Source organism: Bartonella alsatica (assembly GCF_013388295.1).
GTDB classification, from domain to species: Bacteria; Pseudomonadota; Alphaproteobacteria; order Rhizobiales; family Rhizobiaceae; genus Bartonella; species Bartonella alsatica.
Genome location: NZ_CP058235.1, coordinates 1294387 through 1352057 on the forward strand (window position 1 = coordinate 1294387; position 57671 = coordinate 1352057).

Here is a 57671-nt window from a genome sequence, read left to right on the forward strand (position 1 = left end):
CATCCTCTTTTAGAGAGAGTGCACGCTACGCTTATAAGAAAAAACTTTAATACAGAGTTTATTCACTGGTCAGAAATCAGAATATTAGCAGCCCCAAATGAAGTTACCTCAAATCTTGACGAATTTGACGCTATTTTTATGGACCGCTTGGCAGAATTTAGGTGTTCTTATCACTCTCAATTTATACAGCTTGCAAATCTACCTTCAGTCAACAACGCGATAATTAACCAACCATTGTCTTATCAATTAGCTCGCGATAAAGCTCTCACAGCAACTTATTTGGCTAAACTTGATTTTCCAATCCCAGAGACTCATATATTTCAAAGCTTAAATCAATTCAATAAGTTTCTCTTAAATAAGGATATAGCTTTAGTGGCTAAATCAACATTGGGTTTTTGCTCGAATGAAGTACAGATATTTGCAGCAAAAAATCCACCTCTGGATGAAATAAAAAAATGGTTAAAGCGTGATGGACAATTTATAATTCAGTCTTTCATTGAAAATCCGGGTAGATTTATTTGGCGATGCGATATTGTCAGCGGTGAAGTTAAGGTTTGTAATAAAAGGTATGCTTTTAATTCCGGTGGATTATACCCAATTTGCAATGGTACACATGGAGGACACATTGAGATTTTGCCTCCAGAAAAATTTGATAATCTCGCTACTTCCTTAGCTCTAGATGCTGTTAAGGCTCTTGGACTTGATATTGCAGGCGTAGATATAATAGAAGGAGCAGGGGAGAATTTTTACCTTATTGAAGTTAATCCAGAGCCAGACATTTTAATGGATCGATTTGAGTTTCCAGATGCGATTGCGGAACTGTTAATAAATAAAGCTCGAAAGATAGCTTGATGGTTAAGGTGAATAATCAAAAAATTTTGGTTGATGTAAGGGATGTCTCAAAGGTTTACAAAAGTCAGAAAGCCTTCTGGGATTATTTTCTTCCCTCAAAGAGGCAAGAAAATAATGATAAATATGCATTAAAAAACGTGACGCTTCAGTTAAGAGCTGGAGAGTGTTTAGGACTTTTGGGTCCAAATGGAGCAGGAAAATCCACATTAGTCAAAACAATTTGCGGTTTACAAAAAGCTGATTGCGGCAATGTTAGGGTGTTGGGTTCTTCCCCTTCACATCGCGATTATGATTTCTTAAGAAGAATCGGCGTTGTTTTTGGACATAAGTCTAGCCTATGGTGGGATCTGCCTGTTAAAGACAGTTATGCTGTATTACAGAAAATCTATGATATAGATCGTAAAAATTTCATGTTAAAGCTGGAAGAGCTTACGCAAGCTTTGGGTCTGTCTTCAATACTCAATAGGAAGGTTCGAAATTTAAGCCTTGGAGAAAGGGTTAAATGTGAAGTTGTGCCGCCCTTATTCATGACCCCGACTTACTGATATTAGATGAGCCGACTGTTGGGTTGGATATCCTCTCCAAATATGAGTTGCGCAAATATCTTCACAGTCTTGTTAAGCAGCAAAATAAAGGAATTATCATAACAAGCTCACTTGTTGTACAAGAGCGCCCACTTTCGGATGATTTTATTGAACAAGTCAAGGCAGCTGTTGATCATATTTCAACTCAAGGTAAAATAATTTCAAAAACCATGATGCAATCGAAAATGGAATGGCTGATTGACGCAGATATCAAAGATAAAATGTTTGAATGTTTACAAAAACTTGTCATGGATCAGCCAAATATCTTAATTCAATTTTCTCCACCTTCTCTTGAAGACATTTATTTAAAACAATTTAAGGACAGGGCGAAGCAAGAATGCGTTTAAAACCTTTCCTGATGCTAAATACAGTGCGGCTATATCTTGGTTGTGCAAAGCTATTCGCTTTTATAGCCGTCAAGGAGATCCTTATTGATAAATATATGCTCATAATCGATCTATTATTGGCAACGAGTATTCCTTTTATCACGCAATATATTATTTGGCACTATATTTACGCCGGCAATGCGGAGGAAAGTGTAAGCGGGTATAATTTTCAGCAATTAATGTTCTACTTTGCAATTTCTATAGCATTTTGGCGGCTTAACAATTCTTACAGTGTGATTGAATATTTTGCACGAAACATTCAAGCTGGTGAACTCGAACCCCGTTTACTTTGGCCTATACCCATTCCGGTTCAAAGATTTTGGGATTTTTTGGGTGGTGCTATTATCTATGCATGGCCAATTATTATCATTGTGGCTGTTTGTTTTTTTCTTTTTGAAGTCGAAATTATAAGCCCGTTCTATTAGTTCTGGACGATTATCTATATCATAGAGACCCAAATATTATGTTATTTAATTGGTCTTTTTATGGCTCTTAGCACATTTAAATTTGTTCGGCCTGATTTTCTTTTAGCGCTGTTATCTGCACTGCAAGGCATATTAGGCGGGACCATGTTGCCCCCAAGCTTTTGGCCTGAAACTATAGCACCTATCATGTTTTATAATCCGTTTAGATTTATCATTGCCGCACCCGCTGAACTGATTATCGACCCCAATATTGGTAATTTAATCTCATATTCTCTTCAGTTAAACTTATATATGTTTGTGTTCATTGTTCTTTACGCAATTTATTGGAAAGTTGTTATGACTAAATATGAAACAGCAGGAGGTTAAAATTATGGGAAAATTTCAAGCTTATGTTTCAAATAGTTTGAAAAACTCCAGCGCCTATAAAGCCAATCTCGTGGGGTACATTGCCTTAACATTTATCGTGACCCTTATTAGATTATTATATGCTGATTCTATTTATCAAAATACGAGCTCATTAAAAGGATGGACTCTAGAAGAATTTAACGGTCTTATTTTTTTATGTTAGTGATATCATTATTACTAAACACTTTTGCTTCATCGATAAATAATTTTTTTTATGCGCTTCTTTCAGGAAAATTAGAGCCGCTCTTAATGCAGCCAGTTCCACTCTTTTATCATATGTTATTGCGATGGGCGAATAATAATAACTTACTAATACTCTTTGGTTTACTGATTTTAGACGCATTGTATGTTAATATGCCCAAATTGAATTTCACTCTACTGTCTATAACAATTACTTTGTTGACAGTTTTTTTTACTGTCATTTCCAATCTAGCCTTTGTAACGTTTCTGCATTCTATTTCACTTTTAAGTCAAAAATATCTTCCTGTTGAATATATACATAGCGAGATGTTCAAACTCAATCTATTGCCACCGCATCTATTTGGCGTGGTGAGTTTGATAGCTATAATCTCTCTTGTGCCCTCATTGGTAGGTGCGGGCATAACTGTAACGGCACTATTAAACCCATATTCACGTTTAATATATTATTATTGGCTTTCAACTGTAATTTGTGTCTTTATTGCGTGGCAATTCTTTAGAGTTTTAATAAAAAACGGGTTTTACTTGGAGGGTGAGGGCTTTAACAGCTTACTTGTAATCTATTTATATCTGTATATACATTATGGATAGATTTATTGGGATAGGTAAGGCCGCTCAAGTTTTGGGTGTTTCGATTAGCACTTTTCGTCGTTGGGAAAGTGAAGGCAAAATTGTTTCAGAGCATACGGCAGGAGGACACCGCCGTTATGACCTATCCAAGCTTAGACCTGAGCTTTTTCATTCGAGAGAACTTTCTCAAAGAAAGACCATTGCTTATGCGCGTGTATCGAGCTATGATCAAAAAGACGATTTAGAGCGACAAAAACAGGTTCTTGAGCTTTATTGCGCAAGGCAAGGTTGGACTTATGAACTCATCTCTGATTTAGGGTACGGATGCAGCGCATGTGTACGGTGGTTTATTAGGCCACTTAACGGCTTGGTGTGAACAGCACCAAATTCCTTATGAAGGCATTCCCGTTGGTACAATTAAGAAGGCAACAACAGGGAAAGGCAATGCCTCAAAAGAAGAAATGATTAAGGCGGTGTGTGCAAAAGGACATACGCCTAAAGACGACAATGAAGCAGATGCTTTGGCAATTTTATATTTAATGAAAGAAGGGGGTATACATGTCTAATGCAATGCCATGGATAAGATTCCATTTGGATGACTGGATAAATGATACAGATAAAATGACATCGGAACAAAGAGGCGTTTATATCACGCTTCTTGTTCGCATGTACGATAAAAAAGCGCCAATTAAAGAAGATTTTGAAACACTTGCACGTGTTTGCAATTGTTCACAAAAAAAGTTTGCGACTATTGTCGAATATTTAACGAAGAATAACAAACTTCTCCAAACCGATAAAGGGTTGTGGAATGCCCGCGTTGAGAAAGAATTAAAAGAAGCCGCATGGCATAAGCACAGGGAGGACAAAGAGAATGTCCAGTAAATTACCTTGGGTACGTAATTTTATCAAGAGTGGATTATGGACTTTGCTGGCACCGACGCAGCAGAGAAAGCTACTTATAGCACACTCACTGCTCTTATGTATCGAGCCTGTGAACCGATTGATGATGACACTTCTGTATTAGCGCGCGTCGTTGGTTGTTCAGTGCGAACTTTTAAAAAGTCATTAGAACAACTCATCCGAAAAAAATTAATTCTTCAATTAGAAAATGGAAATTTATGGAGTGTACAAATCGAAGAAGAATTAAAAAATTGCAATGAGAATTTAAATAGGCTTTCAGAAAGAGCTATAAAAGCTGCAAATACCAAGAGAAATAAGCAGAAAGATAACTCATCAAGAGAACATGATGAAGTCATGACGACATCATCACGAGGTCATGATAACATCATGATGAGTTCATCACGACAACACATTAACAATAACATATATAATAAAAAACTAAAACTATCATTTTAGCAAAAAAAGAAATGGTTCTGAAAGTTTAGAAACAACTAATTTGGTTCAAGAGCCAACTGAGGTTGCTGCTGTTGAAACCACATCAGAGCAAATCGAAACCTCACTAGACAACCAACCTCCCATTCACGAGCAAGAGAACGTTCCAGAAAAAGCAAAACGAGTGAAAGCTAATCGCGGTTGTCGATTGCCTGCGAATTTTGAACCCGATTCCGCTTTTGCCATTGCAGAGGGTTTGCCTCCGGAGCGCCTGAAAGTCGAGATTGCAAAATTCCGAGATTATTGGAAAGCCAATGCAGGAAAGAATGCTATCAAACGTGATTGGCAAGCGGCATGGCGATATTGGATAATAAGTTCAAAGGATTACCAACGAGGAAAAAACTATGGAAATCACTCTCAAAGGCAAAAAAGCGTTGGTGAACGCATCTCAGACAGCATCCTTGATATCGGAAATCGAGGGAGATCTTCTGGTTTGAGAATGAAAATCAAACGCGTCCAGCGTGATGAGAAACAAATTGAACAGATCAATAAAGCCGTTGAAACCTTCTTAGCGGAAATAGAGCAAGACATGAAGCAAATCTTGACAAAAGCCGCTTAACACTATGGGGGTGCTTCCTCCTCCCAACACCCCCGCCCATTTAATTAACATAAAAAAGAGAAAGGTAATGAGATGATATTTGATGATGGAGATAGATATGTAACGACACGTGAGTGTGCACAGCTTTTTAGTGTATCGACAACAACGATTCGCAATTGGGTGCTTCAGGGGTTGTTTCCGGAGCCATATAAGCTAGGAAGAGCAGTGAGGTGGAGAAAGAAAGAGATCTTAGCATTCACTCCAAAGAAAAATAAGGAGCAAATAAGAACAAATTAGGTAAAATTATATAAACTGTAGAAGGTGGTCTAAAAGGTGGTCTGAAAATGGCTATTTAAAGAAAAAATCTATATATTTCAATATGTTGAAGATATAAAATGGTGCCCAGACGCGGATTCGAACCACGGACACGCGGATTTTCAGTCCGCTGCTCTACCAACTGAGCTATCTGGGCACGTTTTACACAACACGTGAAACGTGTGCGGTTATAGCATTAAAATTTTCTCTGTCCAGCCATCAAAAGAAAAATAATTAATTTTTTATAAGTTTATCTCCGTATTATAGGCAACTATAATGAATCTTTCTTAAAACAAACTTGATAGGTGTATTATGATACGTTACTGTATCATTATTAATGATGCTGTCTTATCATGGTGATGATGCGAGGAAATTTTTTTAAGAATCAATACTAGAAACGTGATTAAAAGTGGTTTTTTTACAAGGTTTCTCGGTATTTTAAGCTTATAAAATAATATAGAAAATTGTCTAAGGGGAACTATAGGCTTTAGCATTTGTATAACTCGTTTTTCTTTAAAGAAATACAAGCCATCTAAAAGGGGAGAAATAATGATATGTTAAAAAAACCAAGTTGTCGTCCAAATGACCCTAATTTTTCTTCAGGACCTTGTAGAAAACGACCTGGCTGGACTCCTGAAGTCCTTAAGAATGCATTAGTTGGGCGTTCGCATCGATCTAGAGCAGCAGAATCACGCCTCGCTGAAGTTGTTAATTTAACTCGCGAGATTCTTGAAGTACCTTCTAATTATCGTATAGGAATTGTTCCTGCCTCAGATACCGGTGCTGTTGAAATGTCTCTATGGTCTTTATTAGGTGAACGTGGCGTTGATATGGCAGCGTGGGAAAGTTTTGGATCAGGGTGGATTGGAGATGTTGTTGAGCAGTTAAAGCTTTCTGATGTGCGTCGTTTTGAAGCTCCTTATGGAGAGTTGCCTGATTTAACACAAATTGATTTTGATCGTGATGTTGTTTTTACATGGAATGGTACAACTTCTGGTGTACGGATTCCTAATGCAGATTTCATTCCGGAAAGGCGAGCAGGGTTAACAATTTGTGATGCAACATCAGCAGCTTTTGCACAAAATTTGGATTTTTCAAAATTAGATGTCGTTACTTTTTCATGGCAAAAGGTTTTAGGAGGAGAGGCAGCACATGGTATGTTGATTTTAAGTCCTCGTGCTGTTGATCGGTTGGAGAGTTATGAACCGATTTGGCCTATACCGCAAATTTTTTGTATGACAAAAGATAGAAAATTAAACGAAAATATTTTTAAAGGGGTGACTATCAATACACCTTCTTTGCTGTGTGTTGAGGATTTTCTTGATGCATTAAAATGGGCAAAGGCGCAGGGAGGTTTGCGGGCATTAATGGCACGAGTTGAGAAAAATTTTGCTGTACTTGATGCTTTTGTTCGCAAAACACCGTGGTTAGAATATTTGGCAAAAGACCCTCAAACACGTTCTAACACATCTGTTTGTTTAAATATTGTTGATCCAGTGATTACTACTTTGGATACTGAAAAGCGAGCGTCTTTTATAAAGGCGATAGTGAATCGTCTTGATGAAGAAGGTGCTGCTTATGATATTGGTTCGTATAGAGATGCACCTCCAGGGCTTCGAATTTGGACAGGTATAACCACTGAAGCTTCTGATCTTGAAATTTTAATACAATGGCTTGAGTGGGCATTTCAGGTTGAAAAAGCTCGTCTTTAAGTAATTATGAGCGATTTTTAAATGCATTTTTCCAGAAAAAAGAATACGAGAGATTGTGACAATCTTTCGTATTCTTATATCAAACAAAAAATCTTCAAATACAGCACGGATTGCAAAAAATTATGAAGGAGTATAAATAATTTGTTCGATGTTGACTAAAGAGACAACCAAAAGCTCTAAATGTTTCTACTTTTTATGGCAAAAATAACTAATTTAAGATGAGGATATATTTTGTATCCTGATATTTGTTTTTCTTTATATCATGAATTTGAAAATTTAATTACCTGAAGATTGGGAAAAAGCTGAAATGAAGAGTCGCACTTATTTTCGGGTTTCGTTATAAGGAAGTATTTGTTTTTGAATACTGGTTTTATTTGACCAAACACGACGGAGAAAGTTATGGCCAATGTAGTGGTTGTCGGAACACAATGGGGCGATGAAGGCAAAGGTAAAATTGTAGATTGGTTGTCTGAGCGAGCAGATATCGTGGTGAGATATCAGGGTGGTCATAATGCAGGGCATACATTGGTTATTGATGGAGTTAGTTATAAATTATCACTTTTACCGTCTGGTGTAGTCCGTGGAAAGTTATCAATTATCGGTAATGGTGTTGTCGTTGATCCTCATCATTTGGTAGCAGAATTAAAAAAACTACGTGATCAGGGGGTAAAAATTACACCAGAAATTTTACGTATTGCTGAAAATGCTCCATTAATTCTCTCTTTGCATCGTGATCTTGATGCAATTCGTGAAAGCGGTTTATCGGGTTTAAAAATTGGTACAACAAAGCGTGGTATTGGTCCCGCTTATGAAGATAAGGTGGGGCGTCGTTCTATCCGCGTGATGGATTTGGCGGAAGCTGATACACTTATGGCTAAAATCGAACGACTTTTGCGACATCATAATGCTTTGCGTCGTGGTATGGGCGTGGCAGAAATTGATTCTCAAGCACTTTATAATGAGTTAATGCAAGTAGCGGATGAAATTCTACCCTTTATGGATTGTACGTGGCGTCTTTTAGATGAAAGTGATCAGATGGGAAAGCACGTTCTTTTTGAAGGTGCACAAGGTGCTCTATTAGATAATGATTTTGGGACTTATCCTTATGTGACATCATCTAACACAGTTGCTGGTCAGGCATGTACTGGTTCAGGTATGGGGCCTGGATCGATTGATTATGTTTTGGGTATTGCAAAAGCTTATACAACACGTGTTGGAGAAGGACCGTTTCCAACAGAGCAGATAAATGATATTGGTGAATTTCTTGGGATGCGTGGAAAAGAATTTGGTGTTGTAACTGGTCGAAAACGTCGATGCGGTTGGTTTGATGCTGTCTTAGTACGTCAGATGGTAACAATTTGTGGTGTTCACGGTATCGCACTGACAAAGCTTGATGTTTTAGATGGCTTGAATGAAATTAAAATCTGTATTGGTTATGAGCTTAATGGTAAAAGGATTAATTATTTACCATCTTCTATGGGAGCGCAAGCCCATGTGAAGCCCATTTATGAAACATTGGAAGGTTGGAAAGAAGCAACAGCACATGCATTGAGCTGGAAAGATTTGCCGGTACAGGCTATCAAATATATACACTATATTGAAGAACTGATTGGTACGAGGGTAGCTTTATTATCCACTAGCCCTGAGCGTGAAGATACTATTCTTATTACTGATCCTTTTGCCAATTAATTGTTATTGGGAGATTTCCTTATAAACCTTTCGTTTTTCTCACATGTTTCTCCACGAAGAGAAGGTTTAAGAGCAAGTGAGAGAAAGGTGCAAAATAGCATTGTTTATTTTTCATATTCATTCTAAACTATTACAATAGTTATATCAATATAAATGACAATCAATTTAGAAAGTTAAAGTACAGGCGTTTTTAGCTTTACGGCTGGGGTTACTTTTCTCAGTTTGGGAAAGATTATAGAGGATATGGTAGATTTCGTTGGAATCTTAAAAAAGGCAATCAATGCACAAAATAATATTACACCACAAGTGCGTAAGCGGATTTATAAACGAGCTATCGAAACACTAGAACATCAGTTTGTAGCAGCAACAGTACCACAAACAATGGCAGATGAGCAAAGAAAGGTTTTGCAAAATGCTATTGCAACTGTTGAAGAAGAATATTTAGCAGTTGAAAAGGAGCTACTTTCTTCAGTTATTGGATGGAATCCTACAGGTGTAGCTGGAGATAATAAGTACATACAAAATTCTATATTGCCACAAGATAATGTGTTTTCAGGGATAGAAACAAAAGAAAGACAGGGATTTATTATAGATTCAAAGGACTCTAAGGTGTTTAATGAGCCTTGTGTATCAGAGGTACCAAATGCCGAGCCTGTTAATATGGAAACTTATTTGATTTCTCAGCATGTTGATGAGAGTATCTTAAAAAATTCTTCTTTAACTGCTTCTTTGCAAGGAGATGATCCGCACATTGTTTCGCATATTTTTTCTCAAGCCGAACGTCGTGCTAATCGGTCATTGGTGCAAAGGCGTATTGTGATAAGTGTTGCTGGTATCACTAGTTTTTTCGTTTTAACTGTTGGTTTTTGTTTCGTTGGTGGACGTGTGTTTGTATCAAATGATCATCAATTGTTGGAGGGAAATCTTCAAATTTCTCACGCATTACCAAAAACACTTCCGGTCAAGAGAAAGTTGACTAAACGCTTATTAGAGGATGGAAGTGAAATTGATGTCGGTTTAGATCAAGCGGTGGATGCTTCAAATAAAGAAGGAACCTTAAGAGTTGTTACTAGCAATTTACAGTCAATTGACCAATTGGGTGAAGCTATTTTTTACCAAGCGCGTACAAATTATGATGCAGAAAAAGTGGCAACAGGGAGTGCTCGTTGGACACTTATAAAAGAGTCTCGTGTGAAGGATGCTCCCGAAGAATTGGCTATACAAGGTGATATAACAATTCCAGATGAAGGGTTTTCATTACGATTAATTTTACGTCGTAATACCGATGTATCTTTTCCTGCTGCGTATGTTATGGATCTTGTTTTTATTCTTTCTGATAAATTTTCCGGACAGGCTATAAGCAATGTACAAACATTAACTTTTAAAGCAAGTGAACACTCTATTGGACAGGCTTTAGCAAAAACTGTTTCAGCAAAGATTGGTGATAATTTTTTTCTTGTTGCATTGAGTGCCAGTCATCCATTTCTTGATCGGAATTTACAATTGATTCGGGAACTGGATTGGGTGCGTTTGGTCTTAACGGATAAAAATGGACGTATAAATGAATTAACTTTTGCAAAAGGGCCAACAGGTGAGTCTATTTTTAATGAAGTTATTGGACAATGGCTTGCAAAATCAGACAATCTAACAGTTCTTGGTAAAAAAAGATAAAATACCGATGCAGGTAGGTACTATAAAAAGAACGTTCATCATCAAAAAGTGTAGATCGATTCAAAAGTATAAAGCTAAAGCACACTTGCTTTTGCTCTACACTAAGAATGTGCAAAATTAGCTTTATACTTACTTTCGAAGTCCTCTATACTTAACTCTGAGATAAAGCAGATGCTTTAATAAAATTTTGTACTTTCTCAAATGCACGCATTTCAATTTGTCTTATACGTTCCCGGCTGATATTAAATTCGCTTGAGAGTTCTTCTAGTGTTAGTGGTTTATCGCTTAATCGGCGTGCTTTGAATATACGCTTTTCACGTTCACTCAAGTTATCCATGGCATTTATGAGCATGGAACGACGATTTTCCAATTCACTTTGTTCAATCAAGGTTTGTTCTTGATTACTAGAGTCATCCACTAACCAATCTTGCCATTCACCATTTTCACCCGCTTTTGTACGAAGAGGTGTATTGAGTGAAGTATCACCCCCAAGTCGACGGTTCATTGAGATGACTTCATCTTCTGTGACATTTAATTTTGTTGCAATTTCTTTTACTTGTTCTGCGTTAAGATCACCACTGTCAAGCGCCTGAAGTCTACTTTTTAACTTACGAAGGTTAAAAAATAAGCGTTTTTGATTCGCAGTTGTTCCTATTTTTACCAAACTCCAGGATCGCAATACATATTCTTGGATCGATGCTTTAATCCACCATATAGCATAGGTTGCAAGCCGAAACCCCCGTTCTGGTTCGAAACGCTTAACAGCTTGCATAAGCCCGACATTGCCCTCTGAAATGACCTCTCCAATAGGCAACCCATAACCTCGGTACCCCATTGCGATTTTGGCTACAAGACGCAAATGACTTGTCACCAACCTATGCGCAGCTTTTAAGTCATTATGTTTACGATAACGCTGAGCCAACATGTATTCTTCTTTTGGTTCCAGCATTGGAAAACGACGTATTTCCTCTAAGTAACGATTCAACCCCCCGTCACCTATCGTCACTGATAGCAGATTCATATGGGCCATATAGCACCCTCCTTGTTACATGAATTCCCTGATAAGGCAAATTCTATTCCTAGATGTTATCTCTCTTTAACCTTACCCTAGCATAATTTTCAATTTTGTTCAAAAAGAGATATTTTCAAAAAGAGATATTTTATTGTGAAATCCTGAAAAGACTAAAAGTTTCAATTTATTTTTTTTAAATGCTCGATAAGTTCAGCCATGTCTTGGGGAAGCGGTGAAGAAAAAGTCATAATTTTATCTGTAGCTGGATGTTCAAAAGTCAGACTGGCTGCATGGAGTGCTTGCCGATTAAATTGATTGATTGCATTTTTGATGATAGGATTAAGCATATTTGATTTTGTTTTAAAAGCGTTGCCATAAACAGTATCACCTATGAGCGGATGTCCCATATGCGCCATATGAACACGGATTTGGTGAGTACGTCCAGTTTCCAGACGACATTCTAGAAGGCTAGCAACAGATGTTGTGTCTGCGTAAATTCCATATTTTTCTAGAAGAGAAAAATGTGTAACAGCATGGCGGGCATGAGGATGTTGGTTATGGACAACAGCCTGCTTTATTCGATTATGGGGAGAACGGCCAAGAGATGCGTTAATTGTCCAAACATTATGGCTAGGCGATCCCCAAATCAAGGCATGATAACGTCGATCTAATGCGCTGGTACGCCCATGGTCAGAAAATTGGGCACTGAGGCTTTTATGAGCAAAGTCATTTTTAGCAACTATCATGACTCCACTTGTATTTTTATCGAGACGATGGACAATGCCGGGGCGCCTAACACCACCAATACCAGATAGACTTTTACCACAGTGATAGATAAGGGCGTTAACTAATGTTCCAGTCCAATTGCCATTGCCCGGATGAACCACGAGACCAGCTGGTTTATTGATAACAATGACATGATCATCTTCAAAGAGAATATCCAATACAATGGCTTCACCGCTAGGTGCTAGGTCACGGAGAACAGGCATTGTCAATTCGATAATTTGGTTAGGTTTTAATTTTGTTTTCGGCTCCTTTATGAGTTGGCCATCAACTTTAAGATAACCTTCACGGATAAGGGTTTGCAGACGTGAACGCGACAGCACATTGTGATATTGTTTAGCAAGCCACTGATCGAGTCTTTGCCCAAGAGCTCCTTCATCTGTTATTTGCTGTGTTACCATATGATTTCTATTAAGCTTTTATTGAGAATCTTTTACCAGTATGAAATTGCTTTGGTATCAAGAAATTCTTTGATTCCCCAGTGGCTGCCTTCACGGGCGCGTCCAGAAAATTTTACGCCTCCAAAGTAACTCCCACCGGGTAATCCATGTCCGTTGACTTCTACCATACCAGATCGTACTTGCGCAGCGATACGACGACATTTGTTACGATCTTGCGATTGTATATAATTTGTAAGACCGTATTCGGTGTCATTAGCTAAGGCTATGGCTTCGTCTTCTGTGTTAAAGGAAAGAATTGATAGGACTGGACCAAAGATTTCTTCTCGAAAAATACGCATACTAGGTTTCACATCGGCAAAGACTGTTGGGCGAACATAGTAACCGCACTCCATCCCTATTGGTAAACCAGTTCCACCTGCAACAAGAGTTGCACCTTCATCAATTCCAGATTGGATGAGATTCTGAATTTTGTTGTATTGTTGTTTTGAAACTACCGGACCAATATGATTTCCTGCTTGGTGGCTTGGCCCCACTTTTGTTTTTTCAGCAATATCTTTGGCTGTTTTAATAGCTTCGTTATAGATGTTTTGTTCCACAATCATACGTGTTGGTGCATTACAGCTTTGTCCACTATTATAAAAGCAGTGTCGTACACCACGTTGAATAGCACCCGTATCGGCATCAGCAAAGATGATGTTAGCTCCTTTGCCTCCAAGTTCTAGACTAACTCGTTTTAAAGTGTTGCTTGCATTTTTGGAAATATCTTTTCCTGCTTTAGTTGATCCGGTAAAACTGATCATTTCCAGATCTGGATGTGCTGAAAGGTAAGAACCAATGTTAGCACCATCACCATTGATTAAATTAAAAACGCCGGCAGGTAAAGCGGCTTCATCTAAAATTTCAGCAAAGAGCATAGCAGAAAGAGGAGCAATTTCAGAGGGTTTTAATACCATAGTACAGCCCGCCAAGAGAGCAGGAATAACTTTAAGAGTCACTTGGTTCATGGGCCAATTCCATGGAGTAATCAATCCTACGACGCCGATAGGGTCATATTGAAGAATCGCTTGCTCATTTCCTTCTATTAAAACATCTTGGAATGAAAATTCTTTATAAGCTTTGATAAAGTTGCGAATATGAAAACTGCCGGTTGCGGTTTGCGCATTGAGTGCCATATCAATGGGTGCTCCCATTTCCATTGAAATGGTTTTTGCCATCTCTTCTGAACGTTTTTCATAGATTTCTAAAATTTTTTCAACGAATCCAAGACGTTTATTAGGCTGAGTTGTTTTCCAATTTTGAAAAGCTATTTTAGCTGCGTCAATTGCTTTATCTGCGTCTTTTTTGCTGCCAAGGCTAATGACGGCACAAGCTTCTTCTGTTGATGGATCAATGACATGTAGATCGTGAGGAGTACTTGGATCGTCCCATAGACCATTGATATAAAATTTCCGCTTATTAAACATGCTTCACTCCCTATTTTTCTTTTTTCGTATTCTAAAATTCATCCTATTTGAGCCTTTTTGAACAAGAATAACAAGGGTAATCTTATCACAGGTAAAGAAACTAGTTGTTTTATAAGACAAAGTTGGAGAATTAAGAGAGCACTTCTTATTATACTAATTGCTTGTATTATATATACTAATCATTTTTATGAAATGGAAAAGAAAGATGGAATACAGGCAGTTTTTCTATAATTTTTTTTATCATAGAATTTTCTTCACAAAAATTGAGTACAACTATATGAGATCATAAATTTTGCAATTTATTCAATTTATAGAGAAAATCTCATTGAGAAGAATTAAGGTATTATTTTTTGTTAAAAAGTGTCAGTCAGCAAAAGGTTATTAACCTTCATACTATAGTTTCTATACATTCTTTTTGAAGAAGCAATTATTCTCATTGCTATAAGTTTGTTGGATACCATGCATAATTCGAAGACAAAATCTATTTCTACGCCTTCTTTTTCTGATGAAAATACACAAAATACGTCAGAAGGGGATTCATCTACTAGGATTTCTGAGATATTTTCTTATCCAGAAATATGGAAAAAGGCATTTACCCTTGGACAAAACGTACGCTTTACGCGAACACCAGAAGTTGAGTTTTTGCGTCGTCGCATTGAAACAGATCCAGTTTTTGCGAAACAGTTTAAAGTGTTTATGAAGAAAGAGGGAAAAAATCTTACAAACATTCTACATTGTAGTAAGAATTCAAAAAGTAGTAAGGATTCAAAAAATTCTCTTTCAACAAAGAGAGTAATTAATCCTCAAACGATAGAGAATAAAGCATCAATTTGCCACGCTATGGCTTTGAAGCAATTGTCACGGCAAGTTGTTAGTAAAGCACTTAATGATGAAAGAAAGAAACATAAATTACAAGTAGAAAATGTGGCGCAAAAGACAAAGCCAATTTTTCATCTTTCTGATGACGCATTCTTTGAGTGTGGATCCTTTATATTAGAACAGGTTGATACTAAAATTTTAGAAAAGGATGTAACATCGATTGATCGCACGAATAATGATATATCCGATACTAATTCTACCTTTGATGAATCAATTACTGCTCTTTATCGTGTTCTTGAATACCGCTTTCCACAATTTTACGATTCAATTACATCAGAATCACCAGCAGAAAGGCTTCAGGAAATTGAGGAAATTTCTAATCTAGCGCATGAAAAGAATGGTACTGTTAAAGAGGAACGAGAGTGTTTTTCTGATGATAGGTTAAGCGATGTGGAGGCAACTATAGAAAATCAAAATATCAGCAATCTTACTGATAATATAACAGAAGGTATTACCAAGAATTCAGAAAAGTTTTCTGTAGTGAAACCAAAAGATAAAGTATTGCGATCTACTAGCACGTTTTTAAACAATTATGATTCTGCTTTTACGTCAAATGTTCAATCTTTTGACGATGGTACTTATGAATTTCCTCCGGTCAATTTATTGCAGGAACCTGTTTTTCATGAAGGCACAATAATTCCACAGGAGATATTAGAGCGTGGTGCTGGACTTTTGGAAAGTGTTTTGGAAGATTTTGGCATTAAGGGTGAAATTATCCATGTTAATCCAGGGCCAGTGGTAACAATGTATGAATTTGAACCTGCAGCTGGAGTAAAGTCATCTCGGGTCATTAATCTTTCCGATGATATTGCTCGTTCTATGTCTGCTATTTCTACACGCGTTGCTGTGATTCCGGGACGCAATGTTATTGGGATTGAGTTGCCAAATGCGGTTCGTGAAATCGTTTACTTAAGGGAATTAATCCAAACAAGTTCTTTTCGCGAAAGCCAATTTAAATTGGCCCTTGCTTTGGGGAAGGGTATTAATGGTGAGCCTGTCATTGCAGAATTAGCAAAAATGCCTCATTTATTAGTTGCAGGGACAACAGGATCGGGCAAATCGGTCGCGATTAATACAATGATTTTATCGATTCTTTATCGAATGACACCACAGCAGTGCCGTTTGATCATGATTGATCCTAAAATGCTAGAACTCTCTGTGTATGATGGCATTCCACATCTTTTAACGCCTGTTGTTACGGATCCCAAAAAAGCGGTTACAGCTTTAAAATGGGCGGTTCGTGAAATGGAGGAGCGTTACCGTAAGATGGCCAAGTTAGGTGTGCGTAATATTGATGGTTTTAATGCACGTGTTGCACTTGCAGCACAAAAAGGTGAAACGATTATGTGTACTGTACAATCAGGTTTTGATAAGGAAAGTGGAGAAATTCTTTATCATGAAGAAGCCATGGATCTAACGCAGCTTCCTTATATTGTTGTGATTGTTGATGAGATGGCTGATCTCATGATGGTGGCAGGTAAAGAAATTGAAAATGCCATTCAGCGTTTAGCACAAATGGCACGTGCGGCAGGTATTCATCTTATTATGGCTACACAGCGCCCTTCCGTTGATGTTATTACTGGTACGATTAAAGCAAATTTTCCTACCCGTATTTCTTTTCAGGTAACATCTAAAATAGACAGTCGTACAATTTTGGGAGAACAAGGTGCTGAAACACTTTTGGGTCAGGGAGATATGCTTCATATGGTGGGCGGTGGGCGCATTGTACGCGTTCATGGACCTTTTGTTTCTGACGAAGAAGTTGAATCCATTGTTGCACATCTTAAAATGCAAGGAAAGCCTGATTATTTAGCAACGATAACGGATAGTGAAAACGATAACAAAGATGGTGAATCTGAGAATTCAGTTATTGGAGTTTCTAGAGAAGAAAATTTGGATGAGGATGGTGAGGAGCTTTATATGCAAGCTGTAAATATTGTCATGCGTGATAAAAAGTGTTCTACATCTTATATTCAACGTCGGCTTGCAATCGGGTATAACAAGGCAGCTTCTCTCGTTGAGCGCATGGAAAAAAAAGGCATTGTTGGAGCTGCTAATCACGTTGGGAAACGAGAGATTTTACTCAATGAGTATAATAATAAGCAAAACAGTTTTAAAAATGCATGACCTAAAAAATACTTAATGATTGTTGTTTTAAGGTTTAATAACTTTTTTTATTTTATGAGAGCGGATATTGCCGCGTGCTTATTTTTACTGTGAAATATTAAAACATTAAATGGGGAGTGACAAAATAGAAGCACTATTTTGTATTAAGGCTGCTAATGTGTAGCTTAGAATGATACAAAGAAGGGGTGTATATGTCTTTAGCATTTTTAGATTATCTGGAATGTAAAGAAATTAACCAAGCCTTTATACGCAGAAAAATGGCTTTCGTTCTCTCTTCTGATTGTAGAAATCTTCTTTGGTCAAATGGTGCTGCAGCGTATTTTTTTGGTTTTTCCTCTGTAACAGCTATGATGAAAGAGCGGTCTTTTTTTGACAAAGTGGAGCATCACAAGATATTGAAGGGTGCGCAATATGCAAGTGCCGTTGCATTGGACGGTTTAAAGCGCACCGCTGAATTTTCCATAGTTTCTATTGATATTATGGGTATAGGAAAGGCATTTTTATTGGAATCATTTCTAGCAGAAGAAGTTTCTCTTATCGCTGGATTGGATGACGCAGCAATGTCTGTTACGGTAGTTGATGAACATGGGAAAGTCTTGGAGACTTCCTCTCATTTTTCGTTTATTGATGAAACAGTTAAAATTCTGCTACAGACGATTGATAATGAAACGCCAGTTAAGACCATTTTAACCATAGCAGGTATTCGTACACAAGTTGGCATTATTCGCTTGAAGATGAAACCGGTAAGTTTTTTGGTTTTATATGCACCATTAAAATCAGACGAGTTGAAGAATAATCAGGAACTTTTTTATTTTACGCCGAAATTGTTGCCACAACGATTTACTTGGAAAATGGATAGAAACGGAAGATTTTGTGATGTTTCAAAAGAGTTAGCTAAAATTGTTGGACCTATTTCTTCTTCTATTTTAGGATCGAGTTTTCATGAACTTGCTGATCAGTTTAATGATGAGCGGTATCGATTACTCAACGGCTTTATTGCAGCAGCTTTACCTTGGAGCAAAAAGATTGTTAATTGGCCTGTTGATGATTGTTTAGAGTGGCTTGAAGTTGAATTATCTGCTGTGCCAATTTTTGATGTCAAACAACAGCTTAAGGGATTTAGAGGCTTTGGTATTTTGAAGATACAGGAAAAAAAACAAGAGAAAAAAGATGAAAATCCATATATAAAAACATCAAGTCTTTCGGAGGTGGAACGTTTAGCTTTTCATGAGATTGCGGAACGATTGCGTGGAGAATTGCATTCATCTGTAGGAAACAAGCATTTGGTTAAGGAAGCAGCGTTTCTGTTACCAAATGCACAGACATTACCAGTAAATGCTATAGAACAAACCCTCATAAAAGAACCGGCAGTGGTTCTATCATTATTGGATACAGCCACTAGTGGCATTTTTTGGTTAAATGGAGAGGGGGTAATTCAAGCAGTTAGCAGCGCTGCTTTGGCATTGACTGGCTATGAAATAAATGAATTATTGGAACAGCCATTATCATCATTATTCACTTTACAGAGTCGATTTTTAGTTGAAAAATATTTTAAGTTTATACGTGTAAAGGGAAAAAATCAGGTTTTTAATCGTGGTGAGACAGTTGAGTTACTAACGAAAAGTCATAAAAATATAATGGTTTCTATGACGATTGTATCTTTGGTACGGAAAGACGACTATGCTGTTATATTACGTGATATGAAAGAAACAATTCAATCAGTAGATAAAAAAGCAGAAGGGAGTAAACTAGTTGGTGTCGTTCATGAAATGCGGACACCTTTGAATGCTCTTATTGGTTTTGCAGAAATTATGAGAGATGGCCGTTTTGGTGCGATAAACAACGAACGTTATCGTGGATATTTACGTGACATTGTCTCATCTGGAAAACATATATTATCGCTGGTTAATCAATTACTAGAATGCTCAAAAGCAAATTATTCTGGTTCAAATGATCAGGTCAAGGTGCCTCTTATGACTGAAGCATTTGATGTGATAGCCTGTTTGCGTGCGAGTATGGCGTTTCTTGAGACACAGGCTAATCATAATGGTATTATCATGCGTATTGTTGCTCCAGCTCATGTACCATTTATTGCTATATCACAGCAAATATTTCGACAAATTATATGGAATCTTCTTTCCAATGCCATTCGTTTTACGCCATCGGGTGGACAAATTATTGTTCATGTTTCTTATGAAAAAAAAGAGCGTATAAAGATTTCAGTGAGTGATAACGGTATAGGGATGAGCGATGAAGAGATTTTACAGGCACTGCAACCTTATGGTCAGATAAAGCGTAAAGACGGACGCTCTGGTGACAGCGCTTTTATTGGAACTGGTTTAGGACTTCCGATGTGTAAAGCAATGATAGAAGAAAGTGGAGGCCAACTTTTATTATTTTCCAAACCTAATCATGGAACAACTGTGGAAATGTTTTTTCCTCATGTTCCATGAGGTAATTCCGCACCAATTTATTTTTTTTTAGCTAAAAGATCTCTGATTTCTGACAAAAGTTGTTCTTCTAAAGACATTTTGTTGGAGCTTTTCTCTTCTTCTTGTTTTCGACGGAGTTTGTTCATAGCTTTAACAAATAGAAAAAGAACCCAAGCAATAATGAGAAAATTGATAAGTAAAGTTATAAAGTTGCCGTAGCTAATAGTTGCTCCAGCTGCTTTAGCGGCACTCAATGTAGCTTGTTTTTTACCGGCTAGCTGAATAAACATATTAGAAAAGTCAATCCCACCTGTGATAAGCCCAATGATTGGCATAAAAATATCGTTGACCATTGAATTAACCAAGCCACCAAAAGCTCCTCCTATAATCACACCGATAGCGAGATCAATCATATTACCTTTTAGGGCAAATTCTTTGAATTCTTTAAGCATTGCGTTGTCCCCTTTCTAGAAAAGATATATAGTAACTTTAATTACTGCTTTTGATGAAAAAGGAAAGAGCGGTTTTTATTTTATTGTAGCGTCGTATTACGAAAACTGGATTTTTTTCAAGAATATTATGACATGTTAGAAAATTTAACAAAGGGTTCTGTTTGATTTAATAAATATATCTTGTGGGGTTCAGAGTAACAGCAAGCTTTTTTTATAAAAGTAAAAAACTATGCTTAATTTATAAAATTGTTACTAAACTTTTATGATAACATATTGAAAAAAAACTCTTTTGCAGGATATTTGTTGCTCTTATTTGCAGATAAATTCAATTTTTAATGGCTAAACAATTATGAAAAGATGAGAAAGTGTTTTCTAAATACAAAAAAATCCTTTTTCTATTTAGTATGCATAAATATAAACGTGAATGGTGGGCTATTATAAACTTTTTTGTAATAGGAATACGTTCTTAATTTAGATGATATGCCATCTTTATTGGCGATTTTTGTGTTAAAAGATTTACATTAAGTGCAATGGATCAGTTTTATATTTGGAGAAGGATTGATGAGTTTCTTTCGTTGTATTGGTCGTTCTGCTTTATTTATGTTGGATCCAGAACGCGCACACCGTTTAGCAATTATTGGGTTAAAAAGTGGATTAAACAGATATCAAAAAGTTATCGATAAGCGTTTATGTGTGAATCTTGCGGGTCTTGAATTTGAAAATTTTATCGGTCTTGCTGCGGGTTTTGATAAGAATGCAGAGGTTGTTGATGCTGTTTTTCGTTTAGGATTTGGTTTTACTGAAATTGGTACGGTCACACCAAAACCTCAAGCAGGAAATCCGAAACCGCGACTTTTTCGCTTAAGAGAAGATGAAGCGATTATTAATAGAATGGGTTTTAATAATGATGGGCATCAAATTGTTTATAATAGACTTTGCACGTATAAACAAACTGGCATTGTAGGAATCAATATTGGAGCAAATAAGGATACGATCAATAAAGTTAACGATTATACGTCTGGTATTGCTTATTTTTATGATGTTGCTGATTATTTTACGGTTAATATTTCTTCACCGAATACGCCAGGTTTACGTGATTTACAAGTGCGTGACAGTTTGCATCTTTTGATAAATGCGATTTCACAGATGCGCAATGAGCAAAAGAAAAAATATGGATTTTCCGTTCCCATTTTTTTAAAAATTGCGCCTGATTTATCGGAAGAAGAGTTAGATGATATCGCTGAAGAAGTAAAAATTTCTGATTTTGATGGTCTTATTGTTTCTAATACTACTCTTTCACGTCAAGGACTTAACAATAGTTCACTAAATAGTGAAGAGGGAGGACTTTCTGGGCGTCCACTTTTTGAGTGTTCTACTATTGTGCTGGCAAAAATGCGTCAAAAATTAGGTAAGGAAATTGCAATTATTGGGGTTGGTGGTGTAAAAGATGCACAAACAGCTTTGGAAAAAGTGAAAGCTGGTGCAGATTTGATACAATTGTATAGTGGGATGATTTATGAGGGACCAGACCTTGCTGTGACTATTCTAGAAGAGATTTTGCAGATTATGGAGCAAGATGGGATTAATAGCATAAAAGCTTATCGCGATTATAGTGTTGAATATTGGGCAAAACGCTCACTTCCTTTGTGACAAAACTATTTTTTCTTGATAATAAAATATGAGATTTTTTTAAAGGGGCTTGCAAACTCTTTTGATCTTCCTTATGTCACAGAAACAGAGAATAACAATTTACGAAATCGTAAACAATTATAGTACATTTACTTTTTATGCGGTTGTAGCTCAGTTGGTTAGAGCGCTGGTTTGTGGCACCAGAGGTCGTAGGTTCGAATCCCACCAACCGTACCATCTTTTCACTGTGTTTGTTATGATAAGCAACTTACAATTGGTTCCAAGGTCTTTTTTACCTTGATGGGAGTTGTATATCTTTTAAAATTAAGTTGATTAAGATTTTTAGTAACGTTTATGCATGAGATGATACCATAATAACAAGGCTTAATTGTTTTTTTTTAGTCGGTGTGTTATGACTATGAAAAATGGTAAACAAATGAAAAATAACCGTTCTAAGCCTGTTTCTGGTTTTCTTAAAAATTTACGTGGTGTAAGCAATTGGGAACAAGTTTCACATTGGTTAGCTTTCCGTAATGTAGAAGATATTGAATGTATTACACCTGATCAAGCGGGAGTGCCGCGTGGCAAGATGATGCTTTCTAAAAAATTTATATCGGAAACGTCGTTGGCATTGCCTTCAGCGGTTTTTGTAGCAACGATTTCAGGAGATTATCCTGAAGATGGTCATGGTTTTGAATATCCTAAAACAGATGGTGATCTACGCCTTGAGCCTGATTTGTCTACGTTAAGCATTGTGCCATGGGAAGATGCTCCTACTGCACAAGTAATTTGTGATCTTGTGTATCAAAATGGACAGGTTGTGGATTATACACCACGAAATGTGTTACGAAAAGTGATTGATTTTTATACGCAAATGGGTCTAAAGCCAATTGTTTCACCAGAAATTGAGTTTTATTTGGTACAGAAAAATCCTGATCCTGATTACCCTTTAGTACCTCCAGTTGGCCGTTCTGGACGTTCAATTGGTGGAGGGCAGGGATATTCGATTGCCGGTGTGAATGAATTTGATGAGTTCATTGATGATATTTATCATTTTTCGGAAGCGCAAGGGTTGGAGATTGATACACTCATTCATGAGGAAGGGGCTGGGCAGTTTGAAATCAATTTACGTCATGGTGATCCAATTGAATTAGCTGATCAGGTTTTTATGTTTAAACGAACGATTCGTGAAGCAGCACTTAAGCATAATATGTACGCAACTTTTATGGCCAAGCCTATTCAAGGTCAGCCCGGTTCTGCTATGCATATTCACCAATCAGTTATTGATAAGAAGACGGGTATGAACATTTTTACACAGAAGGATGGTGGAGAAAGTGACTGTTTTCGCTATTTTATTGGTGGATTACAAAAACATATGGCGGGGGGACTTGTAATGCTTGCGCCTTATGTGAATTCTTATCGACGTCTTATGCCTGATATTTCAGCTCCTGTTAATTTGCGATGGGGGTATGATAATCGTACTATAGCTTTTCGTGTGCCTCGTTCTGCTCCACAGGGGCGGCGTGTTGAAAATAGACTTCCTTCATCAGATGCTAATCCTTATTTAGCTCTTGCAGCTTCTTTGGCTTGCGGTCTCATTGGGTTACAGCAAAAGCTTGAACCAGATGAGCCAACAACAACTAATGTGAATGCTGACAGCATTGAATTACCACGTGGTCTCATTGAAGCGGTTAATTTATTTGAACGAGATACAGCGATACGTGCTATTCTAGGAGATGTGTTTGTAAGTACTTATGCTGCAATCAAACGACAAGAGTTTGAAACTTTTATGGAAGTGATTAGCCCGTGGGAGCGCGAGTATCTCTTGCTTAATGTTTGAGGTTTATCACGATGATTGGTTATAATTCGATCTCTCCAGGAGTTTCTTGGTATGAAGATACTTTAGAAGAACGCCCATCTTATCCGTTTTTTTGCGAACAGATACAGTGTGATGTGGTTATTATTGGAGGTGGATTTACCGGTCTTTCGGCTGCTTATCATTTAGCTAAATTTGGTGTACATGTTGTTTTGTTTGAAGCTTCACGTTTTGGTGATGGTGCTTCAGGGCGCAATGGTGGACAATTGGGAACAGGGCAACGGCAATGGGTGGAAACACTAGAGAAAAAATATGGTTTTGAGCGAAGTAAGGCACTGTTTGATTTAGCTGAAGAGGCCAAAAGAGATATTTTATCGTGGTGTGCGACGCTCGATAGTCAATGCGAATTTATGGAAGGACATCTTTCCGTTATCCATAAAAAACGTGAACTAGCGTCTTATCAACGGCATATCGAGGTAATGCAGCGTTATGGCTACCACAGTCTTACTTTTATGGACAGGGATGAAATAGCTAAGCGACTTGGTTCGTCTTTTTATTATGGCGGTATTTATGATGCGGATACTGGTCATATCAATCCCTTAAAGTTGGTTGTTGGGTTGGCGAAGAAAGCAAAAAGTGCGGGTGCTAAGCTCTATGAAAAGACACAAGTTACTGCGGTGAAGCGCAATGGGGGCTATTGGAGGGTGATAACAAAACAGAACAGTATAAAGACTAAGCACGTTTTACTTGCAACCAACGCTTATAAACTTGGGCTTCAGCATTTTGTTGAGAAAAATATTTTTCCTATTCGCTCTTATATTGGAGCAACTGAACCATTATCAAAAGATAGTCCGATTCTTCGAGGAGGCGAATCGGTAGATGATTCTCGTTTTATGGTGCGCTATTTTCGCAAAAGCATTGATAATCGTTTATTATTTGGCGGAGTAGAAAGTTATGATAATCAGTATCCTGTAAATTTAGAGGAGCGTATACGAAAGCAGATTACTGAAATTTATCCTCATCTACACTCTATCAATTTGACTCATCATTGGGGGGCAACGGTTGCCATTACGGTTGAACGTATGCCTTATGTTCGCCAACTTTTCTCAGGTATAACTTATTGTGGTGGTTATTCGGGTCATGGAGTTATGCTTGCTCCTTTTATGGGAAAATTATATGCTGAGTGGCTAATGGGGAAACGTGAGCGTTTTGCCTATTTTCAAGACTTAAAAATTTCTTCTTTTCCAGGTGGAAGAGTTTTGCGTTATCCGCTTGTATTTTTGGCAATGTACTGGTTTTCCTTGATGGATCATTTTTAACTAAACACCGTTTAAAATGAAAAAAATAATGGCTCGTTTAATATCTACCTGCTTTAATGATTGGAGCTTTTATAGATTGTTTCAGCTTTTATAATTGAATGGGAAGATAGACAAATTCATGGTTAGTAAAATTATTCCAGTCTCTCCCTTCGATTGTATTGTTTTTGGTGGCAATGGCGATTTAACATCACGTAAACTTATACCTGCTTTATATCATTGTCAGTGTGTTGGGCAATTTAGCGAGCCAACGCGTATCATTGGGGTTGCGCGTTCTGCATGGAGTAATGAAGAATATCAAAATTTTGTTCGTACTTCTTTAGAAAAACATGTTCATCCAAAAGATCTCAACCAAATTGAACTTAATCGTTTTCTTGCACGTTTAACTTATGTTTCTGTTGATGTTACATCAAATCGGGGATGGCGAGATCTCGTTTTATTGCTATCAAAAGATTCAGCTGATATTCGGGCTTTTTATTTAGCGGTTGGTTCGTCTCTTTTTGGTGATATTGCAATAAGATTAGGGAAAAATGGTTTAGTGACGCAGCAAACACGGATTATCATTGAAAAACCTATTGGCCGCGATGTAAAAACAGCGATTGAACTCAATGACATATTTGCAAAAGTATTTAGTGAAGATCAAATCTTTCGCATTGATCATTATCTTGGCAAGGAAACTGTTCAAAATTTAATGGCATTGCGGTTTGTTAATACACTTTATGAGCCGTTATGGAATTCCAACTATATTGATCATGTTCAGATAACGGTTGCTGAATCTTTAGGATTGGAAGGGCGCGCAGAATATTATGAGAATGCAGGTGCTTTACGCGACATGGTGCAAAACCATATGCTGCAATTGCTTTGTTTGGTAGCCATGGAAATACCGTTTACCAATAGAGCAAATGCTGTACGTGATGAAAAACTAAAAGTTTTGCATTCTTTAACGCCTCTTGATATTCGTAATGTAGAGCAAAATACAGTGCGTGGACAGTATCTTGCTGGTATATTGAATAGTGTTTCTGTAGGATCTTATCTTGATGATCTGGGAAAAAAAACCAGCGAAAGCGAAACATTTGTAGCGCTTAAGGTTAAGATTAATAATTGGCGTTGGGCGGATACACCTTTTTATTTACGAACCGGTAAGCGTATGTCCATGCGGATGTCTGAAATTGTTGTCGTTTTCAAACCTGTTCCTCATAATATTTTTAATGTGGATTCCGATGAGATTTTTTCTAATCGACTTGTTGTTCGTCTTCAGCCTAATGAAGGCGTAAAACAATGGTTGATGATTAAGGATCCGGGTCCTGGTGGTATGCGATTTCGTCATATTCCATTGGACATGAGTTTTGCATCTGCGTTTTCTCAGCGTAATCCTGATGCTTATGAACGCTTATTGATGGATGTTATTCGCGGAGAGCAAACCTTATTTATGCGTCGTGACGAAGTTGAGGCTGCTTGGCGTTGGATTGATCCTATCCTTGAAGGGTGGCAAGCAATAAAGCAACCTGTTCATGGATATAATGCTGGTTCATGGGGACCATCTGCTTCGACTGTTTTGATGGAACGTGATGGGCGTGTATGGAATAACTTAGTTTAGAGCAATATGTATGCATGAAATGAATATTGACCGTTTAAATTTTGAAACACCCACTACCCTCGCTTTGGCGTTGGCTGATCGTGTTGCAGCAGAACTTAGTATAGCTGTTCTTGAGCGTAGACGTGCAATTCTAGCAGTTTCTGGTGGTAAAACACCAGAACTATTTTTTCATTATTTATCAAAAGCTGATATTGATTGGCAAAATATTATCATTACTTTGGTTGATGAACGTTTTGTACCTGCTCATCATGAGTGCTCGAATGAACATATGGTAAGGCGGCATTTGTTACAAAATTTTGCAGCTAAAGCCCATTTTGTGGGACTTTATCATAAGGCACTTACTGTTGAACTTGCTGCTTTTTCGGCAGCTAGCCGTATCAATACTTTGCCTAGACCCTTTGATGTTATTGTCTTAGGAATGGGGATTGATGGGCATACGGCTTCCTTTTTTCCTGATGCTGATCGTTTAAAGCAAGCGCTTGATCTTCAAACACAGGCTCTTGTTTTACCACTTCATGCAAAAAGTGCTCTTGAGCCAAGACTCACACTGACTTTACCAGTTATAATACAATCTCGTTGCATTATTCTCCATTTTGAAGGCTTTCAGAAACGCGATTGTTTTGAAGCAGTTTGTCAAGATGAATCTGAAATAAAAATGCCTGTTCGCGCGGTTTTACGCAATGCCCATCATCTTGTTCAGGTTTACTGGTCTCCGGATGAAAATGAAATAAGCAAAGTGAAAACATGATACGGATGCAAGTGATATGTAATCTCGATGGAATGTGTAAATGAAAGAGGGAAGAATATGGCACTTTCTAAAACAAATGCTACCAGTTACACAAAGGATTTATGAATGTTCTCTACCAACGCGAGAAATTTATGTAGATTGGATTACAAAAACGCAAGAAGGTGGTCCCACGCGGAGTTTTGAGGGATTTGCCAATCAAATCTATGGTTGTGCAGCTTATGGTCAAATAGAAAAAAGAGCGTTTGAATCTTAATGTTGCTGGAGATATTGATATTATTACTACGTATAATGATATACTTTCAGCATATTAACCGTTTGAATTTTTTCCTTTTTTAATTAAAGAAGCTTCTCGTATGGTTAGTTGTATGGCACAAGTAGCAGCTGGTGTTTTCGGAATGTGTGATGGTATGACCCAAGAGGATACGGGGATGGAGCTTTCTTCTTTTTCCATGTGACGTAATTGCAATGGCGACGGCTATAGGCTTAATACATGATATGTTTGATGTTGCACTGTATCTTGGAGTTTGTGGTAAAGTTATACCTGGTTTACTATTGGGGTGCTAATATTGGGCTACCTACCAGGAATTTTATTCCTGCGGGTTTTGAGACAAGTAGTCAAGACAATCATGAGAAAGCAAAGATACACCAGCTTTACACCAAGAATAAGATAGACCACCAAACATTGTTAGAATCAGATGCACGTTTTTATCATGAGCCAAGAACATTTACATTTTATGGGATTGTTAATTCAAATTAGGCAATCCTGAAAATGATTGGGTTACACATACCTGGATCTTCTTTCATTAATGCGGTTACTTTGTTGCATGATGCTTGAACAAAAGAAGCCACGAAGCGTGTACTTAAAATGACAATTCTTGGCGATGATTAAGGCCACTTAGTTTGATAGTTGATAAGCGTTCTTTCGTGAATGCTATTGTAGGATTAAATGCAACAGGAGGGGTTCACAAAACATGCGATTCATTTGATTGCTATGGCTTATGGCTGTGGTTTGCGGCATTCAATTAACATGGCATGATATTGTAGGAATTTCGTCAATTTTACCTCTTAAATACGGATTTATCCTAGTAATTTTGCTGATGTAAATCATTTTTATGCAGCTGGGAGTATGGGATTTTTCATTCGCAAGTTCATTGAAGGGTGAGAGAGCAGTACATGAGGATATCTGTACAGTTTTCGGTACCGATCTGAATGCTTATGCAATTGAATAAAGCTTTATGCTGCTAGTTGTATAGTATATGAGCCTGCTCTTAATGAAAGTGGTAACCATAAGGTATTAGCAGGGTGGAAAAAACCGTTTCAACCTGATGTGGTATTCGTGTTTTGTCGGGAGATTTAGAGACAGCTATTGTAAATAGTTTCATCTGTTAAGTTTGAGCATTGCGTATTGAAACTCCAGTTCTTACCTTTAGTGATCAAGAAGAATTTCAAAAAGCTTTTAGAACTAGGACATTGAATAACAAAGATTTTAATCGCTGCCATTTGTTATCAAAGGCTAAAGAACAATGGTATGCTAGAGCTCCATAAGTTAACGACAATTTTAAGCATTTTACAGGATCAAAGACCCAAAGTAGTACTAGTAACTGACAGTTATCTATCAGATGCATAAAGAAAAATTTCTGCTGCAATTCATATCATACCGGAAGCTTTGGATAATAAATCTATTGCGCATTTGCAAAATAATGATATCATTTATCTTGACGCACATATAGGTAAATTAACTATTTTGGAAGATTTGTCAAAATTTAATACGTAAATAACTATGCCTCTTGATCTTTCAAAGAGAGAATACAGCGTTGGATCTGAACTCTTTCACGTTTTTCGCCAATACGTTAGTTGTACAGATCAGAGAGTTTCTGTTCTTATGACCAGAGTAAAGTGCGAAAAGAACTAAAGAGATATTCATGTAATCAATATGCGTAAAACTTCTCAGAATGTCGGCATGGGTAGATTGTGTGCTCGAGTGGCGGCCTTGAGTGTATTAACCATAAGCATGGCAATTGTCATAGGTCCAACTCCTCCTGGAACAGGGGTAATTGCGGCAGCTTTTTCTTTTATTTCTTCAAAATCGACATCACCAACAAGACGTGTCTTTCCTATACCTTTTTCTGGAGCTTCAATGCGGTTAATGCCAACATCAATAATAATGGCACCCTTTTTAATCCAGTCTTTTTTAATCATTTGTGGGCGGCCTACAGCTGCGACTAAAATATCTGCGCTACGGCATACATCATCCAGGTCACGGGTACGACTGTGGGCTATAGTCACGGTGGCATTGGCTGCTGTTAAAAGGGCAGCCATAGGCTTGCCGACAATATTAGAGCGTCCAACGACAACGGCATCAAGACCAGATAAATCTTGTCCACATTGTTGCTCAATCAGCATCATGGCGCCAGCTGGCGTGCAGGGAATGATAGCATCCTCCAGCGCATTAGTTGCGAGTTTTCCTACATTGATATAATGAAAACCATCAACATCTTTTTGGAAATCAATGGCTTGTGTTATGCGGTTTGTCTGAAGAAGAGCAGGGAGGGGAAGTTGCACTAAAATGCCATGGATTTTAGGATCGGAATTTAATGCTGCAATGAGTTGAAGGAGTTCTTGTTCTTGTGTTTCTTTGGAAAGCATATGTTTTATTAAAAAAAAACCACACTCTTCAGCTTTTTTGCTTTTTGATGTAACATAGACCTGACTTGCAGGGTCATCTCCAACAAGGATAACAGCAATACCAGGTTGTATATTATAGTGATTGCGGAGTTTTGTTGTTTCAGCCTTAACTTTTACAATAATCTCTTCAGCGAGTTTTTTTCCGTCAATAATATGATTCATGAGAGAGATCCTTTCGATAGGGCTGTTTATTTTTTTGTAAGGCATTTGCTAACAATACAATAGAGTTTTATAGCAATATTTATGTAAGAACGGTAAAAGAGGCTCGATAGTGTTTATGTATCCTATAGTTTTAGAAGATTCTAAAATAATTGCTTTGTAAGAAAGCAGCAACATTCCTGTTCGAATAAACTTTGAATAAGAACAAGAACAATTATAATTAAATAAGATAGAGCAAAGTGTAAGTTTATAAGAAGTTTTTTACAATCGTTTAAGTTGTCTTTTAGTCTGTTACAGGGGTGAAAGTGTAGAGGAAAATTGTGCGCGCCAGAATAATAAAATTTTTGAGCGGAATTTTTATTACAATTACTTTTTTGTTTGGAGTTTGTATTCTCATTTTACCTTATCTTGTGTCTACAAATACGATTCGTATTCGTTTAGCACAGGATTTAAGTATATGGACAGGCTATAATGTGCAATTGCGTGATCCTCCACGGTTGAATCTTTTTCCTTACCCTAAAGTATACCTTTCCGGTGTTATTTTAACATCAAAAATGAATAATGTTGTACCGTTGATGGAAGCTGAATCAATAGAAGTTGATCTTTCTCTGATACACCTTCTTTGGGGGCATATTTCTTTTTCAGAAACGCGAATTGTGCGTCCCTAATTTGTTGTGGAAAAGCCCATTAAAACATTAGGGGATTTTTTTGATAGGTTTTCACGATCACAAGGTGTACTAGGATTAGCAATACGTAATGCTCGTGAAATATTGAAGCATAATCCAGATTATCCAGATGTAGAACGTCTTTTGAATCAGCCTTTTGGGCGAATTTCTGTTGAGGATGGCGTGCTCGTGTATCATGATAGTATTTCCAGTGTAGCAGAAAAAATAACGGGGTTAAATGCGACTTTAGATTGACCAGAATTGACTCAAGAAGCGCGCTTTCGTGCAAATGCTCGTTGGCGTGGAGAATTGACAAAGTTATCAATTGATGCCGATCAAGCGTTACTACTTTTAGCAGGAGGGAAAAGCCAGATTAAAGCAAGTCTCAATTCTGTGCGTGGTGGTATAACCTTTGTGGGACAGGGACGATTATCTGAATACTATATTTTTGACGGAAAAGTGTCGATGCGTTCTCCAGGGTGGAATCAGACATTATCTTGGATTTGAGGAAATCGATTTTGGGGGTATAAATTGAAAGAGCCAATTGTATGGGAGTCGCATTTTTTAGCACAGCCAATGCACATCCAAATGGATAATGTTACATTTACGTTGGGAACAGCAAATGCGCGTGGAGCTTTAGAAGTTGATTTTCATGACTATGTGCCAATTATGATTGGATCTTTAGCATTTGATAACCTAGATTTTAATCTCTTAGGATCATTGTTTTTTCAGTTAAAAAGAAGAAATCATCCCTTGATATGAAAACTTTTGATCGTATTGGGGTAGATATGCGGCTTTCTGCACCACAAGCAAAAATAGGCAATATTATGTTTACGAATTTAGCTGCTGCGATACAAATAAGAAATGGGCATGGTATTTTTGACCTTGGACATGCGAATATATTAGGTGGATCACTTCAAAGCAATATCGAAATTATACCAGCTGGTCAGAAAGTACGGCTTGAAGGACGTGCTTCAGGGACCTCCATTGATATGCAGACTGCTTCAGAGGCTTTGGGAATTATCCCATTTGCACAGAGTAAGACAAATTTTACTATGACAATACAAACGCTTGTCAGTTCTTGGTCAGAAATTTTTGCGAAAATGCAAGGTGAATTAGTACTGAATATGTCTTCTGGCCGTCTATTAGGATATGATTTGAATGATTTACAGACAAGGCTTTCGAAAAATGAACAATTTCTTTTAATGAGTCATGATACCCCTTCAACAGCTTTTGATCTCTGGAATATTAAAACAAGCTTTTTAGATGGTACGATAAAGGTTACAGAATCATTGATGTGTACGGCAGATTGGAGTTTATCGATTTGGGGGATAATTGCATCTACTATCATAAAAGATCGGCAAAATGAATTTACATTACAAGCACAATTACGAAAAAGCCATAGCTCAAAAACTCTATGTAAAGATGTCCAATGCCTTGCTAACAGTCTTATGCGACCATTTAAGTTTTTCTCTTAGCTCTCAAGGACAAGATCACGGCAACTTTTGGGTTACAAAAGAAACAGATATAGATTGATTACCGTTTTTCATTATTGGTATTAGCAGGAATTTTAGGAATTTTCTAAAAAATATTGTGTTGTTATAAATTTTAGAGATAAATTAGCCAGTGCTTATTGAAACTCAGAAGAAATACCATAACCATCTTTAGCGATTGAATTACCGCCATCTGCTCCAACGGAGCCAATTCCTACAGTAATGAGAATAAAAGCTACGAAAACAGTAATAGTAATAATTGTGGCTTTTTTAGCAGTCATATTTTTCCTCCAATCATGCGATCAATGACTGAATGCAATGGTGAATAATGTGTTGTTATAAAATTGTAGATAAACAGAATCGCTTAAGGTTTGATTTGTTCCACGATTATCTCATAAAGCTAAAAATTTTATAATTCTTTATATATTATCGTTTTATAGATATAATTTTCTCTTTTTGTTATATATTTTTCTTCATTTTTTCAATGATTATAATTAGCTTTGGCACGATATTTTTATGCGCATAAATTATAAACTTAAAAGATTGTTTATCCGACAGCCGCTTGCTTTGAATGGAGAAATAAAGATAGAGGGGGCGCAAGCTTCTTATCTTGTAAGTGTTTTGCGGATGCAAGAGGGAGCCGAGATTTTACTTTTTAATGGAAAGGATGGCGAGTGGCTTGCTAAACTTATTACCATTAAGAAAAAAGTTGTTGTGGCTCAGCTTATCCGTCAAGAAAGATTGCAAACATCGCGTTCGAATCTCATCTACTGTTTTGCTCCACTCAAAAGCGCGCGTTTGGACTATATGGTGCAGAAAGCTGTTGAAATGGGGGTATCGACTTTACAACCTGTTATAACGCATCATACACAAATTACACGTATCAATATGGCGCGTATGGAGGCTAATGTTGTTGAAGCTTCTGAACAGTGTGGCATTTTATCTTTGCCTGAATGTGTCTCTGCCGTTTCGTTAGCAGAACTTTTAGCAAATTGGGATGAGACAAGACCTTTATTCTTTTGTGATGAAGCGCACAAATCGCATAATCCTTTACATCTTTTAAAAAAATACGAAATTACGATGTATGGTGTTCTTATTGGACCAGAAGGAGGGTTTAGTGAGAAAGAGCGAAACTTTTTAAACAAACACTCTTTTGTGATTCCGATATCTTTGGGTCCGCGTATTTTACGTGCTGACACTGCAGCTGTTGCTGCTTTGGCTCTTCTTAATGTTACTGTGGGAGATTGGTCAATTAATTGAGAAGCTTGTAAAAATTATTTTAAACGATTCATTTAAAATGATGTAACTGATGATAGGATATAATAAGTTATGGCGCTTGATATAAATGATGAAAGTGAAATTTATAACTTAGATTCCTTGGTTAATTATTTCCAAGGGGGGTGTAAAACAGAGCATGATTGGTGTATTGGTACAGAACATGAAAAATTTCCGTTTTATATAGATAATTTTCGTCCCGTCCCTTATGAAGGCTCAAGAGGAATCCGTACACTTCTAGAAGGAATGCAAGAAGCTTTAGGATGGAAACCTATTTTAGATGAGGGGAATATTATTGGGCTTATAGGGTCAGTTGGTCAGGGTGCCATTTCTTTGGAACCTGGAGGCCAATTTGAATTATCTGGTGCACCACTGAGAACGATTAATCATACTTATTGTGAGGTAATGGAGCATTTAGCTATTCTTAAGAAAATTTCAGGGCCATTGGGTATTGGATTTTTCGGAATGGGTGCTAGTCCAAAATGGACCTTAGCAGAAACTCCGCGAATGCCTAAATCACGTTACCAGATTATGGCTGATTATATGCCGAAAGTTGGTCATAGTGGTCTTGATATGATGTATCGCACTTCGACTATTCAGGTTAATCTTGATTTTTCATCTGAAACTGATATGCGACGAAAGATGCAAGTATCCATGAAATTACAGTCTATTGCGACAGCATTATTTGCCAGTTCACCTTTTACGGAAGGAAGACCGAATGGTTTTTTATCTTGGCGTTCTAAAATTTGGTGTAATACTGATAATCAGAGGTCTGGAGTTCTTCCCTTTGTATTTTCTGAGAGTTTTGGTTTTGCGGATTATGTTGAATGGGCTCTTGATGTACCAATGTATTTTGTTGTGCGCAACAACCATTATTATGATTGTACACATATAACTTTTCGTCAGTTTATGAATGGAGCATTAAGAGGGCAGGTTGTAAACTCGGTACCTAATATGGGAGATTGGATTAATCATTTATCGACTTTATTTCCCGAGGTACGTTTAAAACGGTTTTTAGAAATGAGGGGGGCTGATGGTGGTTCTTGGAAACGTATCTGTGCATTGTCGGCTTTTTGGGTTGGGCTTCTTTATGATAGTGAAGCACTTAATGAAGCAGAGGCTTTGACAAAAGATTGGTGTTTTGAAGAAGTTTTGGAGATGCGCAAACGTGTTCCTAAAGAAGGATTAAGAACACCTTTTCGTCAGACCACCATTTTAGAAATAGCTCGTCAGGCTATTGCTATTTCACGCAAGGGTTTAAAAAATCGCAAACAGTATAATACTGATGGTTTGGATGAAACAAATTTTCTGGTTCCCTTAGAAGAGGTAGTTGCAATGGGTCAAACAGATGCTGATAAGTTTTTATCTCTTTATCATTCTGTTTGGAAAGAGGAAGTGGAACCTATATTTTTAGAATGTGCCTATTAAATTTTTAAAGCAAAAAACTGCTTTGCTCTTTTGAAGAAGTGTATATTATGGTTACTGCTCATTCGTAATTCTCTTGAGAGAGATATCACTTCGTGCTTTCAGTTTTATCTCATAGTATTGTGCATGAAAGGGTATAATGGGATATGGCTTCAGCAATGAACCAAATGCCTCATTCAGTGCCAACATCAGCAATAAATTATCTATGCGCCCATGCCTTTCAAATTATGTTTTTAACCGCTGTTTCTGGTACTCAGGCGACTTTTTACAGGCAGTTCATGATAATGCGACGGTTGACTATCTATCCCACCAAATTGTAGTTAAGCCTATCTACAGTTCAAGCATTAAAGGAGTGCGATGCGTTTTATCTTACAGGGATTATTAGATATCTAGAAAGCCAGTTTTTTTATTTATCATTGAAGATTACATTCCTCTAAATAGGGACTCAAATCTTTTTGATGCAGTGGTTGATGCGTGTTTAGACTTTGCCTTTATTATTTCCAATATGCCAAATCTTGGCTTAGGGGATAGACACAATCCAACACTAATCTTTATTTATCTAGCAGCGATCCACAATACGAAGCAGACAAATATGGTAACAGTATTATTAAGAAAGCTTGGTACTCAAAATGATGTGTTTTACATTGAATTATTTGATTATCACGAAAACACTATTTTAGCGAGATAATTCTTTGAATTGGAGAAGAAAGACTAACCTATTTCATACAAATATTTTTTTGTTGTCAACATTGGGGATTGCTATTTAACGTTGGCTTTGGACATAATTCTGGAACTTTCGGCCCAAAGTGCTATCGCATTTACTTATGGTTACATTGAACTCTCTAAAACCATCAGTCACTACTGAGACATTTTAGGACCTAACTGGATGTTTTGCTAAACCATAATGTTACACCTGCGTACATCTTTTCAAACAAGGGGATATTTGACATATTAAGAATTATTATTTTTTTCTTGCAAAACGAAGAAACATGAAGCCATGCCTGAGTTCTCTAAATTCGCAAATATATACAAAGAAAAGCTATGAGCTACAAACTATGGTGCAAAAATTATTAATGCTTTATCAATACTTCGTCTCAGTATTTTATTTCGCATACGGTATTTATTCGAACACGGCGATTTAGCTAACATACAAATATACAAAAAGCTCTTTCTTCGTCAGCTTGATGATAGTCGCTAGTTGTCTTCTTTCTGCAATTGCTGGTTTTATTTTCTCTGAACAGTATAGCCATGGGAATCTATATAAAAAATATGGATAGGCCTTCTTATTCTTGTTAGCATAATAATACTGTTGGTTATTATTTTAACATTAGCTATAAAACATGGCCATAAAGTTTAATTGTCCTTCATTGAGATTGTACTATTTCTTGCTAAACTTTTGATCAATCTTACTTAATTTTGTTCATCAGATCAGTTTTTTCAGAGTCACAGGGTTTTAACAGACAAAAAAATTATGGAAATCACTCCCTCGAATTACTTGTATCTTTCTCGAGAGGTGTGGGATTTGCAGGATTATTTTTATCTATTGACCATATCTATAGTATGCGCTCAAATGTGATATGAACAGTTTTCGAGCTCTGTATAAATTCTGAGTCTTTAAAAGAGTTATTTGATTGGAATTTCTCTACTATAAATGCATTTATCAATAATTCGCATCTTATAGTATCATTGCTTTATGCGAATTCCAATGTTTTTTCCGCGTGTTACTGTAGGTTGATATGCACACCATTTACATGTGTTAATAAACAAGCATTTCACTTGTCAGTCGTTTTAAGTTAAATTTTAGCAATCTCAGTGGGCACCCTTACAGCTTGGTGGTATTTTGATAGCCATAAAAAAATTAAAAAATGAGTTTTTTACTATAAATAGTTTTTACTATAAACAAAAAGAACAAGCATATCCTTGTTACATTTCAGCTCTCATTACCAGAAGTTTCTTTATTCAGTGCGGATATTTGTTACCTTGAAGCTTACTTTATTGGCTATTCAATGTGTTAATCGTGTGTGATCCTATGTGGCAATGATGGCAGGTATCGAATGGGCGTTAGACTTGTCTTTTACTAAACTATATTACAATGAGTCATTTTTTAGGTTCTATTTTGCAAAAGGCCGAATTGAGGTTATATACTCAATTACGACAGAGCAATGGACGAATTCTGTAGATAAATGGGGGAAAGCTATAGCCAGAAAAATTGGGTGTGTGGTCCTTAGTGTATATAATGCAACGGACATTGCTCTTATTTTCATTCCTGGTACTCGAGGGGTGGGGGTGGAGAAAAATAAATGCTTAACTATTTATCTGGTGTTGTTGCCCGCTAATAAGCATTCGCGACAAAATATCACTCGATGGGGGTATTGCTTATTCTAGATATGTATAAAATTACTGAAAAGGTGAAGCCCTCCCAAGATCTATCCAATCAATTAACGGAGATGGGGATATCTTATTCGCAAGAATTAGCTCTTTCTGAACATGGAAGCTTTGCTGAAGTATAATATTCCATTTTAAATTAACGTATTTATTTATAACGATAAGTTATTACTTTGTATATTGAGTTAAGAATGTCGAATATCGTAAAATTTTCTCATTTCAGCTCTGTTCATAATGAATCAGTCAAAAATTATTTCCTTGCACATTACAAGCGGAGGGAGTGAATCGTTTAAGAAAGGAATAAAAATGTTCCTTTTTATGAAAAAAGATAAGAGCAATTGTAATATAAGGGTTAACAAATAGAATTATGGTATCGGTTTGTACCTTTATAAATTAAAGATGGTTGTGCTCAAAGGATGTTCCATTGTACTATTTACGAGTACTGTTGTGAGATGGGCTTAGAAGCATTGAGAGGTATTTCTTTAAAACAAGTACATGAATTTTTAATACAATGGCATTTTTATTTTGAGTGAGGGACGTGACCTCATTAAAGAGTGCGATAAACAAAGCATAAGGCAATGCGTATTTTAAAAGAGGTGGCGATAAAAATGACTCAGAATGTCAATAATAAAATTAGCAAGGATGATTTGATATCATATTAAAAAAATAAGCTAGGAAACAGTTTAGTATTGTTCAAGGTTTCATTGATGTACGCAGTAGGAGAGAATGCTAACATGATTTATATGATAAGGTATATAGAAATTGTTTTTTTTAGTGTTGAGGTGCAATGAGTATTGCTTACATTTTCTCCATAAGATTTTATGGAGAAGAGGGGTATAAGTTTATTTAATTTTTTATCTTCTTTAAACAATTATTAATAGCTAAAAATTTCTCTTCTAACCTATAAATTAAAAAAATAATGATTTTATAAAAGCCTCGTAAGCTTTATATTCCATTTTCGAATATTACGCATAGATTTTAGGCCGTGCATATTACTCAATATCAAGCGTAACAATAGTGGGCATAAACAATGACATTTAATTTTTTCATCAATTTATTTCTATTTTTTATTTTTTTGTTATGGCTTGCCCAAAGTAAGAGAATGAAATGGAACCTCTCATTACGTGTTATGCTAGGGCTTATTTTCGGTTTGATTTTTGGAAGTGTTTTGCAGATTATTTATGGAGAAGGTGAAACTACTTTATTGAAATCTATTGAATGGTTTAACATTGTTGGTAATGGCTATATTTTGTTACTACAAATGATTGTCATGCCATTGGTTTTGACCTCTATTGTTTCAGCAGTTGCTCATTTGCATTCTGTTTATGCTATTGGCAAAATGAGTATAATGACAATTTCAATATTGCTTCTTACAACTGCTCTTTCGGCATTAGTTGGCGTTTTGGTAGTTAATATTTTTGGATTAACAGCGAGTAGTTTAGTACATGAGGGGCAAAATATTTCTGCTGTTCTTGAGGATCCTATTTCTCAACTTGGAGATATGAATGTTCCAAAGATGATCTTATCTTTGATTCCTAAAAATCCCTTTGCTGAGTTAAGTGGAGCTAAGCGTACATCAATTATCAGTCTTGTTATTTTTGCGTCATTTTTAGGAGCTGCAGTTATTCTTTTAAAGAAAGATGATCCAGAAAAAGGGGAAAAAGCACTTTTATTTATTCAAGTGGCACAATCTTGGATTATGCGGTTAGTCCGTATTGTGATTGCTTTGACGCCTTATGGTATTTTTGCACTTATGACTAAGGTAGGAGCGTCCTCGCATGTTGCAGACATTTTAAATTTATTGGTTTTTATTATCGCTTCCTATGTTGGTATTATCCTTATGTTTGGAATTCATGGTGTGTTACTCAGCCTATCAGGAATTAATCCTTTCCGTTTTTTCAAAAAGGTTTTGCCGGTTTTGACATTTGCTTTTAGCAGTCGTTCAAGTGCAGCAAGTATTCCTTTGAATATTGAGGCCCAAACACAATGGATTGGTGTCCCGCAATCAATAGCCAGTTTTGCAGCCTCTTTTGGAGCAACAATTGGACAAAATGGTTGTGCAGGTCTTTATCCAGCAATGCTTGCGACTATGATAGCACCCTCTGTGGGTATTGATCCTCTTGATCCTACTTGGATTGCTACTCTTGTTGGTGTTGTAACGTTAAGTTCTATTGGTGTTGCTGGTGTTGGTGGTGGTGCTATTTTTGCTGCATTGATAGTGTTGCCAATTATGGGGTTTCCTGTTTCTTTAGTTGCTGTACTCATCTCTATTGAACCTTTAATTGATATGGGGCGTACAGCTTTAAATGTGAGTGATTCAATGTTGGCTGGAACTATAACCAGTCAGATGTTACGATCAACGGATAAAAGCATCTTTGAAAAATAATTTTCATGTTAATTTTATGGTGTTTTGGGCTGTTTTACTAAAACATCTGCAAGAGAAGTTTGCGCTGATCCTGGCCTTATAGGTTTTTGCTGGTTTGGGTGAGGAGCCCAACCAGAAAGCCAAATGAAAGAAAAATGTGCACGAATACGACCATCGGGATCACTAAATCGTTGTGCATAAATTTCAGCAGCACGGAAAAAAAAGCGTTTGGATACGGGACGCCGTGAGCGATTTATGAGCGCATTTTGCATTCCCATAGCTTTAAGGTCATGCATAAGATCAAATATTGTATTATAGCGTATTGTGATATCTTCGACATCTGCTACAGGTATAGCAAAACCAACACGCTGTAAAAGAGCACCTATCTCACGAATGTCGGCAAAAGGATAAATTCTAGGGCTTCCTCCGCCATAGATTTCAATTTCAGCTTGTAGGAGGCATTCACGTAATTCTACAAGTGTACCAGCTCCCGCCATAACAGCCAAAAATAAACCGTCTGGTTTAAGGATATTTTTTATCTGACTAAGAACGCCAGGAGTATCATTGGTCAATTGTAATGAAAGGAGTGAAACTACAAGGTCACAATAATTTTGAGGGAAATCGAGGAATTCTCGATAACGTAAATGAAATTTTTCATGGCTTTGATAAAGCATATCTGTTTCAACGCGTTCTATGGAATGAACTTTTCCTGATTTCAGTAAAGCTTGCGCGGCAAGATCTGTATGGCTGTGTAAATCTAAAGCTAATGTAAAGAGACGATCAACAGTACTCAGACGTTTATAGAGATCTTCAGCCATGTGGGACAGTAAAAAGTCGTACCCTTCTTTTGCTTTTTTGAAAGCACGTTTGCGGAATTGTTCAATGCGGTCATGATCAAAAATTAAAGGATGCGACATTTTGTTAAGGTCTTTCGATTTGTAATGTGTGTATTTTGAGAAGGTTCATTTTTGCACAAGCTTTGTCAAGTTTATGATGTGAAAGAAAAACAAATTTATAAAAAGTAAGAATTTTTAAAGGAATTAAAATTAAAAAATGTGAAAGGATTTTTTATACAGGGAAGCTATAAAAGCCTAAATTAACAATGTCGTGCTTTCAAGAATTAACTTTAAATAGAGGGAATATATTAAGTAAGTTCATTGAGCGCTTTTTGACAATTTTGTATCCCCCATTTTGCCCTGGATGTAAGCAAAGAGTTTCTGCTTATGGTACAATTTGTTCTGATTGTTGGAAAGGTTTTCAATTTATCACAAAGCCTTATTGTCCTGTTATGGGAATCCCTTTTATTTGTGATATGGGGGATGGTTTTCTTAGTGGTGAAGCTCTTAAAAATTCTCTTCCTTTTTCGCGTGTTCGCTCGGCTATTATTCATAAGGGAGTAGCACAAGTTCTGGTAACGCGATTAAAATATGGTGATCATATAGAACTGGCATCTTTTATGGCTAATTGGATGATATTTGCTGGGCGCGAGATTATTGATGATTGTGATGTTATTATTTCGGTTCCTTTGCATTTTCGTCGTTTTTTAAGGCGGCGTTATAATCAATCTGCCGAGCTTGCTCGCTATATTGCACTAGCGCAGAAAAAAAGTTTTAAGCCTGGCTGGCTTGTGCGTTGTCGACATACCCGCCCGCAGGTGAATTTATCTGCTAGGGAACGAAAATTGAATGTGCTGAATGCTTTTGAAGTGCCACGTAAAGTTAGAAAATATCTAAAGGGACTTTCCATTTTATTAATTGATGATGTTTTCACAACAGGTGCGACAGTTACAGCAGCTGCTGCAACATTAAAACGTGCAGGTGCACGGCAGGTTGATGTGTTAACATTTTCGCGTGTACTAAAAGAGACTTCAGTGCTTCCTGCTTCTTAAGAGAATTTTTAAGTTGGAACTACTTTGAAAATATTGGAGAATAACACTATGAAAGAGATAATACTCTATACACGTCCTAATTGTCCTTACTGCATGAAAGCACGTGATTTACTTGATAAAAAAGGGATAAAATATACAGATATTGATGCGTCAACTTCTCTTCGACAAGAAATGGTGCAACGAGCGCATGGACGCAATACATTTCCACAAATTTTTATCGGTGATTATCATGTTGGCGGTTGCGATGATCTGTATGCTTTAGAAGATGAGGGGAAGCTCAATTCTTTGTTGCAAGGTGTACAGAAATTGTAGAATATGCTCACCTAAAATTTTTTGCCAGAAGCAGATAATTAACGTCCATATTTTTTGAACGATTCCAACTGTCATTTAATGGATTATAGGTAATACCAATTTCGTCGACGACAGTGAGAGCGTTTTGTAATAAGAGATTTTTAAGTTCTCGAGGTTTTAGGAATTTTTTATAGTCATGAGTTCCTTTAGGAAGCCAACGTAAAACGTATTCGGCGCCTACAATCGCTAGTCCCCATGCTTTCCAGGTGCGGTTGAGTGTTGAGACAAACATCAGCCCTTTTGGTTTAAGCATTTTTGCTGTGGCTGCTATGAAGAGATTGACATCAGCAACATGTTCAACAACTTCCATATTGAGGATGATATCAAATTTCTCTCCTTCAGCGGCTAGCACTTCTGCCGTAGTGGTACGATAATCAATTGAAAAGCCGTTTTGGAATGCGTGAATTTTTGCGACTTCAATATTTGTTGGTGCAGCATCAGCTCCTACGACTATAGCACCGAGTTGTGCCATTGGTTCGCATAGCAAACCACCACCACAGCCAATATCAAGAATTCTCAAATTTTCGAAAGGCATAAGTGAAACAGGATTGCGATTAAATTCTAAACAAATTTTTTCTCTAATATAAGCAAGACGTGTTGGATTGAATTGATGAAGTGGGCGAAATTTTCCTTGTGGATTCCACCATTCCGCAGCAATACGTGAAAAATGATCAAGTTCATTTTGATCAATGGTGCTACGTGTTTTATTTACCATGTCACTCTCCTTGTTATTTTTATGCCAAATCAGGTGGATTTTATCTTAAAGTCAAGGGAAATTAATATGAACATAACTAACCTTGCACAAATGATAGATATTCGGTATGTGAAAAGATGGTTTTTTGATAGGATAGTAAGGCACTATTCCCACTGTCGTTTAAGATAAGAAATGTAAAAAGAGTGTGATTGATGGCGCGCATTGTTATGAAATTTGGCGGAACATCTGTAGCTAACGTTGAACGTATTCATAATGTTGCACGGCATGTCAAAAAAGAGGTGGATGCAGGTAATGAAGTTGCCGTTGTGGTATCTGCAATGGCTGGAAAAACCAATGAGCTTGTTCAGTGGACTTATGAAGCTTCATCCATACATAAAGATGCTTACGAATATGATGTCGTTGTTTCTTCTGCTGAGCAAGTAACGGCGGGTTTATTGGCTCTTACACTCCAAGAAATGGGAATAAATGCTCGTTCATGGCTTGGTTGGCAAATTCCTATTCACACGGATAGTGCGCATAGTCGTGCACGTATTACAAATATTGATGGATCTTTTTTAATACAACATTTTCAAGAAGGTCAGGTAGCAGTTATTGCTGGTTTTCAGGGGTTAGCTCCAGATAATCGGATCTCTACTTTAGGACGCGGGGGATCAGATACGAGTGCTGTTGCTATAGCGGCAGCTATACAGGCTGATCGTTGCGATATTTATACAGATGTGGATGGCGTTTACACAACAGATCCACGTATAGAACCTAAAGCAAGTCGTTTAACAAAGGTCGCTTTTGAAGAAATGCTGGAAATGGCTTCTCTTGGTGCAAAAGTTTTACAGGTTCGTTCTGTTGAATTGGCAATGGTTCATAAAGTCCGTACCTTTGTACGTTCGAGTTTTGAGGATCCTGATGCGTTAGGCTTAGGGGATCCAATGAATTATTCTGGAACACTTATTTGTGATGAGGATGAAATTGTGGAACAACAAAATGTTACTGGTATTGCTTTTGCTAAGGATGAAGCACAAATTTCGCTTCGTCGGCTTGCAGATCGTCCAGGGATTTCTGCAGCGATTTTTGGTCCTTTGGCTGAAGAGCGGATTAATGTTGATATGATTGTGCAAAATATTTCTGAAGATGGTTCAAAAACAGATATGACTTTTACTGTACCATCAGCAGATGTGGATAAGGCTGTTGCGCTTCTTGAGAAAAATCGTAAAGAAATTGGGTTTGATGTTATCCAATCTGAAAGCGATCTTGCCAAGGTATCTATTATTGGTATTGGAATGCGCAGCCATGCAGGTGTTGCAGCTACAGCATTTAAGGCTTTAGCTGAAAAGGGTATTAATATTCAAGCAATCACGACTTCAGAAATTAAGATTTCGATTTTGATTGATAGCGCTTATACTGAACTTGCGGTTAGAACGTTACATGCTGTTTACAGTCTTGATAAGGGATAAGCGTTTTTTAGTTCTAAAAAAATTTCAAAATAACATGAAGCATTCATATGTGTAGAATTTACTACATAAACTTTTAGTAGAAAAGGAAAGGTGCACTACTCGTAAAAAATATTCTCAATTTAGAAAATACGTAAAAGCCTTCTTTTTTTGACTTACTGATTTATGGTTTTTGATTTATCTACTCTTTGTGGACTTAGAGAGGACGATTGACATTAAGTACAGTAAAAAAGTTTTTCATAGTTTTCAATAAACAAAATGTTATGCCCTTTATTATGAAAATCATAGTTTGTACAATGATAATAAGCTGAAAAACATTAAAAATATGCCATCTAAGATTTTGGTAAAGATACTTGCAAAGAGCAATTTATTTTGTGTTTTTTAGTTTCTAATTATTTTAATGTACATTATCTATTTGCACTTTTCAGTTAAGGCTACTATTTCTCTCAGTAGAGTAAAATAGATTTTAAAAGAAATAAGCTTTTTTCATTTATTTCTTGATAAAGAGCCGAAGTAGATTAGAAAGTTTTTCTTATTTATTTCTATAATTGTGATGAATTCTGGCACAATAAATAAATCTGATCACTTTTTTTAAAGCTAGCATAAAAGTGTATTGTTATTTAGTTTATTGAGAACTACAAAGGGGCTTTTTTATTGCGCTTAATGTAAATAAATCCATATGCAAGGCCTACAAGCGCAGATAAACCAGATCCACAAAGGACACCAATTTTTGCAGAATCAAGTAGGATAATATCCTTAAAAGCAAGCATTGAAACGAAGATAGACATTGTAAAGCCAATACCCGCTAAAAATCCAATGAGCAAAATGCCTGGCCATGTTATTTGGGGAGGCAGGCGGCATAGTCCTGATTTTACTGCTAGATAACTGGCAGCAATAATACCACAAGGTTTTCCGACAAAGAGTCCAATAACAACACCAAGAACAATCAAGAATGATTCATGAGAAGAAAGATCAAAATTTGCAAAACTAACACCAGCGTTTGCAAAGGCAAAAATTGGCATAACGCCGTACGCTACCCATGGATGCAATGCTTTTTGAATACGCGTTACTGGTGCAATCATATCACGTTGTCCTTTACGCATTTTTTTCAATGCAGTTGAAATATGATGCAAGTCTGTTTTTATATTTTTTTCTTGAAGCACTTGCATTGCATTGCTTAAAACGGTGAGCGGTGCTACAAGGGTACGGGTAGGAAAAACTGGAGTCATCATGCCTAAAATCACACCAGCAAGTGATGGATGAACACCTGTTGCCATTAACCCCCACCAGATGATTATACCAGGTAGAATATAAAGCCATGCCGATGCGAGTCCAATCCATTGAAAAAACAACACTAAAGCAATACCTGCTGCTGCAATAATTAAACCACTAGGATCAATATTCGTTGAGTAAAAGAAAGCAATGATAAGGACAGCAATAATGTCATCAATAATTGCTAAGGATAAGAGGATAATATGAAGGTTAGAAGGAATTTTTTTTCCAAGAAGAGCCAGAATACCTAGCGCAAAAGCAATATCTGTTGCGGTTGGCACAGCCCAACCATATGTACGTCCTTCATGAAAGTTGAAGCTGAAATAAATAATTGCTGGAAAACAAACCCCACCTATTGCTGCAACAATTGGCAAAACTGCTTGTTTAAAATTAGCAAGAGCTCCTTCATGAATTTCGCGTCGGATTTCCATTCCTGCGACAAGAAAGAAAATAGTCATGAGAGCGTCATTGACCCAGAAATGTAAATCCCATGAGAAAGTGAAATGGCCAAAGTTAAAGCCAAAAGGTGTATGCCAAAAGGATTCATAAAGAGAAGCATATTTAGAATTGGCTAAAATAAGTGCAGTAGCAGCAGCTAATAAAAGAACAATACCGCTGAGAGCTTCAATATGGAGAAAACGCTCGATAGCAGAAAGTGCTTGATTTGTGACACGAGAAGCACGATTAGGTAGACGATTTGAAGATAAATTAGACATGAACAACTCCAATTATCAACAATTTCACAAATTATATTTTTGCGTAAACTATTCTGTATGATACTCTCTTGTATCATACAAAAGCAAAAAGAGAAATAAAGCTCTTAAATTTATAGATAAAATCAACATATTGAAATCTAAACATGCTTTTTAATGTGATACTTCATTTTTGACAGTTAGATGTATTTTATTCAAAGCTGTGGATAAATCATTTTGTAGGGTGGATTGGAGATCAGCTACTGTAAGGCCTTTGTTATTTTTTGCTTTAATTTTAATGAACAATGTCTGAGGATTTTTAGCGAAGTCACCAAGAGCTTTTGAGATCTTTTCTGCTTCATCATGAGTTTTTAGCAGCAGTTTTGGGCTTTGTATCATCATCAGATAGAAATAATCATAGAGTTCTTTTTTGAGATCATATTTTTTATCATTAAGATTTTGTGCAAGATAAGAAAAAAACTTATCAATGAAACCAGCATCCGTATAGCGGATATCAATTTCATTAATACCAAGGCGTTGAGAAGCAGCAATCATTACGTTTTTCTGACCGGAGAAGAGTGTTTCATCAACATTAATAACTTTAGCTGATATTTTTCCAGAACCCACATCTTTTATGTTGAAAGACATTGCATTAAGAAAGAGCATACGCTTTCTATCATCATAAGAAATATCCAATTTTCCTGAAAGATCAAAGTATTCAAGGTTTATCTTTTTGAGAAAGTCTAAGTCTTTTTCTTCTATTTTTTTAGGTAGAATTGAAAGGTTATCGAGAGAAAGAAGAAATTTTTTGGGTATAGGTTGTTTCCACAAACTTGGTTTGAATTGAAATGATTTAAGCGTTGCTTTCAACTGCGGTATATCAACAGTGACATGATCAATTTTTGCATCAGCTGAAGTAATAGCGAGCAATGTGTTTAAAAGAATACCATTTCGTGTTGTTTTTTTAGCAGCCTGATTATTTTCTTTGCTTGCATTAAGATAAGTTTTGGTTAATTTTTCAGGTGTTTGTTCAAACGGCTTCATTTTTAGCCCAGATATTTTTAATTGACCGAGAGAAAAAGAAGAATTTTTTTCTATATCTTCAAAAATATTAACTCTTATATTATTTAGAGAAATCGGACCGGTAATGGTTTTACTTTGATTGATAGGATTACTTTTTCCAAAAATCATAGAATATGCGTAATTGATGTCAATATCATGCGCTCTTATTGTATCACTTTTAGCGATAAGATGCATCTGTTTGACACCATTTGCAGCGATTGTTGTCAGGTCCATGTTTTTGATGCTAACAGAACGGATATGCCCATTTTTAAAATCAGAAAGCTGAAAATTTTTTATCTCAAATTTTTCGATACGTTTATTCACATTTTCTACAGAAAACCGTACAACAGGAGCAACAATTGAGGCAAGTTCAATACGCATAATTGATTGTAAAAGGCGTGACGTGATCGTTCTATCTTTTTTCTTAAAAAAGACATTATTGAAAGAAACTTTGGGAATTTTTACACGAATATTGTTATACTTTAAATCAACATTATAAAATGTAAAAGTGCCAGGAATAAAAGAAATAGGAGGACGCGCTGAAATGGCACCGATTTTAAGTGATACACCAGCAGGGACAGGAAGTATAACATTTGTCAAATTAACTTTGCCTGTGATGCTGACATCGGATGTTTGTGCTTTTATAGAACGGTATGCTATCTCTCGTTTCACAAAACTATTCAGATAGGGCTTTACTGTATAAAAACTACCAACAAATATAATTGCCAAGATAACAATAAACCCAAGAATATAAGTTAACCAGTATTTTAGATTATCTTGATATTCACTCTTAAGATTGGCCATCATTTCTTTTTCCGCTTTTATCATTCTCTATGAGAGGGGAGATAAATTTTTAAGCAACGACAAAGGCTAAGGTATAGCATGTACCAGTTTCGACAGTTACTTCTTTCTATTCTTTTTGACATGTAGAGTTATTCCCATCTTTTTTGCAAGACGCTTTTATGAACTGTCACCAATTTTTATAGTTTTTGTATTTTATAATTTTTATGATTTTAGCATTTTATCAAAAAGCATTCCTAGAAAGCAGAGGAGTTACACGTTGATTATAATTTATCACTTTAAAATCACTGTAAAGTGCCCCCCTTGTTTGCTTTTATCTTGCTGCTGTTTATCAGAATAGTTAAAACATAAAGATATGTGTTGTTCGTTGTAATCTAACGGAGAGAAATGGTTGTCATGACAGAAAATCAAATAATAGCCTTTTTTATCATTGGTCTCATGATGATTGTTTTTATTTGGGACCGATTCCGTTATGATCTTGTTGCTATTTGTACATTATTGATTGCTTGTACTATTGGACTTATTAGTCCAAAAGAGGCATTTAGCGGTTTTAGTAACGATATTGTTATTATCGTGGGAAGTGTGTTTGTTGTCAGTACGGCTGTATCGCGTTCTGGTGTAATGGAATTTATTATCCAACGGATATGGCCAGATGTGAAATCAGTGCGTCTTCAGTTAGCTTTTTTGGTTATTTCTGTAGTGTTTTTATCGATGTTTGTTAAAAATATTGGTGCTATAGCTATCATGCTTCCTATTGCTTTTCAATTTGCTCGTCGTTCTCAGGTTTCACCTTCTGTTTTTTTGATGCCTATGGCATTTGGTTCTTTGTTGGGTGGCCTTATGACACAGACCGGAACTTCTCCGAACGTTGTTATTTCAGCTATGCAAGAACGTTTAACAGGGGTACCTTTTACCATGTTTGATTTTACACCGGTTGGTGCGGTTGTTGCTACTGCTGGTGTATTATATCTGATCTTTTTTTCTTGGCGCTTACCTGTGCGTGTGCGTTCAGGTGTATCGTTTGATGATGCTATTGATATTCGTAACTATGTTTCCGAAGTGCAGATTCCAACAAATTCACCGATTGTAGGAAAAACTGTTGTTGATCTTGTTAAGCCATCAGGTGGAGATGTCATGGTGATTCAAATCATTAGAAACAAAATATTTATTTCACCATTGCCAGATTTTGTTTTATCTGAAAATGATATTGTTTTGCTGGAAGGTTCGCATACAGGGTTAGATAGCGTGATGAATTCTGCTCGTTTAGAATTTTCTACTGGTCGAACTATTTCTACAAGTGATAAGACTAGTGATATCGATATTATTGAAGCAGTCATAACACATAATTCTCCTCTTATTGGTATCAGTGCGAAAGAGTTTTCATTATTGGATCGCTATGATGTGAATTTTCTTGCGTTAAGTCGTCAACATGAAAGGATACGGGGAAGACTTGGTGATATTGTTTTCCATCTTGGAGATGTAATTGTTTTGCAGGGACAAGATGTGGTTATTCCAAATTTGTTACGAGAATTGAAATGTTTGCCCTTAGCCAAACGTAATATTGTGTTTGGTAATTTACGACATGGTTTCGTATCTTTAGCTATACTCTTTATAGCGATCATTTGTACTGCTTTTCATATTGTTCCAGTCGCCTTTTCTTTTTTTTCTGCTGCTGCTGCAATGGTTATTTTTCGAGTTTTGCCAGCGCGTGATTTGTATCAAGCATTAGATGGCCAAATATTAGTATTATTAGCAACCCTTATTCCAGTGAGTGAAGCGTTAGAGAAAACAGGATGTACAGATCTTGTAGGCCAATGGTTAAGCCAATTAGCAATATTTTTTCCACCATATGGTGCATTAGCACTTATATTGGTTACAGCCATGTTGGTAACGCCATTTTTGAATAACGCAGCGACAGTGATGATGGTAGCACCAATCGCATCAAGTTTTGCTCATTCTCTTCATTATAAACCTGAAGCTTTTCTGATGGCTGTTGCAATTGGTGCGGGGTGTGAATTTCTTACACCTATTGGACATCAAAGTAATATGCTCGTGATGGCACCAGGGGGATATCGTTTTAGTGATTATCCACGCTTTGGTGCTCCGTTGGCTGTATTGATAGTCATTGTTGCTGTTCCGATGCTCATGTGGGTTTGGCCATTACAATAAAATATTTTTAGAAACTGTAAGTATCGATCATGAAAGGTAATCAATCTGATAAGATAAGTTGAAGAGATATAGTTTATGCAAATAGTTTTGTTTTGAATCTAGATTCTTGATTAACTTTTATCATGAAGTTCCCCCATTTCTTTTATCCTGGATAATAAGACTTGTTTATCAGATTATAGGTGTTTGCAATTATGAAAATAGAGCAATACTTCTCTAGCTAAAGGTTTTTTAATAAATTGCTTTCCTATGGTCTTTTTACAATGAGGATTTTTAAAAATGTAATAGAACCGTTATTTTAAAGTCTTTATATAATGAGGAGGACTACAAATAATTCTTGATATGATGGGCAAGTATGGCATGATAGATATTAGTTAATGATAATTTTTTCAAAGTTTAAAAAGACATAAAGACTGTAGTATAAACCAGAAAGCAGTTACATTATTTTTGATTGATGTAGTTGCAAAAGTCAAAGAGATTCAGATACAAATTGTTTCGAAATTAATGGGATAGAAGTTTTTAATTAGGGCTACCATTTTTGTCCGTTTACGCGTAAAAGCACAGAAAAATGGTTTTTTTCAAGGTATGATATATGTCGTATGATAGTTTTATCGCTGAAGTTAATGCGGAATTTCGTCAGGAAAAGGCTCTTTCTTTTTGGAGACGTTATGGTTTTTTAGTTATTGGGGCAGTCATTTTTTTTATACTCATGATAGTTGCTTATCAAATTTACTATCATGAGCAAGTAAAGAAAGCCGGTTATATTGGTGATTCATTTGTAAAAAGTCTCGAGTTTGCAGATACACATCATTTCGATGAGGCGATGAAGCAATTGGAAAATGTTAAAGTTTCTAACTTTGGAGGCTATCCTTTTCTTGCTCGTTTACGTGAGGCTTCTTTACTTATGGAAAAAGGTAATACTGTTAAATCGGTAGAGATCTTTGATTCTGTTGCAGCTGATGAAAAAGCACCACAAATGTTACGTCAAGTTGCGAAAATTAGGGCTGCTTATATTTTAGTTGATGCAGGGACTTTGGATGAAGTGGAAAAACGCATCAAAGATATGGCTAATGATGTTGACCCTATGCGTATGTCTGCAAGAGAGGCTTTAGGCTTAGCCGCTTATAAAGCGGGTAAGATGGATGAGGCGGTTTATTATTTTAGGAAAATTTCTGAAGAAGGTACTCTAGGATCCAAAATAGCAGATCGGGCGCGAATTATGCTTGAGCTTATGCAAGCTGAGGGTAAGGCAAATAAGGAATAAATTGATGAGCCTTACCATTGCTATAGTTGGTTGTCCTAATGTTGGGAAGTCAACACTCTTTAATCGTTTGGTCGGGCAAAAATTGGCTTTAGTTGATGATAAGCCAGGTGTGACACGTGATCGACGTATTCATGCAGCAAAACTTCAAGATCTGCATTTTGATGTAATTGATACAGCTGGGTTGGAAGAAGCGGCTGATCATACACTTGAAGGTCGTATGCGTTTTCAGACGAAAACAGCTATTGATGAAGCGGATCTTATTTTATTTATGTTTGATGCGAAGAGGGGAATAACACCGAGTGATTTAAATTTTGCTTCATTGGTGCGCAAGTCAGGGAAACCTATTGTGCTTGTTGCTAATAAGTCCGAGTCAAAAGAAGCAAAAAAAGGAGAGTATGAAGCGTGGTCATTAGGTTTGGGGGAGCCTTGTCCAATATCTGCTGAACATGGTTTGGGGCTTACGGATCTTCGCGGTGCAATTATAGATGCTGTTGGAAGAGAACGTGCTTTTGAGAGCAAAAACGAAAAAAAGTATATTTCTGTACAGCCTTCTTCTGTTGGTGATAATGTGGAAGATTTGAAGGAAGAAAGGCTTGTTTGCGATGAAAATAAGCTCATTCGGATTGCAATTGCTGGTCGTCCTAATACAGGAAAATCAACCCTCATCAATAGTATGTTGAGGCAAGATCGTTTGTTAACAGGATCTGAAGCGGGGCTTACGCGTGATTCTATTTCTGTAGATTGGGAATGGCGTGGACATCGTATTAAACTTTTTGATACTGCGGGTTTGCGTCGAAAATCAAAAATTCAAGAAAAATTAGAAAAACTTTCTGTTACCGATACTTTACGAGCAATTCGTTTCGCAGAGGTAGTGGTGATTGTTTTTGATATAACTGCACCTTTTGAAAAACAGGATTTGCAAATTGTTGATCTTGTGATTCGTGAAGGGCGAGTTCCACTTATTGCTTTTAATAAGTGGGATCTTGTTGAAAATAGTCAGGTGACATTGATTGATTTGTATGAAAAATGTAACCGTCTTCTCCCCCAAGTTCGTGGTTTAAGAGCTGTTCCTTTATCGGGCCAATATGGTCAAGGGATTGATAAACTGATGGAAAATGTCATTATGATGCATCGCGTGTGGAATCGCCGTATTTCCACGGGAAAATTGAATCGATGGCTTGAAACTATTGTTGCACATCACCCACCACCTGCAATTTCAGGGCGCCGACTTAAAGTTAAATATATAACACAGGTTAAAACACGTCCTCCTGGATTTGTGATTTCTTGTTCTCGGCCAAAGGTCATGCCTCAATCGTATTTACGTTATCTTTCTAATGGATTACGTGATACATTTGATATGCCTGGTGTACCAATTCGCATATCGTTACGAGCGTCTGATAATCCTTTTGCAGCACGTTTCAGAAAAAAATGACATTTCTTTGTTTTTAAAGTGAATAATTCTATATTTAAGAACAAGTTGAAAAATAAGTTTTTTTATAACTTATTACAGCTTATTATCGATAATAAATTGATCATTTCAATAGATTAAGAGCGTTACCTTTTAAAATAAAAAAAATTTTTATTGAGCAATACAGAATAGTGCAATAATTGAGGGTAACAATAGATAACTATAGTACTGTCTTGTGTGAAGGAAATTTTAGGAACTATATTTGGGCAGAAATGCTAATTTACGGTGATTTATTCAAATAAAAAGCGAAAAATTTTTCCAATCTGTCAATATTTTCTTATCACGTGAAAGCCTCCAAAAACTAGATGCAGTTATAGAAAGTGGTGTAGAATTCATATTTAAGGTCCTTTTTACGCAGATTTATTGCATAACCTATCTTAAATCTCAGTCCTTAGTTATGCATTAAGTGTAGAAACCTCATTAGTACTGTCTTTATTTACTGACGATGAATGAAATGTACACTATTAACTTATTTCTAAAGGAAACTTTCTCTGTATATTTTAAAGTTTTGTCATGAGGATAGATGTAGTTCGCTAAAGGAGAGGCAGCAAAGCATTATACGCAGAACAGGGGTATTATAAAAGTGCATTAGTGATTGAGGTTTAAAAATTGTGAAGACACATTATTTATTGCATTTATCGCGATAAATTGTGATAGATTTTTTTAACATCTTGACGAATAAATTTGCGAACAATATGATATTAACGATTTTTAAGATATATTTTGACTCTGCTTTTTTGAATAAGGAGCTGATTATGGCAAAGGGCCATGAACCCGTTGTGCCAGTAAAGGGAGCTGAAGAAGAAAGGCAAGGAGACTATTTTCATTCAGAGGATTTAGAATATCGTAGTCAGAGATTAGGTTTAGCTTTAATGCGTAAACAAGCATTAAAGAAACGGGGGACTAAGAGTAGCGGAGATGAGAAACAAGCAGGGGTTGCGCGTGCAGTTAAGTTGTCCAGTGAGTTTCTGGCAAATATTATTGTAGGCGTTGTTTTAGGGTTGGGGTTTGATAAGATAGCAGATTCATTACCATGGGGGTTAGTATTTTTTCTTTTTCTTGGATTTGCTTCTGGTGTATTGAATATTCTTCGATCTGTGGGGTATGTTACCTCCGGTCAGTTAATGAAAACAGGCGTATTACGCCAAGATAAAGGGGCCGATAAGAGGTCCGATAAATGAGGTTGAAGTGACATCACACGCTCCAGATCCTATTCATCAGTTTGAGATTTCACGGCTGATTAATATTTCCATAGGGAATGTGGATTTGTCGTTTACAAATGTATCATTTTTTATAGTAACTACAGTTGTTGTAGCTTCAACCTTCCTCTTTATTTCTTCATCAAGTCGTGGGTTAGTTCCAACACGGATGCAATCTCTTTCAGAAATGGCGTATGAATTTGTAGCGTCGACTTTGCGAGAATCGTCAGGTGTACAAGGAATACAATTTTTTCCTTTAGTTTTTTCCTTATTTACTTTTATTTTAGTTGCTAATTTTATTGGTCTTTTTCCCTATTTTTATACGATTACCTCTCAGATTATGATCACCTTTTCATTGGCGATGTTGGTCATTTTGACAGTGATTGGTTACGGTTTTTATAAGCATGGGGTTGGTTTTTTGAAATTGTTCGTTCCCAGTGGTGTGCCTGTTGTGATTTTACCTCTGGTTACAATGATTGAGGTTATTTCTTTTTTTTCTCGCCCTATTAGTCTTTCACTTCGTCTTTTTGCTAATATGCTTGCTGGTCATATTACCCTTAAAGTATTTTCTGGTTTTATTGTTTCAATGATTGGGGTAGGAGTCATGGGCGTTGGTGGCTCAATTTTGCCGCTTATCATGACTGTAGCGATTACTGCTCTTGAATTTTTAGTTGCCTTTCTTCAGGCGTATGTATTTACGGTTTTAACTTGTATGTATCTTAGTGATGCAGTCCATCCAGGACATTAATGAAACTGGTGGTCTTTTGTCAAATGGTGAAATTTAGCTTTAAAGGAGAATAATATGGAATTAGTGCTTGCAGCAAAATATATTGGTGCTGGTCTTGCTTGCTTTGGTATGGCGGGAACAGCTTTGGGTCTTGGAAATATTTTTGGGAGCTATCTTTCTGGTGCGTTACGTAATCCATCAGCAGCAGATAGTCAATTTGGTCGTTTAGTCTTTGGTTTTGCTGTGACAGAAGCTTTAGGCATTTTTTCATTGCTCGTTGCTTTGTTGCTTCTTTTCGCAGTTTAATCTTTTTAAAAAGGGGATACATACTTTATGAGAAGCAGACGTGCTCTTTTGATTTTATATTGGAAGAAACCATTAGTCAGTTATCATTATTTAAATAAGGAGCTTTAGTGAGCTATTTGAAGGATGAGATAGAATGTTTATTTCTAGCGCTTATGCACAGGGCACTGAAAGACCGGTAGAGCATATTAAAAATGCAGTAGAGCATGTAGATCGTGTGTTTCCTCCCTTTGATTTTGTGCATTTTGGTTCGCATCTTTTTTGGTTAGCAATTTCTTTTGGACTTTTTTATCTTTTCATTTCTCGTGTAATTGTACCACGTATTGGGGGTATTATTGAAACACGTCGGGATCGAATCGCGTCTGATTTGGATCAGGCTATGCGCATGAAACAAGAAGCAGATAGTGTAGTTGAAACTTACGAGCGGAAATTAGCGGAAGCACGTTCACAAGCCTATGTTATAGCGCAAGAATCTGGGAAAGAGATAAAAGCAAAGGTTGAGCTTGAACGAAAGGAAATTGAAGAAAGTTTAGAGAAAAAATTAACAGATGCTGAAAAACAAATAGAAAAAATTCGCGATAAAGCTATGCAAAGTGTTGGCTCAATTGCTGAAGAAGTGGCTCTTGAAATTGTAAAAAAATTGATTGATACTGATGTTAGTAGAGAGTCTGTTCGTTCAGCTGTGAAAACTGCAGATTACTGAGGGTTACAAGCAATGACAGATACTTTTTGGGCTTTTGTTGGATTAGTTCTTTTTCTGGCTCTTTTAGTCTATTTCAAGGTTCCAGAAATGGCTGTGCACTATCTTGATGCGCGAGCAAAGCGTATAAAGGATGAACTTGATGAAGCTCTTCGTCTTCGTGAAGAAGCTCAGGAGATTTTAGCTGAATATCAGCGCAAACATGCCGAAGCAGAAAAGGATGCGCAAGAAATTATTGCTGCAGCTAAGCGTGAAGTTGAATCTGTTATCTCTGAAGCTCGTACAAAAGCAGAAGAATATGTAAAGAATCGCAATAAATTGGCAGAGCAAAAAATTGCTCAAGCAGAAGCTGATGCGGTACGCATGGTTTCATCATCCGCTATCGATTTAGCGATTTCTGCTGCACGTACGCTTATTGCGAAGGAGTTAGATTCTAGTAAAGCAAATGCACTTATTAAGGAGTCTTTTGTTGAAGAATCTCTTACGAAAATGAATAAGTATCTTCATTAGGAATATTAAGTGAGTTCAAAGAAAAAATCCTTTAGAGTTAGAATTTTTTCAAAATTGGCACCAGTTTTTTGAACTTATTTTAAACTTCACGATGAAATTATTTCATAATGCTCTTTAAAATATTTAATGCTAAAAATTGCTAAAAATAAAAAAGTTCTATCTTTGTTATTTTTTCATTTCATAAAGCATTTAAATTTTAAACTACGAATTTTGAGAAGTCTGCAACCGCTTGTGTAATGTTGTGGGAACGGTTGAGAAGAGCAAGACGATTAGTACGCACATTAGGATTTTTGTCATTTACCAGTACTTTTTCGAAAAATATGTCAATAATTTTTCCTAGTTGAGCTAGGGTACTAAGTGCAAATAACAAATTTTGGGCTTTGATATGGTTACAAACCTTTTTTTCTATTTCAATGATTGCTTGATAAAGTTGTTGTTCTTCTGGTTGAATAAAGAGTTCAGGGATAATTTCGTTTACTATTTTTGAGCCTTTTTGGCGTTCATTCTCAAGAATGTTTATAGTACGTTTTACAGCGGCTAAAAAGCTACTTCCCTCGCTTGTATTGATAAAAGCGATAAGTGCTTCGACATGACGTGCAACCAATAAAAAATTATCAGTGTGTTTATTTAAGACTGCTTCAATAACATCATAACGAGCACCTTCCTCTTTTAGATAGATTTTTAAACGTTCATGAAAAAATAACAGAAGATCTGATAAAATATGTTCTTTTTTTTCCAGAAATCGATTCTGCGATTGTTTAGATTCTATTTGAAATGTTTCATATTTGGTTTTCTGTTGTAAAAAAAGATCCATTGCCAGAGTAAACAGTGGCATAAGATTGATTTTCCAATCGCGCAAAAGCACAAGCCTAATAATTCCCAGTGCTGCACGTCTTAACGCATAGGGATCTTTTGAACTGGTTGGTTTTTCATTAATGAGCCAAAAACCAACGAGCATGTCAATTTTATCCGCTAGTGCAACTGCTATAGCAAGAGGTTCCTGCGGAAGACGATCTTTGGGGCCTAGGGGTTTATAATGGTCTTCAATTGCTTCAGCTACGCGAGGATCTTCTCCTTGAAGCAGAGCATATTTTCGTCCCATTAGTCCTTGCAGTTCAGGAAACTCTCCTACAATTTCTGTTTGTAGATCAGCTTTTGCGAGTACAGCTGCACGTTTAGCTAAGAAAGGATCTGCTTGCACCAAAGGTGCAATTTTTTGTGCTAAAGTAGCAATTCGCTCTACTCTTGCGCTTTGTGTGCCTAA

44 protein-coding genes, 2 tRNA genes and 4 pseudogenes (2 of these 50 only partly in view) are annotated in these 57671 nt (G+C 36.6%); 38 read left to right on the forward strand and 12 right to left on the reverse strand.

The annotated features are described in order from the left end of the window. The 11 genes and pseudogenes from HWV54_RS05290 to HWV54_RS05335 all read left to right on the forward strand — a co-directional run. Nucleotides 1–852, forward strand: the 3' portion of a protein-coding gene (locus HWV54_RS05290) for an ATP-grasp domain-containing protein (RefSeq protein WP_245256318.1). It extends 27 nt beyond the left edge of the window; 852 of the gene's 879 nt are visible here — the last part of the coding sequence; its start codon lies off the left edge, out of view; its stop codon occupies nucleotides 850–852. Continuing rightward, a complete protein-coding gene (locus HWV54_RS05295; protein WP_005866008.1) occupies nucleotides 852–1397 on the forward strand; it encodes an ATP-binding cassette domain-containing protein in 546 nt (181 codons plus the stop codon). Before HWV54_RS05290 ends, HWV54_RS05295 begins: the two co-directional genes overlap by 1 nt. 23 nt (nucleotides 1398–1420) lie before the next feature. Then, entirely contained in the window at nucleotides 1421–1783 is a 363-nt protein-coding gene (locus HWV54_RS05300; RefSeq protein ID WP_005866005.1) for a hypothetical protein, read from the forward strand. Further along, nucleotides 1774–2247, forward strand: coding sequence for a hypothetical protein (locus HWV54_RS05305; RefSeq protein ID WP_005866003.1), 474 nt, complete (start codon nucleotides 1774–1776; stop codon nucleotides 2245–2247). The genes HWV54_RS05300 and HWV54_RS05305 overlap by 10 nt, the downstream gene beginning before the upstream one ends. Nucleotides 2248–2307: 60 nt before the next feature. Then, entirely contained in the window at nucleotides 2308–2613 is a 306-nt protein-coding gene (locus tag HWV54_RS05310) for an ABC-2 family transporter protein (RefSeq protein ID WP_005866001.1), read from the forward strand. An 820-nt stretch (nucleotides 2614–3433) separates the two neighbouring features. Further along, nucleotides 3434–3793, forward strand: a pseudogene (locus HWV54_RS05315) (IS607 family transposase); the annotation flags it as partial. After that, nucleotides 3738–3986: pseudogene (locus HWV54_RS05320) on the forward strand (hypothetical protein); the annotation flags it as partial. The pseudogenes HWV54_RS05315 and HWV54_RS05320, both read left to right, overlap by 56 nt. Then, on the forward strand, nucleotides 3979–4302 hold the full coding sequence (locus HWV54_RS05325; RefSeq protein ID WP_005865992.1) for a YdaU family protein: 324 nt from the start codon (nucleotides 3979–3981) through the stop codon (nucleotides 4300–4302). The pseudogene HWV54_RS05320 and the gene HWV54_RS05325, both read left to right, overlap by 8 nt. A 36-nt stretch (nucleotides 4303–4338) precedes the next feature. Next, nucleotides 4339–4776, forward strand: coding sequence for a DUF1376 domain-containing protein (locus HWV54_RS07065; protein WP_005865990.1), 438 nt, complete (start codon nucleotides 4339–4341; stop codon nucleotides 4774–4776). A 40-nt stretch (nucleotides 4777–4816) separates the two neighbouring features. Further along, nucleotides 4817–5371: a hypothetical protein gene (locus HWV54_RS07070; RefSeq protein WP_005865988.1), complete on the forward strand. Its 555-nt coding sequence runs from the start codon at nucleotides 4817–4819 to the stop codon at nucleotides 5369–5371. A 72-nt stretch (nucleotides 5372–5443) separates the two neighbouring features. Next, entirely contained in the window at nucleotides 5444–5647 is a 204-nt protein-coding gene (locus HWV54_RS05335; RefSeq protein WP_005865986.1) for a helix-turn-helix transcriptional regulator, read from the forward strand. 99 nt (nucleotides 5648–5746) lie between these two features. On the opposite strand, the gene HWV54_RS05340 is transcribed toward HWV54_RS05335, so the two are convergent. Beyond that, nucleotides 5747–5822, reverse strand: a tRNA-Phe gene (locus HWV54_RS05340). A 397-nt stretch (nucleotides 5823–6219) separates the two neighbouring features. On the opposite strand from HWV54_RS05340, the gene HWV54_RS05345 reads away from it, so the two are divergent. The 3 genes from HWV54_RS05345 (at nucleotide 6220) to HWV54_RS05355 (ending at nucleotide 10737) form a co-directional block, all read left to right on the forward strand. Continuing rightward, complete coding sequence (locus tag HWV54_RS05345; RefSeq protein ID WP_005865984.1) at nucleotides 6220–7377, forward strand: phosphoserine transaminase; 1158 nt, start codon at nucleotides 6220–6222, stop codon at nucleotides 7375–7377. 399 nt (nucleotides 7378–7776) lie between these two features. Next, nucleotides 7777–9066: an adenylosuccinate synthase gene (locus HWV54_RS05350; RefSeq protein ID WP_005865982.1), complete on the forward strand. Its 1290-nt coding sequence runs from the start codon at nucleotides 7777–7779 to the stop codon at nucleotides 9064–9066. A 243-nt stretch (nucleotides 9067–9309) separates the two neighbouring features. Next, nucleotides 9310–10737 carry a hypothetical protein gene (locus HWV54_RS05355; RefSeq protein ID WP_005865980.1) on the forward strand — a complete coding sequence of 476 codons (1428 nt, stop codon included), beginning with the start codon at nucleotides 9310–9312 and terminating at the stop codon, nucleotides 10735–10737. A 151-nt stretch (nucleotides 10738–10888) separates the two neighbouring features. Here HWV54_RS05355 and rpoH read toward each other — a convergent pair whose 3' ends face one another. From rpoH to HWV54_RS05370, 3 genes are all read right to left on the reverse strand, one after another. Further along, a complete protein-coding gene (gene rpoH / locus HWV54_RS05360) occupies nucleotides 10889–11767 on the reverse strand; it encodes an RNA polymerase sigma factor RpoH (protein ID WP_005865978.1) in 879 nt (292 codons plus the stop codon). A gap of 161 nt (nucleotides 11768–11928) precedes the next feature. Continuing rightward, nucleotides 11929–12933 carry an RluA family pseudouridine synthase gene (locus HWV54_RS05365; RefSeq protein WP_005865976.1) on the reverse strand — a complete coding sequence of 335 codons (1005 nt, stop codon included), beginning with the start codon at nucleotides 12931–12933 and terminating at the stop codon, nucleotides 11929–11931. 32 nt (nucleotides 12934–12965) lie between these two features. Next, on the reverse strand, nucleotides 12966–14396 hold the full coding sequence (locus HWV54_RS05370; RefSeq protein WP_005865974.1) for an aldehyde dehydrogenase family protein: 1431 nt from the start codon (nucleotides 14394–14396) through the stop codon (nucleotides 12966–12968). A gap of 459 nt (nucleotides 14397–14855) precedes the next feature. Between HWV54_RS05370 and HWV54_RS05375 the strand changes: the two genes are divergently transcribed. Next, nucleotides 14856–17402 (forward strand): DNA translocase FtsK, encoded by a 2547-nt coding sequence (locus HWV54_RS05375; RefSeq protein WP_005865972.1) that lies wholly within the window; start codon nucleotides 14856–14858, stop codon nucleotides 17400–17402. 191 nt (nucleotides 17403–17593) lie between these two features. Beyond that, nucleotides 17594–19855, forward strand: coding sequence for a sensor histidine kinase (locus HWV54_RS05380; RefSeq protein ID WP_005865970.1), 2262 nt, complete (start codon nucleotides 17594–17596; stop codon nucleotides 19853–19855). A 17-nt stretch (nucleotides 19856–19872) separates the two neighbouring features. Here HWV54_RS05380 and mscL read toward each other — a convergent pair whose 3' ends face one another. Further along, nucleotides 19873–20286, reverse strand: a complete 414-nt coding sequence (mscL, locus tag HWV54_RS05385; RefSeq protein ID WP_005865968.1) for a large conductance mechanosensitive channel protein MscL — start codon at nucleotides 20284–20286, stop codon at nucleotides 19873–19875. Nucleotides 20287–20847: 561 nt separating this feature from the next. Here mscL and HWV54_RS05390 point away from each other — a divergent pair. From HWV54_RS05390 to HWV54_RS07205, 7 genes and pseudogenes are all read left to right on the forward strand, one after another. Further along, nucleotides 20848–21936, forward strand: coding sequence for a quinone-dependent dihydroorotate dehydrogenase (locus HWV54_RS05390; RefSeq protein ID WP_005865967.1), 1089 nt, complete (start codon nucleotides 20848–20850; stop codon nucleotides 21934–21936). A gap of 139 nt (nucleotides 21937–22075) precedes the next feature. Next, nucleotides 22076–22152: transfer RNA gene (locus HWV54_RS05395), tRNA-His, on the forward strand. 175 nt (nucleotides 22153–22327) lie between these two features. Next, the gene (locus tag HWV54_RS05400) at nucleotides 22328–23755 is read left to right on the forward strand and encodes a glutamine synthetase family protein (RefSeq protein ID WP_005865965.1); all 1428 of its coding nucleotides are present in this window, start codon (nucleotides 22328–22330) and stop codon (nucleotides 23753–23755) included. Nucleotides 23756–23766: 11 nt separating this feature from the next. Continuing rightward, nucleotides 23767–25050: an NAD(P)/FAD-dependent oxidoreductase gene (locus HWV54_RS05405; RefSeq protein ID WP_005865963.1), complete on the forward strand. Its 1284-nt coding sequence runs from the start codon at nucleotides 23767–23769 to the stop codon at nucleotides 25048–25050. A 118-nt stretch (nucleotides 25051–25168) separates the two neighbouring features. Next, the gene (gene zwf, locus HWV54_RS05410; protein ID WP_005865961.1) at nucleotides 25169–26644 is read left to right on the forward strand and encodes a glucose-6-phosphate dehydrogenase; all 1476 of its coding nucleotides are present in this window, start codon (nucleotides 25169–25171) and stop codon (nucleotides 26642–26644) included. Between the two features lie 10 nt (nucleotides 26645–26654). Next, nucleotides 26655–27392: a 6-phosphogluconolactonase gene (gene pgl / locus HWV54_RS05415; protein ID WP_005865959.1), complete on the forward strand. Its 738-nt coding sequence runs from the start codon at nucleotides 26655–26657 to the stop codon at nucleotides 27390–27392. Between the two features lie 40 nt (nucleotides 27393–27432). Continuing rightward, nucleotides 27433–29304 (forward strand): annotated as a pseudogene (locus tag HWV54_RS07205) (dihydroxy-acid dehydratase domain-containing protein). Between the two features lie 35 nt (nucleotides 29305–29339). Here the strand turns inward: HWV54_RS07205 and folD are convergent. After that, nucleotides 29340–30239: a bifunctional methylenetetrahydrofolate dehydrogenase/methenyltetrahydrofolate cyclohydrolase FolD gene (gene folD / locus HWV54_RS05425; RefSeq protein ID WP_005865952.1), complete on the reverse strand. Its 900-nt coding sequence runs from the start codon at nucleotides 30237–30239 to the stop codon at nucleotides 29340–29342. A gap of 317 nt (nucleotides 30240–30556) precedes the next feature. Between folD and HWV54_RS05430 the strand changes: the two are divergent. After that, nucleotides 30557–32437: pseudogene (locus HWV54_RS05430) on the forward strand (AsmA family protein). Nucleotides 32438–32531: 94 nt separating this feature from the next. On the opposite strand, the gene HWV54_RS05435 reads toward HWV54_RS05430, so the two are convergent. Continuing rightward, nucleotides 32532–32675, reverse strand: coding sequence for a SurA N-terminal domain-containing protein (locus HWV54_RS05435; RefSeq protein ID WP_005865944.1), 144 nt, complete (start codon nucleotides 32673–32675; stop codon nucleotides 32532–32534). 235 nt (nucleotides 32676–32910) lie between these two features. Here HWV54_RS05435 and HWV54_RS05440 point away from each other — a divergent pair, with 235 nt between their 5' ends. The 3 genes from HWV54_RS05440 (at nucleotide 32911) to HWV54_RS05455 (ending at nucleotide 39865) form a co-directional block, all read left to right on the forward strand. Further along, entirely contained in the window at nucleotides 32911–33654 is a 744-nt protein-coding gene (locus tag HWV54_RS05440) for a 16S rRNA (uracil(1498)-N(3))-methyltransferase (RefSeq protein WP_005865942.1), read from the forward strand. A gap of 69 nt (nucleotides 33655–33723) precedes the next feature. Then, a complete protein-coding gene (locus HWV54_RS05445) occupies nucleotides 33724–35097 on the forward strand; it encodes a glutamate--cysteine ligase (RefSeq protein WP_005865939.1) in 1374 nt (457 codons plus the stop codon). 3412 nt (nucleotides 35098–38509) lie between these two features. Continuing rightward, complete coding sequence (locus HWV54_RS05455; protein ID WP_005865935.1) at nucleotides 38510–39865, forward strand: L-cystine transporter; 1356 nt, start codon at nucleotides 38510–38512, stop codon at nucleotides 39863–39865. A gap of 14 nt (nucleotides 39866–39879) precedes the next feature. Here the strand turns inward: HWV54_RS05455 and HWV54_RS05460 are convergent, their stop codons facing one another. Beyond that, nucleotides 39880–40761, reverse strand: a complete 882-nt coding sequence (locus HWV54_RS05460) for a methyltransferase domain-containing protein (protein ID WP_005865933.1) — start codon at nucleotides 40759–40761, stop codon at nucleotides 39880–39882. A 185-nt stretch (nucleotides 40762–40946) separates the two neighbouring features. Between HWV54_RS05460 and HWV54_RS05465 the strand changes: the two genes are divergently transcribed. Together HWV54_RS05465 and grxC are read left to right on the forward strand one after the other, a co-directional pair. Then, nucleotides 40947–41732, forward strand: a complete 786-nt coding sequence (locus tag HWV54_RS05465) for a ComF family protein (protein WP_005865931.1) — start codon at nucleotides 40947–40949, stop codon at nucleotides 41730–41732. A 48-nt stretch (nucleotides 41733–41780) separates the two neighbouring features. Beyond that, the gene (gene grxC, locus HWV54_RS05470; protein WP_005865929.1) at nucleotides 41781–42044 is read left to right on the forward strand and encodes a glutaredoxin 3; all 264 of its coding nucleotides are present in this window, start codon (nucleotides 41781–41783) and stop codon (nucleotides 42042–42044) included. Nucleotides 42045–42051: 7 nt separating this feature from the next. On the opposite strand, the gene ubiG is transcribed toward grxC, so the two are convergent. Further along, nucleotides 42052–42798 (reverse strand): bifunctional 2-polyprenyl-6-hydroxyphenol methylase/3-demethylubiquinol 3-O-methyltransferase UbiG, encoded by a 747-nt coding sequence (gene ubiG / locus HWV54_RS05475; protein ID WP_005865927.1) that lies wholly within the window; start codon nucleotides 42796–42798, stop codon nucleotides 42052–42054. A gap of 191 nt (nucleotides 42799–42989) precedes the next feature. On the opposite strand from ubiG, the gene HWV54_RS05480 reads away from it, so the two are divergent. Continuing rightward, nucleotides 42990–44246: an aspartate kinase gene (locus HWV54_RS05480; RefSeq protein ID WP_005865926.1), complete on the forward strand. Its 1257-nt coding sequence runs from the start codon at nucleotides 42990–42992 to the stop codon at nucleotides 44244–44246. Nucleotides 44247–44878: 632 nt separating this feature from the next. On the opposite strand, the gene nhaA is transcribed toward HWV54_RS05480, so the two are convergent. Together nhaA and HWV54_RS05490 are read right to left on the reverse strand one after the other, a co-directional pair. After that, entirely contained in the window at nucleotides 44879–46231 is a 1353-nt protein-coding gene (gene nhaA, locus HWV54_RS05485; protein WP_005865924.1) for a Na+/H+ antiporter NhaA, read from the reverse strand. 150 nt (nucleotides 46232–46381) lie between these two features. Further along, entirely contained in the window at nucleotides 46382–48073 is a 1692-nt protein-coding gene (locus HWV54_RS05490; protein ID WP_040296459.1) for a hypothetical protein, read from the reverse strand. 393 nt (nucleotides 48074–48466) lie between these two features. Here HWV54_RS05490 and HWV54_RS05495 point away from each other — a divergent pair, with 393 nt between their 5' ends. The 8 genes from HWV54_RS05495 to HWV54_RS05530 all read left to right on the forward strand — a co-directional run bounded on the left by HWV54_RS05495 (nucleotide 48467) and on the right by HWV54_RS05530 (nucleotide 56407). Beyond that, nucleotides 48467–50239 (forward strand): SLC13 family permease, encoded by a 1773-nt coding sequence (locus HWV54_RS05495; protein ID WP_040296458.1) that lies wholly within the window; start codon nucleotides 48467–48469, stop codon nucleotides 50237–50239. A 589-nt stretch (nucleotides 50240–50828) separates the two neighbouring features. Then, complete coding sequence (locus HWV54_RS05500) at nucleotides 50829–51500, forward strand: DUF2659 family protein (RefSeq protein ID WP_005865918.1); 672 nt, start codon at nucleotides 50829–50831, stop codon at nucleotides 51498–51500. Nucleotides 51501–51504: 4 nt separating this feature from the next. Beyond that, nucleotides 51505–52932 (forward strand): ribosome biogenesis GTPase Der, encoded by a 1428-nt coding sequence (der, locus tag HWV54_RS05505; protein ID WP_005865916.1) that lies wholly within the window; start codon nucleotides 51505–51507, stop codon nucleotides 52930–52932. A 791-nt stretch (nucleotides 52933–53723) separates the two neighbouring features. Continuing rightward, nucleotides 53724–54149: an AtpZ/AtpI family protein gene (locus HWV54_RS05510; protein ID WP_005865912.1), complete on the forward strand. Its 426-nt coding sequence runs from the start codon at nucleotides 53724–53726 to the stop codon at nucleotides 54147–54149. 7 nt (nucleotides 54150–54156) lie between these two features. Further along, nucleotides 54157–54915: a F0F1 ATP synthase subunit A gene (locus HWV54_RS05515; RefSeq protein WP_005865911.1), complete on the forward strand. Its 759-nt coding sequence runs from the start codon at nucleotides 54157–54159 to the stop codon at nucleotides 54913–54915. A 54-nt stretch (nucleotides 54916–54969) separates the two neighbouring features. Further along, on the forward strand, nucleotides 54970–55200 hold the full coding sequence (locus HWV54_RS05520) for a F0F1 ATP synthase subunit C (RefSeq protein ID WP_004855165.1): 231 nt from the start codon (nucleotides 54970–54972) through the stop codon (nucleotides 55198–55200). 133 nt (nucleotides 55201–55333) lie between these two features. Next, a complete protein-coding gene (locus HWV54_RS05525) occupies nucleotides 55334–55900 on the forward strand; it encodes a F0F1 ATP synthase subunit B (RefSeq protein ID WP_005865903.1) in 567 nt (188 codons plus the stop codon). 12 nt (nucleotides 55901–55912) lie between these two features. Beyond that, nucleotides 55913–56407 (forward strand): F0F1 ATP synthase subunit B, encoded by a 495-nt coding sequence (locus HWV54_RS05530; protein WP_005865900.1) that lies wholly within the window; start codon nucleotides 55913–55915, stop codon nucleotides 56405–56407. 196 nt (nucleotides 56408–56603) lie between these two features. Here HWV54_RS05530 and glyS read toward each other — a convergent pair whose 3' ends face one another. Beyond that, nucleotides 56604–57671: the 3' portion of a glycine--tRNA ligase subunit beta gene (glyS, locus tag HWV54_RS05535; protein WP_005865898.1), read on the reverse strand. Its footprint extends 1155 nt past the window's final position; only the last 1068 of its 2223 coding nucleotides appear in the window; its start codon lies beyond the right edge, outside the window; it ends in the stop codon at nucleotides 56604–56606.

Coding starts and splice junctions, on each gene's coding strand:
- HWV54_RS05295 (WP_005866008.1), top strand. CDS start 852: ATGGTTAAGGTGAATAATCAAAAAATTTTGGTTGATGTAAGGGATGTC.
- HWV54_RS05305 (WP_005866003.1), top strand. CDS start 1,774: ATGCGTTTAAAACCTTTCCTGATGCTAAATACAGTGCGGCTATATCTT.
- HWV54_RS05310 (WP_005866001.1), top strand. CDS start 2,308: ATGGCTCTTAGCACATTTAAATTTGTTCGGCCTGATTTTCTTTTAGCG.
- HWV54_RS05325 (WP_005865992.1), top strand. CDS start 3,979: ATGTCTAATGCAATGCCATGGATAAGATTCCATTTGGATGACTGGATA.
- HWV54_RS07065 (WP_005865990.1), top strand. CDS start 4,339: ATGGACTTTGCTGGCACCGACGCAGCAGAGAAAGCTACTTATAGCACA.
- HWV54_RS05335 (WP_005865986.1), top strand. CDS start 5,444: ATGATATTTGATGATGGAGATAGATATGTAACGACACGTGAGTGTGCA.
- HWV54_RS05345 (WP_005865984.1), top strand. CDS start 6,220: ATGTTAAAAAAACCAAGTTGTCGTCCAAATGACCCTAATTTTTCTTCA.
- HWV54_RS05350 (WP_005865982.1), top strand. CDS start 7,777: ATGGCCAATGTAGTGGTTGTCGGAACACAATGGGGCGATGAAGGCAAA.
- HWV54_RS05355 (WP_005865980.1), top strand. CDS start 9,310: ATGGTAGATTTCGTTGGAATCTTAAAAAAGGCAATCAATGCACAAAAT.
- rpoH (WP_005865978.1), bottom strand. CDS start 11,767: ATGGCCCATATGAATCTGCTATCAGTGACGATAGGTGACGGGGGGTTG.
- HWV54_RS05365 (WP_005865976.1), bottom strand. CDS start 12,933: ATGGTAACACAGCAAATAACAGATGAAGGAGCTCTTGGGCAAAGACTC.
- HWV54_RS05370 (WP_005865974.1), bottom strand. CDS start 14,396: ATGTTTAATAAGCGGAAATTTTATATCAATGGTCTATGGGACGATCCA.
- HWV54_RS05375 (WP_005865972.1), top strand. CDS start 14,856: ATGCATAATTCGAAGACAAAATCTATTTCTACGCCTTCTTTTTCTGAT.
- HWV54_RS05380 (WP_005865970.1), top strand. CDS start 17,594: ATGTCTTTAGCATTTTTAGATTATCTGGAATGTAAAGAAATTAACCAA.
- mscL (WP_005865968.1), bottom strand. CDS start 20,286: ATGCTTAAAGAATTCAAAGAATTTGCCCTAAAAGGTAATATGATTGAT.
- HWV54_RS05390 (WP_005865967.1), top strand. CDS start 20,848: ATGAGTTTCTTTCGTTGTATTGGTCGTTCTGCTTTATTTATGTTGGAT.
- HWV54_RS05400 (WP_005865965.1), top strand. CDS start 22,328: ATGACTATGAAAAATGGTAAACAAATGAAAAATAACCGTTCTAAGCCT.
- HWV54_RS05405 (WP_005865963.1), top strand. CDS start 23,767: ATGATTGGTTATAATTCGATCTCTCCAGGAGTTTCTTGGTATGAAGAT.
- zwf (WP_005865961.1), top strand. CDS start 25,169: ATGGTTAGTAAAATTATTCCAGTCTCTCCCTTCGATTGTATTGTTTTT.
- pgl (WP_005865959.1), top strand. CDS start 26,655: ATGCATGAAATGAATATTGACCGTTTAAATTTTGAAACACCCACTACC.
- folD (WP_005865952.1), bottom strand. CDS start 30,239: ATGAATCATATTATTGACGGAAAAAAACTCGCTGAAGAGATTATTGTA.
- HWV54_RS05435 (WP_005865944.1), bottom strand. CDS start 32,675: ATGACTGCTAAAAAAGCCACAATTATTACTATTACTGTTTTCGTAGCT.
- HWV54_RS05440 (WP_005865942.1), top strand. CDS start 32,911: ATGCGCATAAATTATAAACTTAAAAGATTGTTTATCCGACAGCCGCTT.
- HWV54_RS05445 (WP_005865939.1), top strand. CDS start 33,724: ATGGCGCTTGATATAAATGATGAAAGTGAAATTTATAACTTAGATTCC.
- HWV54_RS05455 (WP_005865935.1), top strand. CDS start 38,510: ATGACATTTAATTTTTTCATCAATTTATTTCTATTTTTTATTTTTTTG.
- HWV54_RS05460 (WP_005865933.1), bottom strand. CDS start 40,761: ATGTCGCATCCTTTAATTTTTGATCATGACCGCATTGAACAATTCCGC.
- HWV54_RS05465 (WP_005865931.1), top strand. CDS start 40,947: ATGTCGTGCTTTCAAGAATTAACTTTAAATAGAGGGAATATATTAAGT.
- grxC (WP_005865929.1), top strand. CDS start 41,781: ATGAAAGAGATAATACTCTATACACGTCCTAATTGTCCTTACTGCATG.
- ubiG (WP_005865927.1), bottom strand. CDS start 42,798: ATGGTAAATAAAACACGTAGCACCATTGATCAAAATGAACTTGATCAT.
- HWV54_RS05480 (WP_005865926.1), top strand. CDS start 42,990: ATGGCGCGCATTGTTATGAAATTTGGCGGAACATCTGTAGCTAACGTT.
- nhaA (WP_005865924.1), bottom strand. CDS start 46,231: ATGTCTAATTTATCTTCAAATCGTCTACCTAATCGTGCTTCTCGTGTC.
- HWV54_RS05490 (WP_040296459.1), bottom strand. CDS start 48,073: ATGGCCAATCTTAAGAGTGAATATCAAGATAATCTAAAATACTGGTTA.
- HWV54_RS05495 (WP_040296458.1), top strand. CDS start 48,467: ATGACAGAAAATCAAATAATAGCCTTTTTTATCATTGGTCTCATGATG.
- HWV54_RS05500 (WP_005865918.1), top strand. CDS start 50,829: ATGTCGTATGATAGTTTTATCGCTGAAGTTAATGCGGAATTTCGTCAG.
- der (WP_005865916.1), top strand. CDS start 51,505: ATGAGCCTTACCATTGCTATAGTTGGTTGTCCTAATGTTGGGAAGTCA.
- HWV54_RS05510 (WP_005865912.1), top strand. CDS start 53,724: ATGGCAAAGGGCCATGAACCCGTTGTGCCAGTAAAGGGAGCTGAAGAA.
- HWV54_RS05520 (WP_004855165.1), top strand. CDS start 54,970: ATGGAATTAGTGCTTGCAGCAAAATATATTGGTGCTGGTCTTGCTTGC.
- HWV54_RS05525 (WP_005865903.1), top strand. CDS start 55,334: ATGTTTATTTCTAGCGCTTATGCACAGGGCACTGAAAGACCGGTAGAG.
- HWV54_RS05530 (WP_005865900.1), top strand. CDS start 55,913: ATGACAGATACTTTTTGGGCTTTTGTTGGATTAGTTCTTTTTCTGGCT.